General features: G+C 38.8%; 40 protein-coding genes and 1 tRNA gene. 33 read left to right on the top strand and 8 right to left on the bottom strand.

Annotated features, from left to right (window positions below):
* Positions 1–7: 7 nt before the first annotated feature.
* Positions 8–81 (bottom strand) — tRNA-Cys (locus BTO21_RS06515).
* Between the two features lie 512 nt (positions 82–593).
* Between BTO21_RS06515 and nirB the strand changes: the two genes are divergently transcribed.
* From nirB to cobA, 4 genes are all read left to right on the top strand, one after another.
* Complete coding sequence (nirB, locus tag BTO21_RS06520) at positions 594–3,161, top strand: nitrite reductase large subunit NirB (protein ID WP_045031721.1); 2,568 nt, start codon at positions 594–596, stop codon at positions 3,159–3,161.
* On the top strand, positions 3,158–3,484 hold the full coding sequence (gene nirD, locus BTO21_RS06525; RefSeq protein WP_045031724.1) for a nitrite reductase small subunit NirD: 327 nt from the start codon (positions 3,158–3,160) through the stop codon (positions 3,482–3,484). Before nirB ends, nirD begins: the two co-directional genes overlap by 4 nt.
* A 113-nt stretch (positions 3,485–3,597) precedes the next feature.
* Positions 3,598–4,422, top strand: coding sequence for a nitrite transporter NirC (nirC, locus tag BTO21_RS06530; protein ID WP_045031725.1), 825 nt, complete (start codon positions 3,598–3,600; stop codon positions 4,420–4,422).
* 38 nt (positions 4,423–4,460) lie between these two features.
* Positions 4,461–5,285 carry a uroporphyrinogen-III C-methyltransferase gene (gene cobA / locus BTO21_RS06535; protein WP_045031727.1) on the top strand — a complete coding sequence of 275 codons (825 nt, stop codon included), beginning with the start codon at positions 4,461–4,463 and terminating at the stop codon, positions 5,283–5,285.
* Positions 5,286–5,445: 160 nt separating this feature from the next.
* On the opposite strand, the gene pgsA is transcribed toward cobA, so the two are convergent.
* The 3 genes from pgsA to uvrY all read right to left on the bottom strand — a co-directional run bounded on the left by pgsA (position 5,446) and on the right by uvrY (position 8,631).
* Complete coding sequence (pgsA, locus tag BTO21_RS06540; protein WP_045031729.1) at positions 5,446–6,003, bottom strand: CDP-diacylglycerol--glycerol-3-phosphate 3-phosphatidyltransferase; 558 nt, start codon at positions 6,001–6,003, stop codon at positions 5,446–5,448.
* Positions 6,004–6,136: 133 nt separating this feature from the next.
* A complete protein-coding gene (uvrC, locus tag BTO21_RS06545) occupies positions 6,137–7,966 on the bottom strand; it encodes an excinuclease ABC subunit UvrC (protein ID WP_082954259.1) in 1,830 nt (609 codons plus the stop codon).
* Positions 7,967–7,986: 20 nt separating this feature from the next.
* Positions 7,987–8,631 carry a UvrY/SirA/GacA family response regulator transcription factor gene (gene uvrY, locus BTO21_RS06550; RefSeq protein ID WP_045031731.1) on the bottom strand — a complete coding sequence of 215 codons (645 nt, stop codon included), beginning with the start codon at positions 8,629–8,631 and terminating at the stop codon, positions 7,987–7,989.
* 657 nt (positions 8,632–9,288) lie between these two features.
* Between uvrY and BTO21_RS06555 the strand changes: the two genes are divergently transcribed.
* From BTO21_RS06555 to BTO21_RS06575, 5 genes are all read left to right on the top strand, one after another.
* Positions 9,289–9,840, top strand: a complete 552-nt coding sequence (locus tag BTO21_RS06555) for an ECF-type riboflavin transporter substrate-binding protein (protein WP_045031733.1) — start codon at positions 9,289–9,291, stop codon at positions 9,838–9,840.
* A gap of 2 nt (positions 9,841–9,842) precedes the next feature.
* Entirely contained in the window at positions 9,843–11,537 is a 1,695-nt protein-coding gene (locus BTO21_RS06560; protein ID WP_045031736.1) for an ABC transporter ATP-binding protein, read from the top strand.
* Between the two features lie 2 nt (positions 11,538–11,539).
* Positions 11,540–12,382, top strand: a complete 843-nt coding sequence (locus BTO21_RS06565; RefSeq protein ID WP_045031738.1) for an energy-coupling factor transporter transmembrane component T family protein — start codon at positions 11,540–11,542, stop codon at positions 12,380–12,382.
* 374 nt (positions 12,383–12,756) lie between these two features.
* Positions 12,757–13,716, top strand: a complete 960-nt coding sequence (locus BTO21_RS06570) for a TAXI family TRAP transporter solute-binding subunit (protein ID WP_045031741.1) — start codon at positions 12,757–12,759, stop codon at positions 13,714–13,716.
* Positions 13,717–13,844: 128 nt separating this feature from the next.
* A complete protein-coding gene (locus tag BTO21_RS06575) occupies positions 13,845–16,448 on the top strand; it encodes a TRAP transporter permease (RefSeq protein ID WP_205068432.1) in 2,604 nt (867 codons plus the stop codon).
* A 57-nt stretch (positions 16,449–16,505) separates the two neighbouring features.
* Here the strand turns inward: BTO21_RS06575 and lgt are convergent, their stop codons facing one another.
* Positions 16,506–17,306: a prolipoprotein diacylglyceryl transferase gene (lgt, locus tag BTO21_RS06580; protein ID WP_045031743.1), complete on the bottom strand. Its 801-nt coding sequence runs from the start codon at positions 17,304–17,306 to the stop codon at positions 16,506–16,508.
* 295 nt (positions 17,307–17,601) lie between these two features.
* Here lgt and BTO21_RS06585 point away from each other — a divergent pair, with 295 nt between their 5' ends.
* The 5 genes from BTO21_RS06585 (at position 17,602) to copI (ending at position 25,149) form a co-directional block, all read left to right on the top strand.
* Positions 17,602–17,994: a hypothetical protein gene (locus BTO21_RS06585; RefSeq protein WP_052672707.1), complete on the top strand. Its 393-nt coding sequence runs from the start codon at positions 17,602–17,604 to the stop codon at positions 17,992–17,994.
* Positions 17,995–18,217: 223 nt separating this feature from the next.
* Positions 18,218–19,594 carry a TolC family protein gene (locus tag BTO21_RS06590; RefSeq protein ID WP_045031745.1) on the top strand — a complete coding sequence of 459 codons (1,377 nt, stop codon included), beginning with the start codon at positions 18,218–18,220 and terminating at the stop codon, positions 19,592–19,594.
* A gap of 12 nt (positions 19,595–19,606) precedes the next feature.
* Positions 19,607–21,328 (top strand): efflux RND transporter periplasmic adaptor subunit, encoded by a 1,722-nt coding sequence (locus BTO21_RS06595; RefSeq protein WP_105026736.1) that lies wholly within the window; start codon positions 19,607–19,609, stop codon positions 21,326–21,328.
* Complete coding sequence (locus BTO21_RS06600; RefSeq protein WP_045031749.1) at positions 21,328–24,540, top strand: efflux RND transporter permease subunit; 3,213 nt, start codon at positions 21,328–21,330, stop codon at positions 24,538–24,540. The genes BTO21_RS06595 and BTO21_RS06600 overlap by 1 nt, the downstream gene beginning before the upstream one ends.
* A gap of 3 nt (positions 24,541–24,543) precedes the next feature.
* Positions 24,544–25,149: a copper-resistant cuproprotein CopI gene (copI, locus tag BTO21_RS06605; RefSeq protein ID WP_045031752.1), complete on the top strand. Its 606-nt coding sequence runs from the start codon at positions 24,544–24,546 to the stop codon at positions 25,147–25,149.
* 77 nt (positions 25,150–25,226) lie between these two features.
* On the opposite strand, the gene BTO21_RS06610 is transcribed toward copI, so the two are convergent.
* Positions 25,227–25,718 (bottom strand): YehS family protein, encoded by a 492-nt coding sequence (locus BTO21_RS06610; RefSeq protein WP_045031755.1) that lies wholly within the window; start codon positions 25,716–25,718, stop codon positions 25,227–25,229.
* A gap of 77 nt (positions 25,719–25,795) precedes the next feature.
* Positions 25,796–26,584: a hypothetical protein gene (locus BTO21_RS06615; RefSeq protein WP_239998038.1), complete on the bottom strand. Its 789-nt coding sequence runs from the start codon at positions 26,582–26,584 to the stop codon at positions 25,796–25,798.
* 300 nt (positions 26,585–26,884) lie between these two features.
* Between BTO21_RS06615 and BTO21_RS06620 the strand changes: the two genes are divergently transcribed.
* The 12 genes from BTO21_RS06620 (at position 26,885) to BTO21_RS20045 (ending at position 42,494) form a co-directional block, all read left to right on the top strand.
* Positions 26,885–28,354 (top strand): MltF family protein, encoded by a 1,470-nt coding sequence (locus tag BTO21_RS06620; protein WP_065193331.1) that lies wholly within the window; start codon positions 26,885–26,887, stop codon positions 28,352–28,354.
* 646 nt (positions 28,355–29,000) lie between these two features.
* Positions 29,001–30,191, top strand: coding sequence for a NupC/NupG family nucleoside CNT transporter (locus BTO21_RS06625; protein ID WP_045031758.1), 1,191 nt, complete (start codon positions 29,001–29,003; stop codon positions 30,189–30,191).
* A 276-nt stretch (positions 30,192–30,467) separates the two neighbouring features.
* The gene (gene alsS / locus BTO21_RS06630; RefSeq protein WP_045031760.1) at positions 30,468–32,132 is read left to right on the top strand and encodes an acetolactate synthase AlsS; all 1,665 of its coding nucleotides are present in this window, start codon (positions 30,468–30,470) and stop codon (positions 32,130–32,132) included.
* A gap of 11 nt (positions 32,133–32,143) precedes the next feature.
* Positions 32,144–32,863: an acetolactate decarboxylase gene (gene budA, locus BTO21_RS06635; RefSeq protein WP_045031762.1), complete on the top strand. Its 720-nt coding sequence runs from the start codon at positions 32,144–32,146 to the stop codon at positions 32,861–32,863.
* A 235-nt stretch (positions 32,864–33,098) separates the two neighbouring features.
* Positions 33,099–34,325 carry an NRAMP family divalent metal transporter gene (locus tag BTO21_RS06640; RefSeq protein ID WP_045031764.1) on the top strand — a complete coding sequence of 409 codons (1,227 nt, stop codon included), beginning with the start codon at positions 33,099–33,101 and terminating at the stop codon, positions 34,323–34,325.
* 251 nt (positions 34,326–34,576) lie between these two features.
* Positions 34,577–35,470, top strand: coding sequence for a LysR family transcriptional regulator (locus BTO21_RS06645; RefSeq protein WP_045031767.1), 894 nt, complete (start codon positions 34,577–34,579; stop codon positions 35,468–35,470).
* 542 nt (positions 35,471–36,012) lie between these two features.
* Positions 36,013–37,239, top strand: a complete 1,227-nt coding sequence (locus BTO21_RS06650) for an NAD(P)/FAD-dependent oxidoreductase (RefSeq protein WP_045031769.1) — start codon at positions 36,013–36,015, stop codon at positions 37,237–37,239.
* A gap of 183 nt (positions 37,240–37,422) precedes the next feature.
* A complete protein-coding gene (gene gfa, locus BTO21_RS06655; RefSeq protein ID WP_082056901.1) occupies positions 37,423–38,034 on the top strand; it encodes an S-(hydroxymethyl)glutathione synthase in 612 nt (203 codons plus the stop codon).
* 309 nt (positions 38,035–38,343) lie between these two features.
* Positions 38,344–38,913, top strand: coding sequence for an S-(hydroxymethyl)glutathione synthase (gene gfa / locus BTO21_RS06660; protein ID WP_045031772.1), 570 nt, complete (start codon positions 38,344–38,346; stop codon positions 38,911–38,913).
* Positions 38,914–39,310: 397 nt separating this feature from the next.
* Positions 39,311–40,441 (top strand): S-(hydroxymethyl)glutathione dehydrogenase/class III alcohol dehydrogenase, encoded by a 1,131-nt coding sequence (locus tag BTO21_RS06665; RefSeq protein ID WP_045039084.1) that lies wholly within the window; start codon positions 39,311–39,313, stop codon positions 40,439–40,441.
* A gap of 358 nt (positions 40,442–40,799) precedes the next feature.
* The gene (locus BTO21_RS06670; RefSeq protein ID WP_045032735.1) at positions 40,800–42,056 is read left to right on the top strand and encodes a dicarboxylate/amino acid:cation symporter; all 1,257 of its coding nucleotides are present in this window, start codon (positions 40,800–40,802) and stop codon (positions 42,054–42,056) included.
* Between the two features lie 300 nt (positions 42,057–42,356).
* On the top strand, positions 42,357–42,494 hold the full coding sequence (locus tag BTO21_RS20045) for a hypothetical protein (protein WP_170064497.1): 138 nt from the start codon (positions 42,357–42,359) through the stop codon (positions 42,492–42,494).
* A 4-nt stretch (positions 42,495–42,498) separates the two neighbouring features.
* On the opposite strand, the gene BTO21_RS06675 is transcribed toward BTO21_RS20045, so the two are convergent.
* Entirely contained in the window at positions 42,499–44,820 is a 2,322-nt protein-coding gene (locus BTO21_RS06675) for an ATP-dependent helicase (protein WP_045032737.1), read from the bottom strand.
* A gap of 217 nt (positions 44,821–45,037) precedes the next feature.
* Here BTO21_RS06675 and BTO21_RS06680 point away from each other — a divergent pair, with 217 nt between their 5' ends.
* From BTO21_RS06680 to BTO21_RS06715, 7 genes are all read left to right on the top strand, one after another.
* Positions 45,038–45,751 carry a DUF445 domain-containing protein gene (locus BTO21_RS06680; RefSeq protein WP_045032738.1) on the top strand — a complete coding sequence of 238 codons (714 nt, stop codon included), beginning with the start codon at positions 45,038–45,040 and terminating at the stop codon, positions 45,749–45,751.
* 243 nt (positions 45,752–45,994) lie between these two features.
* Complete coding sequence (locus tag BTO21_RS06685; protein ID WP_045032741.1) at positions 45,995–46,759, top strand: metal-dependent hydrolase; 765 nt, start codon at positions 45,995–45,997, stop codon at positions 46,757–46,759.
* A 217-nt stretch (positions 46,760–46,976) separates the two neighbouring features.
* Positions 46,977–48,080: a phosphoribosylaminoimidazolesuccinocarboxamide synthase gene (locus BTO21_RS06695; protein ID WP_045032744.1), complete on the top strand. Its 1,104-nt coding sequence runs from the start codon at positions 46,977–46,979 to the stop codon at positions 48,078–48,080.
* 446 nt (positions 48,081–48,526) lie between these two features.
* Positions 48,527–48,703, top strand: a complete 177-nt coding sequence (gene torE, locus BTO21_RS06700) for a trimethylamine N-oxide reductase system protein TorE (protein WP_065193464.1) — start codon at positions 48,527–48,529, stop codon at positions 48,701–48,703.
* A 43-nt stretch (positions 48,704–48,746) separates the two neighbouring features.
* Positions 48,747–49,925: a pentaheme c-type cytochrome TorC gene (torC, locus tag BTO21_RS06705; protein ID WP_065193465.1), complete on the top strand. Its 1,179-nt coding sequence runs from the start codon at positions 48,747–48,749 to the stop codon at positions 49,923–49,925.
* A gap of 20 nt (positions 49,926–49,945) precedes the next feature.
* On the top strand, positions 49,946–52,414 hold the full coding sequence (gene torA, locus BTO21_RS06710) for a trimethylamine-N-oxide reductase TorA (protein WP_045032748.1): 2,469 nt from the start codon (positions 49,946–49,948) through the stop codon (positions 52,412–52,414).
* A 289-nt stretch (positions 52,415–52,703) separates the two neighbouring features.
* Positions 52,704–53,000 carry a hypothetical protein gene (locus BTO21_RS06715; RefSeq protein WP_045032750.1) on the top strand — a complete coding sequence of 99 codons (297 nt, stop codon included), beginning with the start codon at positions 52,704–52,706 and terminating at the stop codon, positions 52,998–53,000.
* Positions 53,001–53,053 lie beyond the last annotated feature (53 nt).

The raw sequence follows: 53,053 nt of genomic DNA on the forward strand, positions 1-53,053 counted from the left end.
AAGAGAATGGAGGCGCGTCCCGGAGTCGAACCGAGGTACACGGATTTGCAATCCGCTGCATAGCCACTCTGCCAACGCGCCATATCATAAAGAATTATATTCTTTACTAACCGTAGTGAGTCACCCCGCTGCGGTATGTGGTGTAATTTACTGATTTTACGGGCTGAGTCAACGAAAAATTATGACTTTTTATTTAAGTGGTCATTTTCCGTTACATCCACCTAAAAATCAGCCCGTTTTTGATCAAAATCCATCCGCATCAAAATAATCACCCTAGCATTAAAGATTGTTATCTCTTCTTATTCCAATACCGCCTTTATGTTAGATACCAAGATTTATCTCGTTTGCTCTTAATTTTCCCATAGTTACTAACAATATTATAAATAAAGACGTTCATAATATGAGATCTAAAGCTATTTCTCCCCTCTCTCTCATAATATTCGAATTTATAGAAGTTAATCTTTACCGCTAATTATTTGATTTTAAAGCATACCTCTTTAGGGTTATTTAAAGTTGGACTTGATTTGTATCATATTTATTCTGCTGAACTCTCAATAAGCTTGTCATAATTCACAATGTTGTTAAGAGGATTTATGAGCAAAGTCAAAATAGCGATTATAGGTAACGGTATGGTTGGTCACCGCTATATCGAAGAACTAATCGATAAAGCTGACATGAATAAATATGACGTTACGGTTTTTTGTGAAGAACCGCGTGTTGCTTACGATAGAGTTCATCTTTCGTCTTATTTCTCTCACCATACCGCAGAAGAGCTCTCTCTCGTCAAACACGGTTTTTATCAAAAGCATGGCATTAATGTTCTATTAAACGAACGTGCAATAACTATTAACCGTGATCAAAAGCTCATTTATTCTAACAGTGGTCGTGAAATTCATTACGATAAACTGATAATGGCAACAGGATCATATCCTTGGGTGCCATCAATTAAAGGTAATGATTCAAAAGATTGTTTTGTTTATCGTACTATTGAAGATCTCAAAGCGATTGAAGCAACGGCTAAACACAGTAAAAGTGGTGTTGTCGTTGGTGGTGGATTACTTGGATTAGAAGCGGCTGGTGCACTAAAAGCATTAGGTGTGGATACTCATGTTATTGAGTTTGCACCGGTGCTGATGGCTGAACAACTGGATCCCCATGGCGGCGCACAACTACGAAAAAAAATCGAACAACTCGGTGTTGTGGTTCATACAGGTAAAAATACTCAAGAGATTATTACTAAAGGTGAACATGCTCGCAATACATTAGCATTCGCTGATGGCACTTCTCTCGAAGTCGACTTTATTGTTTTTTCTACTGGTATTCGTCCCCAAGATAAACTCGCTCAGCAATGTGGTTTAGGGTTAGGTAATCGTGGCGGTATTGCGATTAATAACCACTGCCAAACATCCGATAGCGACATCTATGCCATTGGTGAGTGTGCGTCATGGAACAACATGTTCTTTGGCTTAGTTGCCCCTGGTTATAAAATGGCTCAAATTGCTGTTGGTCATTTACTTGGCGAGTCTCATGCTTTTGAAGGCGCAGACATGAGCGCTAAATTAAAATTACTCGGCGTAAAAGTAGGTAGTATTGGTGATGCTAATGGGCGTACCCCCAACAGCAAAAGCTATGTTTATCTCAATGAACAACAAGATGTTTATAAACGTATTATTGTTTCAGAAGATGGAAAGCAACTTTTAGGTGCGGTTTTAGTCGGTGATACCGCTGATTACGGTAATTTATTACAGCTTAAATTGAACAATATTGAATTACCTGAAAATCCTGATAGCTTGATTTTGCCAGCACATGCAGGTGCAGATAAACCTGCAATGGGTGCAGATGCTCTGCCTGATAGTGCAGTAATATGTTCATGTTTTGATGTCACTAAAGGCAAAATTGCAACGGCAGTTGCTGAAGGCTATACCACTCTTGGTGAAATAAAAGCGGTTACTAAAGCGGGAACAGGTTGTGGTGGTTGTGTACCGTTAATAACTCAAGTTCTCAATAGTGAACTGGCTAAAGCTGGCATTGAAGTTAAAAATCACCTTTGTGAACATTTTCAATATTCTCGTCAAGAATTATTCCATCTTATCCGCGTAGAAGAAATTACATCATTTGAGGCGTTACTGACTAAATACGGTAAAGGCTACGGCTGTGAAGTTTGCAAGCCAACAGTTGGTTCAATCCTAGCCTCATGCTGGAATGAATACGCACTCACACCTCAAAATACACCATTACAAGACACCAATGATATTTTCCTTGGCAACATGCAAAAAGATGGCACCTACTCTGTCATTCCACGTATGGCTGGCGGTGAAGTGACACCTGCAGGATTATTAGCATTGGCCCAAGTTGCAAGTGATTACCAACTCTACACTAAGGTGACTGGCGCACAGCGTATTGGCTTATTTGGTGCGCATAAAGATGATTTACCACAAATTTGGCAACGTCTTATTGATGCCGGATTTGAAACAGGTCAAGCCTATGCCAAAGCACTACGCATGGCAAAAACATGTGTTGGTAGCACTTGGTGTCGTTTTGGCGTGCAAGACAGTGTCGGTTTAGGGGTCCAACTTGAGAACCGCTATAAAGGCATTCGAACGCCTCATAAGATGAAGTTCGGCGTGTCTGGTTGTACCCGTGAATGTGCTGAAGCTCAAGGTAAAGATTTAGGCATTATTGCTACTGATGCGGGTTGGAATATGTATGTTGGTGGTAATGGTGGTATGAAACCACGTCATGCCAACTTATTTGCGGCAGATCTTGATACTGCAACGTTAATTAAATATATCGACCGTTACTTAATGTTCTATATCCGTACTGCCGACAAGTTACAACGTACCTCAACATGGTTAACAAGCTTAGACGGTGGCGTTGATTACCTTAAAGACGTCATCATCAATGATAAATTAGGCCTGAACCAACAGCTTGAAGCCGATGCAGAACGATTGATTGCAACTTATCACTGTGAATGGCAAACCACACTCAGCAATGAGCAACAATTAAAGCGCTTTGCACACTTCATTAATAGTTCTAAACATGATGACAACGTTGTTTTTGTTCCTACACGCGAACAGCATCGTCCAGCAACTGTTGATGAAAAAGCAATCAGTCATGAACAAGATACGACCTTTATTATTTCATTGGAGGAAAAAGCATGAGTCAGTGGATTTCTGTCTGCAATATTGATGATTTAATTCCCGGCACAGGTGTTTGCGCATTAGTTGGCGATCAGCAAGTGGCGATTTTCCGTCCCGATAATAGTGAGCAGCTATTTGCCCTCAATAATAAAGACCCTTTTGCGCAATCAAATGTGCTCTCTCGTGGGATTATTTGCCAACATCAGGATCAACTATGGATCGCGAGTCCATTAAAGAAACAACGCTTTTCATTAATTGATGGTCATTGTTTAGAACAACCTGACATTAAAGTTGCTTGTTACCAAATTCAAGTACAACAAGGTCAAGTACAAGTCTGTTTGTAATTAGAGCAGTAATGAGTTTGGCAGCTATTGCCAAACTCTTTTTGCCATAAGTTAATGTCAACACTTCCTCATTAGCTTATGACAAACAGTTTTAATTTCTACAGGGAAAATGTATGTACGCTGATACAATCAAAAAATGCTCCGCCAATGCGGCCCGTATTGTTAAATTTGCACAAAACGAGAAACTAGGCTTTTGGATAAGCTCTGCCATGGCTGGCGCTTACGTTGGTTTAGCCATTATTTTAATTTTTACTCTCGGTAATATGGTCGATCCCAGTATTAGACCCCTCGTTATGGGTGCTACATTTGGTATCGCTTTAGTCTTGGTGATTATTGCAGGATCTGAACTTTACACTGGACACACTATGTTTTTAACTTTTGGTGTAAAAACAGGTCAAATCACTGTCGCAGACATGCTAAAGGTACTGCCTCAAACATGGATGGGTAACCTCTTAGGATCTGTCGGCGTAGCATTACTTTTCTTCTATGCTGGCGGTGGTCATCTGTTAAATGACGGCAATAGCTTATTAAACAATGTCGCGATGGCAAAAACGGCTGCACCCGCTTCAGTGTTAGTATTTAAAGGTATTCTTTGTAATTGGCTTGTTTGTTTAGCGATTTGGATGTGTCAGCGGGTTGAAGGCTCTGCGAAATTTATTGCTATTTGGTGGTGTTTATTAGCTTTTATTGCTTCAGGTTATGAGCACTCAATTGCCAATATGACAATCTTTGCTCTATCTTGGTTTGGCGTTCATAAAGAAGCATTTACGCTTGCAGGAATTGGTCATAACTTACTATGGGTAACTATCGGTAATACTATTTCTGGGGTGGTCTTTATGGGACTTGGCTATTGGTTTACAACACCAAAAACACAACGTCCAATAATTCAATCAACAACAACTGATACCCAACCACAACCACAACCACAAACAGTGTAATCATGCCAATAATAATGACACAGCCTTGGAGTAAATCTATGTCACAACAAGACGCTTTTTATACATTATTGACACCAAAAAATGTTGGTAAAGTGATCCTTGTCGGCGCTGGCCCTGGCGATCCTGACTTGCTAACAGTAAAAGCAATGCGCTTGATTCAACAGGCTGATGTCATTATTTATGATCGGTTAGTCTCAGATGAAATTATTGCGATATTTCCACCACACTGCCAATCAATTTTTGTGGGTAAAGAAGCAGGAAACCACTGTGTCCCCCAGCAACAAATAAATAGCTTATTAGTGAAACATGCGCTTGCAGGTAAACAGGTTGTACGCTTAAAAGGGGGTGACCCGTTTATTTTTGGTCGGGGCGGCGAGGAATTAGAAGCATTATTACCCTTTAATATTCCTTTTGAAGTTGTACCAGGAATCACCGCAGCATCAGGTTGTGCTGCCTATGCCGGTATTCCGTTAACCCACCGCGATCATGCGCAAAGTGTGCAGTTCATTACTGGGCATCTAAAACAAGGTCAGGATCAAATTGATTGGTTATCACTGGCACGCGCTAAACATACACTTGTGTTTTATATGGGACTCAATCAAAGCAGTGTTATTCGCCATAAACTCAGTGCCTATGGTATGTCACTCGCGACACCAATCGCTATTGTGGAACGTGGCACCACAGCTCAGCAACGTGTTTTAACGGGAGAGTTAGCCCAATTAGAAACACTCGCCAAACAAGCCGCTAGCCCAGCTCTCATTATTATCGGTAGCGTGACCCTATTATCGCAACAGCTAAATTGGTTTAGTCAACTAGAAAATACAGTCATTAATATTGAACAACCTTTACAGTGCTATAGCTAATCTTACGACATTGATAAGCACGATATTAATAATGTTAGCCACATTAAAATAGCACTGATAAGATATCAATTCAGACAACAGTGATAAAAGAATAGTAACAAAAATGGCGAGCTTATTAGCTCGCCATTTCTTTATCTGTTAGCCAATACTTAAGCTTTGTTTAGTGATTATCTGCGTTTAACAAATCACCTTTCGCCGCTCGAAGATACTGCACCATTGACCAGTAAGTTAGTACCATTGCAATGTAAAGTGATGCGTAACCTAACCACACAACATATTGATGTGGATGCCATAGTAGCAATAATAGTGCGAACATTTGTGATGCTGTTTTCACTTTACCTACCCATGATACTGCTACGCTTGCACGTTTACCTAGTTCAGCCATCCACTCACGCAATGCTGAAATAATAATCTCACGTCCAATCATCGTAATAGCAGGTACGGTTACCCAAAGTGTATGATAATGTTCAACCACCAACACCATCGCTGTTACGACCATTAATTTATCGGCAACAGGGTCAATAAAGGCTCCAAAACGGGTGGTTTGATTGAGCTTTCGCGCAAGATAGCCATCAAACCAATCAGTCACACCCGCTACCCAAAAGATTAACGCAGTAGCAAACGCCGACCATTCATACGGTAAGTAAAAGGTAATAACAAAAAATGGGATTAAAATGAGCCGGATAAAACTTAAAATATTTGGGATTGATAAACGCATAATTTTATTCTTATATTCAAGATCTGGGTCTAACGTACAATCTAGACTACTCTAAAAAAAGTTGAAGAGTGTGCCTTTTATGTAAATTCAACCAATAAAGTACTGTAGCAATGATGACCTTCAAAGCGACAGACTAACCATGTTGCAATGCATCGACTATTTTTTCAGCTAAAGCTAAACTGATACCAGGCACTTTAGCTATTTCTTCTTTATTTGCTTTTTTCAGTTCTTGCATTCCACCCATGTATTTTAATAAAGCCTGACGCCGTTTAGGTCCAACTCCCTCGACATCTTCAAGTGTACTGCGTTTTCTTACGTTTGCTCTCTGGGCACGGTGACCACTGATCGCATGATTATGACTTTCATCACGAATATGCTGGATTAAATGTAACGCGGGAGAGTCACTTGGCATAGAAAATTCTTCACCTGTAACGAAAATAAGAGTCTCAAGCCCTGGTTTTCGCGTGGTTCCCTTTGCAACACCCACCAACATTGGTCGTTTTGGCCATTCAGCAATATAGGGCTTAACAACATCATACGCTCTTGAAAGCTGACCTCTACCCCCATCAATGAAAATTATGTCTGGAATTTTATCTAATTCCATGTTTTTGCTATATCTTCGATCTAACACTTGCGCCATTGCAGCATAATCATCGCCCCCCGTAATACCAGTGATATTATAACGACGGTATTCTTGCTTTAATGGCCCTTCATGATTAAAGACCACACAAGATGCCACGGTTTTTTCACCCATGGTATGACTAATATCAAAACATTCCATTCGAGAGATAGGTTTTAGGTTCAATGCTTGTTGCAGCGCAAAAAAACGCTCTTGAATTGTCATTCGATGGTTGAGTTTACTGGTTAACGCCGTTTCAGCATTTGTTTGTGCTAATTTCAGATACTTTGCCCGTGTACCTCGAGGATGATATTTAATCGTGATTTTACGCCCAGCAAGCTCTGACAATGCAATTAAAATAGCATCACTATCTTCTCCTAGTTCCTCACTTAATAAAATAAGGCTAGGAATAACACGTCCTTCTGCTTGATTAAAATAGAACTGGGTAACAAAACTTGATAGCACTTCTGTTAACGAAGCATCGACAGGCATTTTAGGGAAATAACTACGGCTGCCTAATATCTTACCTTGGCGAATATAAAGACCATGAATACACGCCATACCATTTTGATGGGCAATACCAATAACATCTAAATCATCTTGGTTATCTTGACTAACAAATTGCTGCTCTTGAATACGGCGTAATGCTTGAATCTGATCGCGATAAATAGCCGCTCGCTCAAAATCAAGCGACATACTCGCCTGCTCCATTTTTTCCACCATGATATTGATCACTTGTCGATCTTTACCTTGCAGAAACAACCGCACCCACTGTACTTGCTGTTGATAATCATCATCAGACACAAGCCCTGCAACACAAGGACCTGAACAACGACCAATTTGATACATTAAACAAGGGCGACTGCGATTAGCGTAAATAGAATCTTCACATTGACGGATAGGAAAGATTTTTTGCATGAGGTGCAAACTTTCACGGACAGCAGAAACATCAGGATAGGGACCAAAATATTCACCCTTGCGGCGTTTTACACCACGATGAATAGATAGCCGAGGATGTTTACTGGCACTTAACAAAATATAAGGGTAAGACTTATCATCCCGCAATAAGACATTATATTTAGGTAAATACTGCTTAATATAATTGTGTTCGAGAATCAGCGCTTCAGTTTCAGTATGAGTGACTGTCACATCAACTTTATTGATATTTTTAACTAATGCGCGTGTTTTTTCAGCCGCAACATTAGTTCGAAAATAACTGGCTAAGCGTTTTTTAAGATCTTTTGCTTTCCCAACATAGATGACCTCACCGCTGGCGTCATACATACGGTAGACGCCAGGTTGGTGAGTGACCGTTTTGAGAAAACTTTGGGCATCAAAAACGATATCATCAACATGCTTAGACACTACAATGTCTCAGTATCAAGCATGCCATGACGAATCGCTAGATGTGTTAACTCAACATCACCACTAATATTTAACTTATTAAACAAACGATAACGATAACTATTCACGGTTTTAGGGCTTAAACTTAATTGCTCTGATATATCAGTAACTTTTTGTCCTTTGGTGATCATCATCATGATCTGTAATTCACGCTCAGACAGTTCTTTAAATGGATTTTCTGAATCTGGCGCGAACTGACTTAAAGCCATTTGTTGAGCAATTTCAGATGAAATATACCGTTGGCCACTGTTAACCATACGAATGGCATTCACCATTTCATCTGGCCCAGCACCCTTGGTTAAATAACCCGACGCACCAGCTTGCATAACTTTGGTTGGAAACGGATTTTCAGTATGTACCGTTAATACAATAATTTTAACATCGGGGTTGAAGCGCAAAATTTTACGGGTAGCTTCAAGACCACCGATACCTGGCATATTCATATCCATAAGAATAATGTCGGCATGATTGCTACGACACCACTTTACGGCTTCCTCACCACTGACGGCAACCCCTACCACTTTAATACCACGGACATCTTCAAGAAGACGTCGGATCCCTGTGCGAACCAGTTCGTGATCATCTACAAGGAATACATTAATCAAGCTGTATCTCCAATATGATTTGGCTCTGCACCCTGCCACTATGGCGGGACAGCTAATTCACTAATACCTATAATTCTACCTTAACTTAGCTGCAAACCTCATACTGATTCTGTGTCTCAGTGCAAAGTTTCACATAAAGTTAAGACTTGACAGTTTACGGTTATCTATTTTTTACGCGCTGTAAAATAATGACCGTCGTTCGATTATTGTCTATTTTATAATAAAAATAAAGCCCCAAAAAACGCGTATCTTTATTTGTGTCTAATACAGTAATAAAAAATAGCCAAATCAGTAAGATATAACATTTTATTAACCTTATTTTGATAATTTCAACACCCGCTGATTAATCATTAGCCGTCTAGATGTAAAGCATTCCTTTCCGAGTGAGATTACGTTATCATAGCGCCGCTTTTGGTTTCACACTTTTAAGATACACTGCGTTTTCATATTGAAAAGACTTACACCGCTCTTGCTTAATAATGGATTATTAGCGCTGAGTTGCCATAAATGATAGTGCTTACTATCACGGTACTCTACGGGTTAGCATGGTCTGCCTAATCTGTAACACGATGATTACAACCATAAGTATCTATTATCCAATTATTGCATTTCATCGATAGCCATCCCTATCGATGACTGAGTTAACAAGGTTAAGTTATGAGTCTTTCCGCTAAAACAGTTGTGGTTATTGCAATTGGTGCCGCCTTATATGGCATCGGTGGTTTACCGATGTTCGGTATTCCTGTTTTTGCCAATACAACCCTCAAACCCGCGATGGCTGTTTTAGCCTTATTTGCCGTTCTTTTTGGTCCATTGGTTGGCTTTCTTGTCGGCATTATTGGTCACTGGGTTACTGACCTTTTTGCTGGTTGGGGCGTATGGTTTACTTGGGAACTTGGCTCGGGCATTGTTGGCTTAATTATTGGTCTCTATCCTATCCTTACCCGTGGTCGTTTAGACATGGGACTGTTTTCTAAACTTGATTTTAGCCTTTTCGTGCTACTTGCCTTTATTGCCAATGTCGTCGGTTATGGCTGTTCTGCTTTTCTTGATGCGGTGCTCTATGCCGAACCTTTTACCAAGGTACTGGTACAATTAGTGATTATTGCATTAAGTAATACCGTTATTATTGCCTTTGTCGGTCATTTGATTCTGACGTCGGTGGCTAAACGTAAACAGCAAAGCTTCAACTTAAAAGAGGCTTATTAATAATGAGTATCGTCTTTAACAACTTTTCATTTAAATATTGGGCACTTGAAAACCCAACCCTGAAAAACATTAACCTGACGATTAATAAAGGCGAGAAAATTGCGCTTATTGGTCCAAGTGGTTGTGGTAAATCTACATTAGGGCAATGTCTTAATGGGCTTATTCCGCATGCAATTAAAGGCGATTGCAGTGGCGAGCTATACATTAATGGTAAAAACACCCGCACATTAGATCTTGATCACTGTACCAGTATGGTTGGTACTGTATTACAAGATACGGATGGTCAATTTGTAGGGTTAAGTGTAGGCGAAGATATTGCGTTTGCGCTTGAAAACCAAATGATTCCACAACAAAAAATGCGTGAAATCGTGCAAGCAACCGCCGATATGGTCGATTTAAACAGTATTTTAGATCACTCTCCTTTTGACTTAAGTGGCGGTCAAAAACAGCGTGTCTCTATGGCTGGTGTCATGGTTGATGACGTTGATATTTTATTATTTGATGAACCTCTTGCCAGTCTTGACCCCAAAACAGGTAAAGCCGCGATTGAGATCATTGATAATCTACATAAAGATTCAGATAAAACAGTGATCATCATTGAGCACCGTTTAGAAGACGTATTACATCGTCCTATTGATCGTATTATTATGATGGAGCGCGGTGAAATCATTGCTGATATGACACCCGATGATCTATTAGCCAGCCCATTATTACAACAACACGGTATTCGTGAGCCATTATATATTTCTGCAATAAAAGCAGCGGGATGTACGATCACAGCCGAAGATAAGCCTGCCTATTTTTCCACAATTAATCTTGATAAATTCAAGCCTCAAATAGAAGATTGGTTCCATCAAGTTAAGCAACCTCAATTAGACCCCAGACAAGATGTGCTATTAAGTGTTAAAAACCTTAGCTATTCTTATGATGGTGTTCGCAATACGTTAGATGATGTTAGCTTTGATATTCATAAAGGCGAATTTGTTGCCATTATGGGTAAAAATGGCTCTGGTAAATCTACTATCACCCGGTTAATCATGGGTGTATTAGAAGCTGATAGCGGTACTATTTCTCTCAATGGTAACGATTTAGCTAATCAATCTATTTTTGAGCGTAGCCAACACATTGGTGTGGTGATGCAAAATCCCAATCATATGATCTCACATCATATGATTTTTGATGAAGTTGCATCAGGTTTGCGTAACCGTGGCATGGATGAAGCGCAAATTAAAATAAAAGTAGAAGCAACACTTAAACTTTGTGGGCTGGGTCGCTATCACCATTGGCCTGTCGATGCGTTAAGTTTTGGTCAGAAAAAGCGTGTCACCATTGCAACGATGTTAGTCCTTGAACCTGAATTGCTGATCCTAGATGAACCAACAGCCGGACAAGATTACCATCACTACACAACAATGATGGCCTTTATTCAAGAACTGAATCAAAAGCTTGGGCTAACCATTGTGATTATTTCACATGACATGCACTTAGTGCTTGAATATACCCAACGCGCCATTGTCATTGCCGATAATCGCTTACTTACCGATGATAAAGTTAATCATATCTTTAGCCAACCAGCATTACTGGATCAAGCAAACTTAACCGTTACTAGCTTATATTCACTGGCTCAGGCTATGGGTTTTGAGCATATTGACCAATTTATTCGCTGTTTTATCGCCCACGAACTAAAAAATAAATAACCATGAAAAGCAAACACTTAAAATTTGGCATTAGTTATGTCAACACCAATTCTTGGCTTCACGCCTTAAACGGCATTACCAAGTTTGTGCTATTTATGGCGTGGGTGACAATGGTGCTACTCACCTTTGATCTGCGTGTTATCTGTGGCTTAATCGTTGTTGGATTATTGCTACTCAAAGCAACAAAAATCCCATTCGCAGTCTACAAACCGTTATTAATTGGTACAGCTGTAGTATTGCTGATGAATGCATTGTTTATGTTTTTAATTGCCCCTCAACAAGGCACCGACTACATGCATTCAACCACCGTACTCGTACACCTTTTTGGTCCCTATAATATTACCCTTGAAACGGTGTTCTACTTACTGACCGTTACGCTGAAATATTTTAGTATGTTCCCAATTGCGTTAGTGTTTGTTTTTACCACTCACCCTACGGAATTTTCAGCCAGTTTAAATAAGCTCGGTGTACCTTATCGTATTGCTTATGCCGTAAGTTTAACCTTGCGTTATTTACCTGAGGTAATGAAAGACTTCACCAATATTATGCATGCACAACAAGCACGTGGCGTTGATATTTCAAAAAAAGCCCCTGTGATGACACGTATTCGTAATGTTGCCAAGATTCTCGGCCCATTGATATTTTCAAGTTTGGATCGTGCTGATGTGATTTCTAATGCCATGACATTACGTGGATTTGGACGTAATAAAAAGCGTACTTGGTATAGCTTAAAACCGATGACCAAAAATGACATTATTGCCTTAGCCATTATCGTCACTGTACTTGGGCTTGGCATTTTGCATCGTTATCAATCTACAACTTTATTCTGGTATCCTTTTCATTAAGACTGCCTTTAAATCATAATAAAAAACCGTCATTTATTGGCGGTTTTTTCGTTTAACTCGCTGTAATTCCTCTCTTCATTACCTTCTTATTATCCTTATTTTTATTCCATCTCTTATTAATAATATTGCTCTATTTCTCAAATTATAAGAAAAGCAATTTTTTACTTATTGTCAGCGTATTAATTAAACCGTACTTTAAATTAACAAAAAACAAACTTAACGCTTACCAGTCAAACAGCCAGTCACGTTTTTATAACTAAAAATCATTAAAAAACACAACACACAGACTAACAAATACAAAAATAGCATAAATACCACAGTGATAAAGAAAACAACAATTATCACTCTGTAATAATCATTAAAAGGATTTTAAAATGAAATTACTCGCGATTATTAGCACATTAGTCGGAATACTTTGCTCAAGCTTCGCTACGGCCGCTGACACTTTTATCTCGATAGGTACGGGTGGTCAAACGGGTGTTTATTACATTGCAGGACAATCTATTTGTCGATTTGTAAACCGTACTACCGATACCCATCAAATAAAATGTAATGCGCCCACCAGTGGTGGTGGTGTCGCGAATGTAAATGGCCTCCGCAGCCTCGAATATAACTTTGGAATCATGCAGTCTGATCATCAGTTTAAAGCCCTTAACGGCTTAGCCCCTTTTCAAGATCATGGCAAAATGACAGATATTCGTGCGGTATTTTCTTTGCAAAGTGAAGTATTTACGATTCTTGCTCGTGAAGATTCAGGGATCCACTCTTTTGAAGATTTAAAAAACAAACGGGTTAATCTAGGTAATCCAGGATCAGGACAGCGTGATACTTTCGAGCAGATTTTAGCAGTCAAAAATTGGAATAGTGATGTGTTTAGTTTGGTTTCTGATCTCAAACCAGCAGAGCAAGCCCCAGCGATGAGTGATAATAAAATTGATGCGATGAGCTATTTTGTTGGTCACCCTAATGGTGCTATTCAAGAAGCATCAACCACCACTGATACCCGTTTAATCCCTGTTACTGGTCCTGAGATTGATGCGCTATTAAAAGAAAAAAGCTATTTCACTAAAGCAATTATTCCTGGTGGCATGTACCGCGGCAACCCAAATGATACCGTGTCTATTGGTGGCAAAGCGGTGTTATCAACTAATGCAGATACCGATCCTGAAATGGTGTATCAGTTAGTAAAATCAGTCTTTACCAATATTGATCGTTTCAAACGCTTACACCCTGCTTTTGCTGAATTAAAAGAAACTGACATGATAAAAACAGGCTTAACGGCGCCACTGCACAATGGAGCAATTCGCTACTACAAAGAACGTGGCTGGATGTAAATTTCACCGCTAAGCGAGATAACCACTTATCTCGCTCCCCCTTCTTTTTGCTAATGAAAATACACCGCATATCATTGTTTTAATAATATTTTCTGTTTTCATTAGTGTTAACGAGTAAGTGAATACTTATGGCTCAACAAAATCTAATTCCCGATAACCCAATTTCGACAGAAGATCTGATTGCGAAAGATGTTGGTGCGCGTTTACCGACGGGGATCATGGCAAAAGTTATTACTTTTCTTGCTCTTTCATGGTCACTGTTTCAATTATGGATCGCATCCCCGTTGCCTTTTATTATTGGCATTGGCGTTTTTAATGACACCGAAACTCGCGCTATTCATTTAGCCTTTGCGCTTATTCTCGCTTTTTTAGTTTTTCCTGCACGCCACTCTTCAGCTACGGATCGTGTCCCCTATAGTGATATAGCATTAGGGATGATTGCAGCGGCAACCTCATTGTATTTGTTTGTCATGTACAATGAGTTAGCCCAACGCCCAGGCAGCTTAACCCAATTCGATTTAGTGATTGCTTGTATCGGTTTACCGTTATTACTAGAAGCCGCACGACGAGTCTTAGGTCCTGCCTTACCGCTTATTGCACTAGGCTTTATTGGTTATAGTTTTGCAGGTCCTTGGATGCCGGGGCTACTCGCCCATCGCGGGGTACAATTTACTTCCCTTGCGAACCATCAGTGGATCACCACTGAAGGCGTATTTGGGATTGCACTTGGGGTATCCACCAGCTTTGTATTTTTATTTGTGCTATTTGGTGCCTTACTTGAACGAGCAGGTGCTGGGCATTATTTTATTCAATTAGCGTTTAGTTTATTAGGTCACCTTCGCGGCGGTCCGGCAAAAGCAGCCGTGGTTGCATCGGGATTAACAGGCTTAATTTCAGGATCGTCGATTGCTAACGTTGTTACAACGGGTACTTTTACCATTCCAATGATGCGTAAAGTCGGGTTTAGCAAAGAAAAAGCCGGTGCAATAGAAGTTGCCTCTTCAGTCAACGGACAGATTATGCCACCCGTTATGGGCGCGGCGGCTTTTTTGATGGTCGAATATGTCGGCATTCCTTATATCGATATTATTAAGCATGCGTTTTTACCTGCGGCTATTTCATACATAACTCTGCTTTATATTGTTCACTTAGAAGCATTAAAACTCGGCATGACAGCGATTGAGCCTAAGCACCATAAACCATGGTTAGTACGCTTAACCAGTTTTAGCTTTGGTTGCCTGTTAATCAGTGGCTTTTCGTTAGCTATCTATTATGGTTTAGGATGGATCAAACCGTTATTAGGTGATTATGCCGCTTATGCCATTGGTGGATTACTGGTCGCGGTCTATATCGGCTTACTCAAAGTAGCCGCTACTCACCCGCCATTACCCGTAGATGATCCCAACGCGCCATTAAATGAATTGCCAGAAACACGCAGCGTCTTACTTGCAGGCCTACATTTTATTTTGCCAGTAGTGGTCTTAGTGTGGTGTTTAATGGTCGAGCGTTTATCTCCCGGACTATCTGCTTTTTGGGGTTCAGTAATGCTGGTTGGTATTATAGTGACTCAACGACCATTATTGAGTTTATTGCGTAAAGACGGTTATCATTATGGTAATTTCGTCGATGGAAAAAACGATCTTATTGAAGCCTTAATTGCAGGCTCACGCAATATGATTGGTATTGGTATCGCAACAGCGACCGCTGGCATTATTGTTGGTGCAGTATCTCAAACTGGCGTTGGCTTAATTCTGGCAGATTTGGTTGAAATGCTATCAATGGGTAATCTGATGCTAATGTTGATTTTATCAGCATTACTGAGCCTTATCCTTGGTATGGGATTGCCAACGACGGCGAACTATATTGTTGTTTCTAGCTTATTAGCACCAGTGATTGTGACGCTCGGTCAACAGAATGGTTTGATTGTCCCGTTAATCGCTGTGCATTTATTCGTGTTCTATTTTGGTATTATGGCGGATGTCACCCCTCCAGTCGGATTAGCTTCTTTTGCCGCCGCAGCCGTATCAAAAGGCGATCCCATAAAAACCGGTATTACCGCGTTTTATTACAGCTTACGCACCGCGGCATTACCGTTTTTGTTTATCTTTAATACTGATTTATTACTGATAGATGTCAACGTAACCCATGGCATTATTATTTTTATTATTGCGACGATTGCGATGCTTATCTTTGCGATGGCAACCCAAGGCTGGTTTATTACTCGTAATCGCTGGTATGAAAATATCGCGTTATTATTGATCTCATTTACGTTATTCCGCCCTGGATTTTGGCAAGATTTAATCATTGAACCTTATCAAAATATAGCGCCAACACACCTTGTTAGCACCTTAGATACTCTACCTGCTGGTGATGTTATTCGCATGCGAATTGCGGGTGAAGATGCGATCGGTAAACATCGAGAATTTAGCGTGTTATTTACGGTACCTGATGCTGAAACTGGGCAACAGAAACTTGCACAACTCGGTATTGAAACCTATCAAAGCCAAGGCAAGACATTGATTGATATGGTGACATTTGGAAGCCCTGCTGCAACCGAAAACTTGCAGTTTGACCAACAAATTATTGATATTCGAGTCCCCGTGGAACGTTGGCGTAAAGAGTGGTTATGGCTCCCTGCTATTTTACTTTTTGGTTTCATCATCAGAAATCAACGTCGACGTTTAACATTGGCACCAATAACAGAAACACCAGCACAAACCATAATCGTATAATCAAAAAAAGCCGATCGTATGATCGGCTTTCTCTTTATAGTTATCTTATTTGTTAGATTAGCTATTTTTAGCGTGGTCTAAGCTACGCGCTCTTTGACCTTTAATCACAAAATAAATACCTACCAGAATAAATGGAATACTTAATAACTGACCAGTATTAAGTACTATATCGGTTGAATAATCAGCCTGATGTACTTTAATAAATTCTAATAAGAATCGTACTGTCATCACGAGCACTAAGAACCAACCAAGTAGCAGTCCTTTGTATTTACCAATATCCGTTTTACGGTATAACGCAAATAATAAGAAGAAGATCGCTAGATAAGAGAAACCTTCATAAAGCATAACCGGATGACGTGGTACTAAATCAACACGTTCAAATACAACTGCCCATGGCAAATTACTTGGGGTGCCTAAAATTTCCGAGTTAAAGAAATTACCAAAGCGGACAAAGAAACCAAATAATGCTGTTGCAATCGCTAAACGATCAAGTAACCACATACGATCAATAGCATACTTTTTGCTGTAATAATAAACCGCAATGATTAAGCCTAAACCACCACCGTGGCTTGCTAGTCCACCTTCCCATACTGCGAATATTTTCGCTGGATGTGCCCAGTAATAACCTGGATCATAGAACACAACATGAAATAATCGAGCGCCAACAATGATACCAACCACGGCATACATCAGTAATGAATCTAAGCTTTCAATTGGCTTATTTTCACGTTCATAAATTGACTTCATAACTTGGAAGCCAAACGTAATAGCGAGCGCAAATAGCACGCCATACCAATGTATCTTTAAACCAAAGAATGACACTAGTATTGGATTAACATCCCAAACAAAATGATTCAAACAAGATTACCTTCTGAGTGAACAATAGCTAAAACAATAGATGCTATCGATAATGATCACAGATTAGCAAGAAAAACCAGCGGGGTGAATAAACAGTAGCTTAATTTATTAAACTTTTTCGGATAAATATGCCTAATAATTAACCATTCAAAGTAATGCTCTACTATATTGTAATCTCCATAATCGCTATATTGTAATTTTATTCACTAATTAAGTGGTTACATAGTAATTAACACTTGACGCCAAATAGCAATAATTGCATATAATAGCGTCTAACATTAATTAAAGGCTCAAGATGTACATTAAACGTCTTCGCACAATTTGGATTACAAGCTTTACGCTTATAGCATTATTGCTATCAAGTGTTGCTTCTAGTGCGCCTTTAATGTCAGCAAAAATGCTCAGCATGAATCATTCAATGATGGTAATGTCGCCATCGATGGATTGCTGTGATGATGAATCAATGACTGATCATCAGCACCACCAAGCGCCAGAATCACCTTCTCATTGCGATAAAATGGGGGGGATTGATAAATGTTGTTCTATTGCTTGTATAAGTAATGTCGCTTTTCTCCCGAGCCAATTTGAAAACTTATCTCAGCCATCAAATCTGACGCTCATCGCTATAGAAAAAACACATCAGTTAAATACCTCAACACCAACGCTATATAGACCTCCAATAGCATAAATCTGTTTAATCTATTTTTACTCACGACATCATTATTGTCCGTGATAGATTAATTGTATCTTATGATCTGTCTTTAATTATTTGGCATCAGATCTAAGATCGCCATAAGCCTTAATCCATTTATTCACTGTTTTATACCGTTATGACGTTATTAGCTTCGTTATAATAATTAACCAGTTGATAAAATGGGTTTATATACGCTTATGGAAGATTGGATTACGTTATGAACGTTACGACTTCTATGCTAGTTCTGGCTATCAGTGCTAGCGCGATAACACCTGCAACTCTGTTTGCTGCCCCACTCACCACATCAATTGAAAAAACGGAACAACAACTTGCACAGCTGATCACAGTTGCAATTAAGAGCGATGCCAATATGGCTCAAATTAACGCTCAGCAACACGCTATGCTCGAAACCAGTTTAGGCTCGAATAGTTTACCTGATCCCAAATTAAAACTTGGCATTGGTGGTTTACCCACTGACAGTTTTTCTATTAACAAAGATCCAATGACAACGCTATCTATCGGTTTAATGCAACAATTTGACCGTGGTAATACGCTTGATTTGCAACAACAAAAAGGTGATATTCAAGCTAACGCAATCGGTATTCAACAAGCAGTTCGTGAACTTGATATCACCAATAAAATGACGCAATTATGGTTAGAGTTGGGCTATCAACAATCGGTTTATCGTGTATTACAACGTAATCATCGCCTTGTAACAGAGCTGGCTAACTTCACCAGCACTAACTACGCTATCGGTAGTGGTGAAGCTCAAGATTTACTCCAAGTAAAACTGCAAGTAGTTAAAATCGAAGATAAATTACAAACAAACCTGCAAACACAACATCGCATCATGGCACAACTGTCAGAGTGGCTTGGGGCTGATTGGCTCACAAACAAAACCATTATCCAAGCATCTAACCAATTATCTTGGCAGCAGCTTAATCAATTAATGCCACGTTTAACTGCCACAACACAACATTATTCATTGCTAAAACAACACCCAATGGTACAGATTGCCAATAGTGCTATTTCTGCTAATGAAACCCAAGTTTCCATCGCCCAACAAGCCTATAAACCTCAATTTGGCCTTGAAGTTATGTATGCCTCTCGCCAAGCCAATGGTATGTCGGGTAAACCTGCATCTGATCTAGTTAGTGCTTATATCACCATGGATCTGCCACTGTTTACTAATAACCGTCAAGATCATCATTATGCGGCAGCACAATACCAAGTCGGTGCAGCAAAATCACAACGTGACCTACTGCTAAATCAAATGAATGCCAAAGTAAATGCCTTACTGGTTGAGCACGATAATTTAAGCCAACGATTATCACGCTATACAGATAGCCTCCTTAGCCAAGCGAAAGCACGTACACAGGCAGTAGAACGTGGTTATCAAAATAATACTGCACAGTTTAATAATGTTATTGCCGCCGCAACCGATGAACTGGCTTTAGTCATCGAACAGGCGCGTGTCATTACCGATTTAAACATTACTAACAGTAACTTAGCCGCATTAATTAATGGCTTTGATATTCAACCGTTCTCATTGCAGCTTCAGCAATCAACAACGATAAATAATCACAATCAATAAGTAGGTCACATCATGACGTCAAAAAATACCGTTAAAATTGCCACTGTTGCCTTACTTATTGGTACTGCTATTGGTGTTACTTTTACACATTACATGCCAACTCATTCAGCATCTATGCCTATGGCTGAAACAACAACAGCCAATAATGAGCCACTGTATTGGGTTGCTCCTATGGATCCCAATTACCAACGCGATAAACCCGGTAAATCGCCAATGGGGATGGACTTAATTCCTGTTTATGCCGAAAAAGACGCAGCAAAAAAAAATGTTGCTGGTACGGTTATTATTGATGCCGCCGTTGAAAATAACTTAGGCGTAAAAACAGCAGCAGTGATTAAACAAAAACTATCGCCAAAAATAGATACCATTGGCTATGTTGCCTTTGACGAAAGTCATCTTTGGCAAACCAATATTCGAGTAAGTGGTTGGATCCAAAAGTTATACGTCAATGCGGTTGGTGAGCAAGTTAATCAAGGCGATGTATTGTTTACCCTTTACTCACCAGAACTCGTCAAATCCCAACAAGAATTACTCAATGCTTATCGCACCGGTCGAAGTGGATTAATGCAAGGTGCGCGAGATCGATTAGCCGCTCTTGGCGTTGATAAGCAACAAATCGAACATATTATCAAAACAGGAAAAGCCACCAAAACCATCGAAGTGAAAGCTATCGCTGATGGCGTTATTGCGAGTTTAAACGTCCGTGAAGGTGGTTATCTATCCCCAGCGCAAGCGGCTATCAGTGCCGGTCCACTTAATGAAGTCTGGGTTAATGCCGAAATATTTGAACGCCAAGCACACTGGATAACCACTGACAGTAAAGCCACTATGACATTAGATGCAATCCCCGGTCAGCAATGGCAAGGTAAGGTCGATTATGTTTACCCTATTTTAGATCCTAAAACACGTACATTACGGATGCGGTTAAAGTTTGCTAATCATAATAATCAATTAAAGCCAAATATGTTTGCCAATATCACCTTAACGCCGACCACTGATAAACCAGTACTGACGGTTCCGACCCAAGCTATTATTCGATCAGGAGATATGACCCGTGTTGTATTAGCTGAAGGAAATGGTAAATACCGTTCGGCAAAGATCAATATTGGCCGCGAAGCAAATGATCGGGTTGAAGTACTTGCTGGATTAACCACAGCCGATCGTATTGTCACCTCTGCACAATTTATGCTTGATTCAGAATCAAGTAAAAGTGCCGATCTCTCGCGTATTAATGGTGTCGACAATGTCGATCAACACCCTATCGTCACTTGGGCCAAAGGTGAGATCACGGCGATCAATAGCGATCAAGGCATCTTAACCATCAACCACCAGCCCGTCAGTGCTTGGAATTGGCCAGCAATGACAATGGATTTTAAAGTCAATCAAACACTTACGATTAACGATCTCATCGTTGGTCAACAAATTAAATTTGAAATTCAAAAAACAGCTAATAATCAGTATCAAGTTATTGATTATAAAAAAGACACGTCCAAAATGATCAATGAGATTTGGGTCAATGGCAATATCTCAATGTTAATGGCTGATTTTAATATGATCACCGTAAACCACCAACCCGTTCCCGAATGGCAATGGCCCGCGGGTGAAATGAACTTTACCGTCAGTGACACCATTGTATTAAGTGATTTTAAACAGGATCAACCGGTGCGATTTAAACTGGTTAAAAATGGCAGCGATTATATTCTGCAAGATCTTAAACCAATGGAGAATAAATAATGATCCCTGCTATTATTCGTTGGTCAATCAATAACCGTTTATTGGTATTAATTGCAGCCTTATTTTTAACCATTGGTGGCTTATACAGCGTTAAAAATACTCCCGTCGATGCCCTACCGGATCTGTCTGATGTTCAAGTCATCATTAAGACCAGCTACCCAGGTCAAGCACCACAAGTAGTTGAAGATCAAGTCACTTACCCATTAACGACAGCCATGTTAGCCGTACCTGGCGCTGAAACTGTCCGTGGTTATTCTTTCTTTGGCGATTCCTATGTCTACATTATCTTTAACGATAAAACAGATATGTATTGGGCTCGCTCTCGAGTATTAGAATATTTAAGCCAAGTTGCGCCTAAATTACCCGCCAATGCTAAACCGACATTAGGTCCAGATGCTACTGGGGTCGGCTGGATTTATAGCTATGTATTACAAGATAAAACAGGTAAACACGATCTAGCACAATTGCGTAGTTTACAAGATTGGTTTCTAAAATATGAACTCCAAACCGTCGCAGGTGTTTCTGAAGTTGCAACAGTTGGAGGCATGGTTAAACAATACCAAGTTCAAATAGATCCCTCTAAACTGCGGGCGTATAACCTTACTTTACAGCAAGTTAATATGGCAATTCAAAACGGTAACCAAGAAACAGGTGCCTCCGTTATTGAAATGGCTGAAGCTGAACATATGGTGCGTACCACGGGCTATTTAACCAATATTGAAGATATAAAATCATTACCACTTAAAGTCACTGAAAATGGTACACCCCTGTTATTAGGAGATATTGCAGATATCAATCTTGGCCCACAAATGCGCCGAGGTATTTCTGAATTTAATGGTGAAGGTGAAGCTGTCGGCGGCGTTATTGTGATGCGTTTTGGTGAAAATGCGAGTCAAGTGATCACCAATCTCAAAACAAAACTAGCACAATTACAACGTGGATTACCTGAAGGTGTTGAAATTGTTGCGACTTATGATCGCTCAACTTTAATTGACCATGCAGTTAAAAATCTTTGGCAAAAGCTCGCTGAAGAATTCCTTGTCGTTGCTATCGTCTGTGCTTTATTTTTATTCCACATTCGTTCTTCATTAGTAATTGCGATTAGCTTACCGATTGGTATTTTATCCGCCTTTATCATCATGCATTGGCAAGGTATCAATGCCAATATCATGTCATTAGGTGGTATTGCTATTGCAATCGGCGCGATGGTTGATGGTGCGATTGTAATGATAGAAAACGTTCATAAACATATTGAACGTACACCTCTCACCGATGAAAACCGTTGGCAAGTGATAGGAAAAGCGGCTGAAGAAGTTGGTACGCCACTGTTTTTCTCATTAATGATCATTACATTAAGTTTTGTGCCAGTATTTGCACTGGAAGGACAAGAAGGCAAAATGTTCTCGCCATTAGCATTTACGAAAACGTATGCCATGGCAGCAGCGGCAGGTTTAGCCATTACGTTAGTTCCCGTGTTAATGGGCTATTTTGTTCGAGGAAAGATTTTACCTGAACATAAAAACCCCGTGAACCGTGCCGTGATTGCACTCTATCGACCATTGTTGAATGTAAGTCTTAAATTCCCTAAAACAATTATCGTGATTGCGCTTTGCTTAATGGCATCGTCTTACTATCCATTAACAAAACTTGGTAGTGAATTCATTCCACCGTTAGATGAAGGTGATTTGATGTATATGCCAACCACCTATCCAGGGATATCGATTGGTAAAGCACGCCAGTTATTACAGCAAACCAATAAATTGATCAAAACCGTCCCTGAAGTCGCAACAGTTTGGGGTAAAGTCGGTCGTGCCGATACCGCGACGGATCCAGCGCCATTAACCATGATAGAAACGGTGATCCAATTCAAACCACGCGATCAATGGCGAGAAGGTGTCACGATTGAATCGTTACGTAAGCAATTAGATCAATTAATTCAATTTCCAGGCTTAACTAACGCTTGGGTAATGCCAATCAAAACGCGGATTGATATGTTAGCGACGGGGATCAAAACCCCTATCGGGATCAAAATCGCAGGTCCCGATCTGAAAGTGATCGAAAAGATCGGATCAGAGCTTGAACCTATTTTAAATAACATCACTGGCACTACCTCTGTTTATGCTGAGCGTGTTGCCGGTGGGCGTTATGTTACCGTTGATATTAATCGTCGCCAAGCGGCTCGCTATGGACTGGCAATTAAAGATGTTCAGCAAATCGTTTCTACTGCAGTCGGTGGGATGAATGTTGGTGAAACTATTGAAGGCTTAGAGCGTTATCCGATTAATGTTCGCTATCCGCAATCCTACCGTGATTCAGCCGCGAAACTAAAAGATCTGCCATTAATTACCCCTAATGGTGCACGTATCGCATTAGCTGATGTTGCTGATATTCGTTATGAAGATGGTCCACCAATGATTAAAACCGAAAATGCACGTCCAAATGGATGGGTATTTGTCGATATTGAACAGCGTGATTTAGGCTCTTATGTTAGCGAAGCACAACAAGTGGTTGCCGAACAATTGCAACTACCTGCTGGCTATTCATTAGCGTGGTCAGGTCAATATGAATATATGGAGCGAGCAAAAGCCCGTCTGAGTATTGTCACACCAATTACCCTTGTCATTATTATGCTGCTGCTCTATTTCAGTTTCCGCCGCCTACAAGAGATGTTCATTATTATGGCAACCCTACCATTAGCGATGGTCGGTGGTTTATGGCTAATGCTCATCCTTGGGTTTAATTTCTCTATCGCTGTCGGGGTCGGTTTTATCGCTCTTTCTGGTGTAGCGGTTGAAATTGGCGTGATTATGTTGGTGTACCTCAATCAGTCATGGGATTTTAAAAAGCAAGATGCACAAGATCAACAGCGCCAATTAACTGCTGATGATTTACAACAAGCGATTAGCGAAGGTGCCGGATTACGGGTACGCCCAGTAATGATGACGGTATTAACCGTTATCATTGGTTTAATCCCAATTATGTATGGTTCAGGTACGGGTTCAGAAGTGATGCAACGTATTGCGGCACCGATGATTGGCGGTATGTCATCTGCACTTTTACTAACGTTATTAGTGCTTCCTGCCATTTTCAAACTTTGGAAAAGTCGCGAACTTAATACCAATACCAATACCAATACCAATACCAATACCAATACCAATACCAATACCAATACCACAGCATCATTAAATTCATCATCAATTACAAAGGAATGAATCATGAAAAAAACACTGCTTATTTTAGCGATGGCCTTAACAACCACAAACGCCATTGCTGCTATGGATCACTCAACGATGGATCATAGTGGTATGGATCACTCACAAATGGGCGCCACTGAAATGGACCATAGCGGTATGGACCACTCACAAATGGATACCACTAAAATGGACCATAGTGGTATGGACCACTCACAAATGGACACCACTAAAATGGACCATCAGATGATGAATATGAAAAGTATGTCTGATGTGGGTATGCCTGCGGCAGGTTCAAAACCCGATAAAGTGGCCTATGTCATTCTCTCGGATGATATGCAAATCACCTTCAAACAACCTGTCGATATCAAACCTAATGATGTGGTGCAATTTGTCGTTATCAACCAAGGTAAAATGGCGCACGAATTTTCAATTGGCTCTCCACAAGAGCAAGCACAATATCGAAAGATGACGAAAGATCATCAAGCTGATAATGGCAATACCGTCACCATCGCCCCAGGAAAAGCCAAGCAGGTATTATGGCACTTCCACGGCAGTAACAAAGTAGAGCTTGCTTGTAATATGGCAGGACATGCCGATGCTGGAATGACGAAAACAATTACGTTGTAGCAAAGAAGATAATTACAGCTAATAAAAAAGCAGCTTCAATAGAAGCTGCTTTTAATATTTATTTGCAACGAAGACAATTACTTCTCGTCAGTCGTTTCTTCTAATGATTCTACACCACGAAGGTTGATCTGTAGTGCTTGTAAAAAGTTACGCAATACTTGATCTTTACACTCACGGTAGTGCTTATGATCCACTTTACGGAAGAAAGCACTTAATTCATGCTTGCTTAAACGAAAATCAACTAACTTCAATAAATCAAGCACTTCTTCTGCTTTTAGATTTAGTGCAATTTGTAATTTTTTAAAAATAATATTATTTGTGATTTTCTGCTCTGGCGCAGGCTGGACGCCTTCTTTTTTACCACGCTTTTGATTAATAAAGCCATTTAAGAAAATAGCAACTTGCTCATCAGAACAGCTTTTATAACCTTCAGCTTCATCGCCTTTTAACCAGCTACATACTTGCTCACGTGTTACTTCACAGTCAGCAGCAGCGAAAATAGCGATCATCTCACTATCATTTAATTCAAAAGTATAGCGAACACGGCGCAAAACATCGTTATTAGTCACAATTTATCCAATTTAGTATGCTGTCGTTGCAATAACCACAGCGAAATTATCAGCGAAGAATAACAGATAATTCACCGCTATTCACCCGTATCTAGTAGCTTTTGTACATCAACTATGCCAATCATTGCTTTGTTTAATGGATTACTCTCTGCCGTAATTAATAATCGACCCGCGCCATACCAATGAATAGCTTCCCATTGCGAGTAAATATCTAACTGCTTATAAATCCCTGTTGACCAATCTGGTTTATTATTCTTCACTTTCACTAGCCAGATAAATGAATAGCCTAAGTATTTATTTTTTCGGTAACCAATGAATGCTAACGTTGCTGTTTGAGGATCATAATCAACGCCAGTAATTAAGCCTTTACTTGGGTATTCAGCCACTGGTTTTACGTGTTGTATTTTATCCGTTTCAGCTGTATTTATTTGATAAAGCTTCGTTTTTTCATCTTTCCAGTTTTTAGTAAATAGCCACAGTTGATCGCCAACAACAGTAATCGCCTCACTGTCAAAATTATGCTTATTAAACCAACCTTTTTTAAAATCACTATATTGATAATTTAATACTGCAGTCGGTACTACTGCTGGCTGCTGACTAAGCCCCTTTCGCGCGATTTTATAAATCACACCACCTTTACGTTTCGCCAGATTATTACCAATGTCACCAACATATAAAAATTGCTGATCTTGCGCCAGATCTTCCCAATCGCGATTACGGCTATTATTAATCGTTACTACTTGTGCAATACCCGTTAAATCATGATCTAACCGATAAAGTTTATTCTGACCATAAGTATCATTTTGAGTCCAAACGTCACCATCAATAACAGCCAATCCTGATGTTTCGTTTAGATATTTTGGCATATATGCCAAAATATCCACATAAAGTGTTTTCCGCACAAAATAAGTAGCGGCCATACTGCATGATGACAATAATAACACTGCTATCAATACAGAAATAATTCTTTTAATTATCAAATTATTACCTGTAAAAAAAACCAACAAATAAAAACACTAATTAATTATAATATCATTATATTTACTATATGAAAAACTAGCATAAATCATACAAAAGACCGAGATAAATAGGAAATTCCCACCATTACCAACCATAATTAATCCCAAACCTATTAATTTACGTTTACTCGGTATGGCAGGTAAATAATGATCACTATTCCACACCTCATTAAGTATAAACATAGCCTCACAGCTTTGTGCCTACTGTTAATAAGTTTCCATACTCATGCTATTCAGCTCGCTCCTCTTAATGGATCTGAATATGTCGGTGATTTAGCGGTACTGGAAAAAAAACGCGTGTTGCGAGTATTAGTTGCGGCCGATTTAGGCTTTTATTACATTGAAGATGGTACCACCAAAGGAATTGTTGCTGATTTATTACAACACTTTGGGAAAGATATTCATAAAAATTACCCATCTTTACACCTGCAAGTCATCCCTGTTCATCGAGATAATCTGCTGCCTTATCTCGTAAAAGGTTTAGGTGACTTAGCTGTTGCTAATATTACGATCACTGCGGAACGTAAAAAAATAGTCGCCTTTAGCCAGCCCGTACTAAGTAATATCTCAGAAATTCTTATTAATAATAAAAAACAGCCACCTTTCACTAAGGTAACCGATTTAAGCGGCCAAACAATATGGGTAAGAAAAAGTTCTAGCTACTATCAAAGTTTACTCAAAATTAATAATAAATTACGGATGCAAAACCTACCACCAGCATCAATATTATTTATAGACGAAACCTTACAAGACTATGAGTTACTAGAACTTATAAATTTAGATTTACTCAATGCAACTGTCATTGATGATCATAAGATAAAAATTTGGGAGCCAATCTTAAAAAACATTCGCGTCAATGATAGTTTTGTTTTGCGTAACAATGGTCAAATAGCATGGGCAATGCGTAAAGACAGCCCCAAATTGATGGCAATGGTGAATAAATATATTAATACCGTCAAAGAGGGTACCTTGATAGGTAATATGATTTATAACAAGTATTTAGAAAACCACCGCTGGCTCCATACCCTACTTGATCCTAATAATATTGATAAAATGGAAAATCTCTCGCATATATTCTTTCGTTATTCAAAGCAATATGATTTTGATTATTTAATGCTAATGGCACAAGGCTTTCAAGAATCAGGGCTTAATCAACATAAGGTATCCAATAAAGGGGCAGTAGGAATTATGCAAATATTACCCAGTACAGCCCGTGATCCCAATGTTGACATACCTAATATTTATACCTCAACCAATAATATTCACGCTGGTATTAAATATATGCGTTATCTGCAAGATCAATACTTTAGTAGTAGCGAAATAGATTATGATAATAAAATTTATCTCTCATTAGCGGCTTATAATGCAGGACCAGGAAACATCAATAAAATGCGTCGCTATGCAAAAGAACAAGGCTATAATCCTAATATTTGGTTTAATAATGTTGAACTCATTACTCGTAAACATATAGGGCTACAGCCTATCGTCTATGTTAATAACATCAATCGTTATTTCATTGTTTATAAACAAATAATGAAACTTCAACGTTTCCGTGATTCAGGCATTAGACCGTTTATTCCACCGTATCGATTTGATGCTTCAGTATTATTTAAGTAAATCACCTTTATCGTGATTTCATTTAGGCAATTTAAAAGCATAATTCAATATGTACGTTATATTATGCTTTTAAATTAGGGATGGATAAATGCTTATCACGACGATCTTGTTTATGGAAATACCATAATTTACGATTTTTTGATGATTTTTTCATTATATTATCAATCACAATAAAAATAGAATAAATATCATCCTATTATTTATCCTTAATGTAAATTAATGCAGCCACCAATAAGTGCTCATATTTTCAATATTACATTGTAAATTTAACACTACAAATAAATGTAATCTCATGTTCTTACGCTATGCACACACAAAATGACACAAACAACTTTGTAACAAATAATATTCATAATTAGCCATAACAATCAAACAATCAGGGTTTAGTACGACAAATAACGATACTTATGTCACGAATTTATTAATTCACAATAATTCACACTGACGAACCCTATCGTTTTTTAACATTATTTATAGCCATATAGAAACAAATAGCAAGCGATTGCGCAATATTGAGAAATTAGTTTTTGTCAATTACAAAAAAAACCTCTGGATTAAAATTGCGATATATATCACTTTATCTAAGAATGAAATCGTTCAGCATAACCACATAAACAGATAATAATCACACTGAGCACAATCTAATATGGTCTATCTACACTTTATACTCGGGTTAGTCGTTATTGCAGTATTAGCGTTACTTGCCAGTAATAACCGAAAAAACATTAAATATCGGTATATTATTCAATTACTTATTATTGAATTAGCATTAGCTTACTTCCTACTTAACTCATCTGCTGGTACTGGTATTGTTAAAGAGTTCGCTGATGCATTTAATGGTCTGCTTTCATTTGCATCTGACGGTACTAATTTTGTGTTCGGTAATTTATCGAATAACAATGATTTTAACTTCTTCCTTAGTGTATTGATGCCGATTGTCTTTATCTCAGCGCTAATTGGTATTTTACAACACATCAAAGTATTACCTTATATCATCAAAGGTTTAGGCTTTTTACTTTCTAAAGTGAATGGTATGGGTAAGCTAGAATCATTTAACGCAATTAGTGCATTGATGGTTGGTCAGTCTGAAAACTTTATTACCTATAAAAATATTTTAGGTGGTATGTCTGAACGTCGTATGTATACCCTTGCGGCAACAGCAATGTCGACGGTTTCAATGTCTATCGTTGGCTCATACATGAAGCTTATCGATCCTAAATATGTTGTCGCAGCATTATTCCTAAACATGTTTAGTACCTTCATCATTCTTTCCATTATTAATCCTTATGACCATGAAGCAGAAATGGATATCGATGAAATGATGGCAGCTGAAAGTGGCGAAAAATTAACGTTCTTTGAAATGCTAGGCGAATACATTTTAATGGGCTTTAAGGTCGCCGTTATTGTTGCAGCGATGCTTATTGGTTTCATTGCTTTGATTTCAATGATCAATGCCGGCTTTAGTGCTGCGTTTGGTATCAGTTTCCAAAACATCATCGGTTACTTATTCTACCCTGTCGCTTGGTTAATGGGTGTACCTGCTCATGAGGCATTACAAGCAGGCAGTATCATGGCAACCAAACTGGTTACGAATGAATTCGTTGCAATGATGGATCTTCAAAAGCAAGTAGGCAGTTTATCAGCACACACGGTAGGTACTGTGTCTATCTTCCTTGTTTCATTCGCAAACTTCAGTTCTATCGGTATTATTGCTGGTGCGGTTAAAGGTGTTAATGAAGAAAAAGGTAATATGGTAGCGCGTTTTGGTTTACGTTTACTTTATGGTTCAACTTTAGTTAGTATTTTATCAGCATTAATTGCCAACATAATGCTATAGCAACATTTATTAATGGCAGGGATTTTTAAGCCCTGCCATTTTTAATCGTATAATAATTAATATCTTCAACTTTTTATCTCCACTTAAATCTCTACCTTTCTAACCGATATGAGATCAATTCCACTGCACTTAATTAAATAAGTAATATTAACTTCCGATTTTAGCCTCTTCTATTTGTATGATAAATAATTTAAATTTTGTGTTACTCATCACATAAAATTCGATTTAGCGAAAACATGTCCTGAGCCGATTAATAATTATAACCATGAGGCTTATATGTTAAATAAAACCATTTCAGGTGCAGAGCTTGTCGTTGCAACTCTAAACGCACATGATGTTCCGCATATTTTTGGTATCCCTGGTGCTAAGATCGATTCCGTATTCGATGCTGTATGCGATAACGGTCCTGAAATCATTATTTGTCACCACGAACAAAATGCGGCTTTCATGGCAGCAGCAACAGGTCGTTTAACAGGTAAAGCTGGTGTTTGTCTTGCAACGTCTGGTCCTGGCGCATCAAACCTTGTTACTGGCGTAGCAACAGCAAATAGTGAAGGTGACCCTGTTGTTGCACTTGCTGGTGCGGTTCCACTTTCGATGTATTCCCATAATACGCACCAATCAATGGATACACGTTCTCTATTTAATCCTATTACTAAGTTTTCCGCAGAAGTAATGGACACTGCTTCAGTGTCTGACGTGGTTCATAAAGCATTTCGTATTGCCGAGCAACCGACTCAAGGGGCAAGTTTTGTTAGCCTTCCTCAGGATGTACTAACCAACCAAATCCCTTTTATTCAAGTACAACAACCGAAGCCAATTTTATTTGGTGGTGCGCACCCACAAGCTATTCGTCAAGCAGCTGATCTTATTAATGCGGCTAAAAATCCCGTGTTATTATTAGGTATGGATGCAAGTCAGCCATTTGTAACGGCTTCCATTCGTCAGCTACTCGAACAAACTAAAATAGCTGTCGTTAATACCTTTGCTGCCGCAGGCGTTATTTCTCATGACTTATATGATTGTTTCCTTGGTCGCGTCGGTTTATTTAAAAACCAACCAGGTGATATTGCATTAAACAATGCTGATTTAATTATTACTATTGGTTATAGCCCAATTGAATACGATCCAATCTTATGGAATAAAGACGGTAAAACCCCCATTATTCATATCGGTTATCAACAAGCTGATTTAGAAGCCAGTTATAATCCGGTTTCAGAAGTTGTTGGTGATGTTGCGGTTTCTGTTAGTTCTATTGCTGCTGAATTAGATGCACGTGAGCCGCTTGAAAAAAATCAAAAATTCCAAGATTTACGTCAAGATTTACAACAAATTATGCGCATGGGCGTTAACAAAACATCATCAATGGGTGTCCACCCACTACGTTTTGTGCATGACCTACGCCGCTTTGTAAGTGATGATACTACTGTATGTTGCGATGTAGGCTCTATCTACATTTGGATGGCGCGCTACTTCCACTCATTTGAACCACGTCGTCTATTGTTCAGTAACGGTCAGCAAACATTAGGTGTTGCTTTACCTTGGGCTATTGCAGCTTCACTACTGACACCAAACGAAAAAGTTATCTCAATGTCAGGTGATGGTGGTTTCTTATTCTCATCAATGGAATTAGCTACAGCTGTTCGTCATAAATGTAATATTGTTCACTTTGTTTGGACAGATCACAGCTACGATATGGTTAAAATTCAGCAACTTAAGAAGTATGGCCGCGAAAGTGCAGTTAGCTTCATGGGCCCTGATATTGTTAAGTATGCCGAAAGTTTTGGTGCACATGGTTTAGCGATTAATACTGCTGATGATATTGAACCCGTATTACGTAAAGCAATGGCATTAAGTGGCCCTGTATTAGTTAACGTTAATGTAGACTACCGCGATAACAGCCGTCTACTTGATCAACTTCACCCTTGCCAACAAGATTAAAGGAATGCGTCATGAGTAATAAAAACAACGACAAAACGTTTTACCAAACCTCAATGATGAGCGCTTTAATTGCAGGTTTATATCAAGGTGATTTTACCATTGGTCAATTACTTGATCACGGTAACTTTGGTATTGGTACCTTTAATGATCTTGATGGTGAGATGATTATTTTAGGAGATGAAGTGTATCAACTTACCAGTACAGGTAAGGTGCATTTAGTTGATCATGATATCACGACGCCATTTGCTGGTGTGGTTAACTTCGAACCGACAGACACTGTAAGCCTTATTGAGCTAACTAAAGCTGAGTTTGAAACTTGCCTTGAAAAAGATTTTGTTGCGAATAATGCTATCAATGCTATTCGTTTAACGGGCAAATTCTCATACGTTAAAACACGCACAGTACCTGCACAGCATCGTCCTTACCCTCCAATGGTTGAAGTAGTTAAACATCAACCTATTGCTGAAATGACGCATGTGTCAGGCGTGATGATTGGCTTTAAAATCCCTGAATACATGATCGGTATTAACGTACCTGGTTTCCACTTTCATTTTATCAGTGATGATCGTACCCAAGGTGGCCATGTTAGTGACTTTATTCTAACTGAAGGTACTGCTGAAGTTGAAATATTTAAAGATTTCCATCTTCGTATGCCAGCCTCTCAAGAATTTGATCGTGCTAATTTAAATCCTGATGATCTTAAAGCTGCGATTCATACCACTGAAAAATAATCACTAATAAATATTCCTTCAGGCTCTATTCTTTTAAAGGATAGAGCTTTTTTTTACTGTTTTCACAAACATTATTGACAATATCAAAGACTCTCTATACTATCCGCGCCAGCTGAAGCAATCGATTACATTACAGTGCTTTTTAGCGAAACGTACATCACCACAATGCAGCTGATCCCCATCAGTTGTCTTTCTATTTTTATAAATATGAGAGACTTTGATTTTGGGATTGATTATGCAAACTGACACATTAACTACAACTACCTCCCCTCGCCACACAAACTGGCAAAATAAAGCTATTTTAAGCGTTGCTTTTCTAATGGCGACCACTTCTGTTGGCCCTGGTTTTCTAACACAAACCGCTGTGTTTACCAATATTTATAACGTTGATATGGCTTTCCCTGTTTTTGCCTCGATGTTTATTACTTTTGGCATTGTGATGAACTTATGGCGTATCGTTGGCGTCTCAGGCTTACGTATTCAAGATATTGCCAATAAAGTAGCACCCGGCATGGGATACTTCATCGGCATTCTATTAGCGCTTGGTGCCGTTGCTTTCAACTTTGGTAATGTCAGTGGCTCAGCACTAGGTATGAATGTTCTAACAGGACTAGACACCACTTGGGGCGCTCTTTTTACTGGTGTTATTGGAAGCCTACTTTTTATTGTCCATAATGCATCCAAACGCATGGACCAAATGGCGCGTTACTTAGGATTATTAATGATCATATTAATTGCCTATGTTGCCCTGACCAACTTACCCCCACTAGCACCTACCGTCATTGCAGCGATAGCTCCTTCTGATTTTTCCAACCTTTTATTACCAACATTAACTATCGTCGGTGGAGCGGTTGGTGGCTATTATACGGGCGCACAACGATTAATTGATGTGAAATTAACAGGCATTGAAAATACACACAATGTCACCAAAACGGCATGGGCCGGTATTTCTATTGCCGTTATTATTCGTATCTTATTATTTTGTGCAGTATTAGGTGTTATCACAACGGGAGTAACATTAGATCCATCCAACCCTGCGGCAGATGCATTTCGTCATGGTGCGGGGGATGTGGGTTACTTTATTTTTGGGTTGGTATTATTTGTTGCGTCAATTACCTCTGTCGTAGGCAACTCATACATGGCGATATCACTCATAAAGACACTTTTTCCTGTCGTTGCCCGCAATGAAAAATCATGGTGCGTAGGATTTATCATGCTAACCACGGTAGGCACAGTATTGATGAATATGCCTATCTTATTGCTGATGCTTGCGGGTCTGGTTAATAGTGTTATTTTACCTATTGTACTTGCTACAATGCTTGCAGCGACACGTAAACCAAACATTGTTGGTGATTACAAACACCCGCTTTATCTTACCGCTATTGGTGTTACTATTGTGATAGTGATGAGCTTAGCGAGTCTGTCTAATATTAGTGGCTTCATTACTAAATTTATAGGCTAACAGCTAGAGGTATGCCAATGGTATACCTTTTCCCTACAGCTTTATCGTAATAACAAAAATATTCATACTTTCAAATTGATATCACCACAATAAAACCTCAAATATAATAAATATCAATATAAGAAGTACTAATGGTTGTCTTTAGGTATAGGTTTTAGTTATATTAAAGGCACACCAACATAGTCATTTTTATGTAGTTCGATAAAATATGACCAATACTCATTATAATAAATAAGATGAATCGTTAAAAAATGAATATAAAGATTGAAACTCTTACCTCATTTATTGCTGCTGCCGAATATGGTTCGTTTAGTGCTGCTGCACGACAGCTAAATAAAACCCAAGCTGCAGTTAGCCTCACTATTCAAAATTTTGAAATTGATTTAGGATTTCAAGTCTTTGATCGTTCGAGTAAATGTCCTCGACTAACAGAAAAAGGCGAACATGTACTCAAAAATGCAAAAATAATGATGGCGCAATACCAGACCTTTCTGGAGCGCTCATTGTCTATTTACCACATGAATGATGTAAAAATAAAAGTCGGTATAGATCCACTGGTTTGTAATGCTAAAATACTATCAATAATCAAAAGGTTATCTTCTGATTTACCTAATATTGAATTATTCATTATGCAACAAAACAGTAAACGTTTAGCAGAAGAGATCAAAGCTAAAAATCTTGATATTGCACTAGGCATTTTTGATCATGAAAATAAAATGAATCTAGAATACACCCAAGCATTTAATATCAATGTAAGTTGGGTTGCGACTCAATCGTACCTTGATAAATTTAATGCTGGTGCAACAACCTTAAGTTATCAAGATTTTTGTCAGCAACGTCTTTTGATCCCTGCATCTTTAGACTCACTACCATTTGATGAAGCAAAGGCAGCATTGCAATTATGGCATGTTGAAGACATCCATACTATTTTGTCTTTATGCCGTGAAGATATTGGTATTTGTTGTTTACCCGATTTTGTATTACAACATGATCTTAAAAATGAAATGGTACAAAAACTTAATCTTTCATTCAGTAAGATCACCAGTAATGTATGGTCAGCATCCCTTATCTATCCTATCGGTTCTCAATTAAGCCCAGCAATTCACTGGCTTCGAGGACAATTTACGGATATTGAATCGTTTTAAGTTATTTTTTTAGCATGAGCTTCCCCGCTCATGCTACTTCTTTCTTTTTTAACTCCGCTAATATTCTTACCCTATAAGAAAACAACCCTTGCTTTAGGTTGTTTTTTCTACTCTTTAACACACCTTCAGCTGTATAGTTATGCACACTACCCGAATACATATAACCCCTTACTTTACCAGCGATTTATTGTTACCAATCTTTACTAGCACATAATTACACCCTTAATTATTACACCACAGTAAAGGTTATTTGTTTTTTTGTATGATTGTGCTTATAAAAGTTTACAATATAATGGTCACCACTGGCGCAACAGCGATATTTTAAAAAAAATACCTGTGTTGAGTTCACAGAACTTGAAATTTGACTAATTTAATTGTCTTATATCAAAGAAATTCATTACATATAAGATATCAGGTAGCCGCCCTGCGTGTTGTGGCTAATAAAAAGTCATTTTGTAGCAACGGATCAGCTCATAGATTTAATGATGGAAAGACCATCCCCTGAGAATGATGTCTAGGGTTCACTTTTTGAGGTATTCGTTATGTCACGAATCGTTATTGTAGGTGGCGGTGCTGCCGGTATAGAACTATCAACATTGTTAGCAAAAGCTAACCGTAAAAAACATGAAATCATTCTGGTTGAGCCAGAAACAGATCACTATTGGAAACCTCGTTTACATGAGATTGCAGCAGGTACTTTTGACCGCGAACTAGATTCAGTTTGCTATTTCACCCATGGCGCAGTCAATGGTTACCAGCATTACCAAGCAGCAATGACAGATATTGATCGTGAAAATAAGATGCTTGCTGTTCGTCGTAACGATGGTACAGAAGCTGCGGTTAAATATGATTACCTTGTTGTTGCCGTTGGCGCAGTGAGTAACGACTTTAACACCACTGGTGCTCGTGATAATTGTATTTTCCTCGATTCAGCAAGCCAAGCTCGCCATGCATGGAACAAGATCAGCCAATTGTTGCGAGAAGGCAATGATCGTACCGTTAATATTGTCGGTGCAGGCGCAACAGGTGTTGAACTTGCTGCTGAGCTTGCTCGAGTAAGTCACAAATTGCAGCGTTATAATGCCGCTAAACTAACAATCAACCTGATTGAAGCTGCAGATCGTGTGCTGCCAAATAGCCCACAAAAAATGTCGGCTAAAGTATTAAAAGAACTACAACGTACAAATATTAATGTCCTTTTAAATACCCGTATCAGTGAAGTATCTGAACACGGCATGGTTACAGCAGATAATCAACCATTAGAGGCTGATATTCAGTTTTGGGCTGCTGGTGTAAAAGCGCCTGAGTGGTTAAAAGGCCTTGGTGGTTTAGAATACAATCGCATGAATCAAATTGTTGTTAATGCTAATTTAACCACGACCATTGATGACAGTATTTTTGCTTTAGGTGATTGTGCATCAATTCCACAAGCTGACGGTAGTTTTGTTCCACCAAAAGCACAAGCAGCTAACCGTGCTGCCGTGCATTTAACCAAAAGTTTAACTGGGTTATTACGTGGTAAAGAACTGACTGATTTTGAATTTAAAGATGGTGGTATGGTTGTCGCTGTTGGACATCATTTTGCTGTAGGCTCATTTGCGCCTAATTCAAAGATGGCAAATAATTTGGTCTTTAAGGGGCGTCTTATTCGTCGTCTTTACGATACTATTTTCCGCCTTCACCAACGTACAGTTGAAGGCATGTTTACGGTATCACGCTTAATTATTACTAAACGATTAAAAGCACTATTCCAACCTAACGGAATGTAATAAATAAAAATAATCAATATTCGGCTAATAATATTAGCCGAATATAATACCTAATACCTAATACCTAATACCTAATACCTAATACCTAATACCTAATACCTAATACCTAATACCTAATACCTAAATATATTACTACTGATATTTTATATCCATACTTTAATACTCTACATATAAGATAATATAATGAAAAAATTCTTTGCTAAATTATTCGGAAATAACACCGAAGGTTCTACATCGTCTTTTATTAAATTACATCCAGCGATTGATAATGGAATTAATCCAACTAAGAATACATTTAAAGGTGGTTTAATTAGCTGTCATTGTCGAATAAATAAAGTAAACATTAAATTATCAGGGCAAACTGCTCATAACCATGCTTGTGGTTGTTCTAAATGTTGGAAGCCTAAAGGTGCATTATTTTCACAGGTTGCCGTTATTCCTCGTGATAATGTTGAAGTTATAGCAAATGCTAAAAAACTCATGATCATCGATGAAACCGCAACCATTCAACGTCATGCTTGTAAAGATTGTGGCGTACATATGTATGGTCGCATTGAAGACACTAATCACCCCTTCTATGGATTAGACTTTGTTCACACAGAGCTATCTAACGAACAAGGCTGGGCTGCACCTACCTTTGCTGCATTTGTCTCTTCTGTGATTGAAACAGGTACAGATCCTCAATCAATGTCTGCAATTCGTGAACGTTTTGAATCATTAGGTTTAGAAACTTACGATTGCTTATCACCTGATTTAATGGATGCCATTGCAACCCACATTAGTAAAAGCAAATAAAATAACCGCTAATTTATTTTTCATAATGATGCCCTTTTAAGTTGTGCCTTATTAGGGTTATCTATTATTTTTGATTGTTCCTATTTGGTAATAATCAATTACAGTATTCGTTATTGTTAAAAACAAAAATAAGAATAGAATATATTCCATCAACCCAATATATGTTTAATGGTTTTTATTATAGTTAATTTTTCATTTTGATCGTACTTGCACTATATTAAATGGTGCCTTTGTAAATGACATCTATAATTAATTATAATAAACCTACAAAATAATATTATCTAATAACAATCCAATAAGAGAAATTTTATGTCTATATCTCTACACCCTTCAATTGATAACGGTTTCATTGCAACTAAAGAAAATTTCCAAGGTGGCGTATTAAACTGTAACTGTACATCAAATACTGTACGTGTAAAATTATCAGGCCAAACTGCACATAACCACGCTTGTGGTTGTTCTAAATGCTGGAAACCAGAAGGCGCAGTATTCTCACAAATCGCTGTTATTTCACGTGACAATGTTGAAGTAATTGCAAATGCTGAAAAACTTGTTGTTATCGACGAGTCTGCAGCTATCAAACGTCACGCTTGTAAAGAATGTGGTGTTCACATGTATGGTCGTATCGACAATACTAACCACCCATTCTTCGGTTTAGATTTCGTTCATACTGAACTATCTACTGACGAAGGTTGGTCTGCACCTGAGTTTGCAGCTTTTGTTTCATCAATCATTGAAACAGGTACTGATCCTAAAGATATGGCAGCTATCCGTGCTCGTCTTAACAAATTAGGTCTTAATACGTACGATTGCCTATCTCCAGCTCTTATGGATGCAATCGCTACACACGTTTACGCTCAAAGTCACCCACAAGCGTAATAGAACAATAATAACAATTAGTTTGTCATAATATATATAAGCAATATCATCCTTTGATATTGCTTTTTTTTTATCCTTTAATTTTAAATATATTGATCCACATAAAAACAAATGCGACCAATGTCACACTTAAATGATAACTCTACATATACTCAACAATAATGATCTAACCTAAACCACAGCTCCTAGTATGGAGATAAACAACGTTTAAACTAAAAAACAGGCCTATTATTACATTACAGTAATAATGATTTTCCATTTTGAGGGATTATCAATTTATAAGGAACAAATATAATAGCTGCATCAAGTCACATGATGGTATTACATTTGTGACTATAATAAACAACGAACACCATGCTTGAACATGGGGTCACATATATTTTTAAGAGAGTGAACGATGACTGACAAATTTATCAAATCAAAAGCTGCTATCGCATGGGGTCCTAAACAACCTCTTTCTGTTGAAGAAATTGATGTAATGTTACCTCGCGCTGGCGAAGTATTAGTTCGCATCGTTGCTACTGGCGTATGTCACACTGATGCATTCACATTATCAGGCGACGATCCAGAAGGTATCTTCCCTGCGATCCTTGGTCACGAAGGTGGCGGTATCGTTGAAATGATCGGTGAAGGCGTAACAAGTGTTGAAGTTGGCGATCACGTTATCCCTCTTTACACTGCTGAGTGTGGCAAGTGTAAATACTGCCTATCTGGCAAAACTAACCTTTGTCAGGCAGTACGTGAAACGCAAGGTAAAGGCCTAATGCCAGACGGCACTACCCGTTTCTACAAAGACGGTCAGCCAATCTTCCATTACATGGGTTGCTCTACTTTCTCTGAGTACACTGTACTTCCAGAAATTTCTCTAGCTAAAATCAGCAAAGAAGCACCACTTGAAGAAGTATGTCTGCTTGGTTGTGGCGTAACTACAGGTATGGGCGCAGTCCTTAATACAGCTAAAGTTAAAGAAGGCGACACTATCGCTGTCTTTGGTCTTGGCGGTATCGGTCTTGCTGCAATCATCGGTGGTACTATGGCTAAAGCTAGCCGTATCATTGCGATTGATATCAACGAAAGTAAGTTTGACCTAGCAATGAAATTAGGTGCAACTGAATGCATCAACCCAATGAAATTTGACAAGCCAATTCAAGAAGTCATTGTTGAAATGACTGACGGCGGTGTTGATTACTCATTTGAGTGTATCGGTAACGTTAACGTGATGCGTTCTGCACTTGAGTGTTGTCACAAAGGTTGGGGCGAATCAGTGATCATCGGTGTTGCTGGTGCGGGTCAAGAGATCTCTACCCGTCCATTCCAACTAGTGACTGGTCGTGTATGGCGTGGTTCTGCATTCGGTGGTGTTAAAGGCCGTTCAGAGCTTCCAGGTATCGTTGACCGTTACATGGCGGGTGAGTTCAAGCTTGACGATTTCATCTCATTCAACATGGGCCTAGAAGACATCAATAAGTCTTTTGACCTATTACACGAAGGTAAGAGTATCCGTACGGTTATTCACTTCGATAAGTAATTATTAGCCTGCATAAGACTCTATTCCCTACGTATAATAATATGCGTAGGGATATCTTATTTTTTATCTTCACTTGTTCAATACCATACGCTAATGGATTAGCAATTAACTCATTAATGATAATATATTCTTATTTTACATAAATCCTATTTAGAACTTTATCTAAATCATCGTTAATTGAGAATGACATTTGTCACGCTCTGCCATTCTATGTCAGAGCGTTTTTTATTTTTTACATAATAATTTATATTTAATACATTACTTGGATTAAGCACTCTCTATAATTAATAAGCCTTTTAATACCAAGTCCTTCTTTTATATTCTCGTTACAAAACGAATACCGAACAGAGACCTTTTCATGAACAGTCGTCTATTCAAATCGTTACCTTTTCAATTAATGATCGCTGCTCTACTGGCATGGGGGTTAGCCTCTATCCTACCTTTGCAAGCGGGTTTTGAGCACTCCACAGCATTTAAATTATTAATGCTCACCAAAACAACCTATATTGGCTTACTTAAAATGCTGGTAGGTATCGTGGTATTATTCTCATTATTACAAGGGATTACCAGCATAGGATCTACCTCGCGTTTGAAAACATTAGGCTATAAAACAATTGCTTTCTATAGTTTAACCTCAACCCTCGCGATCTGTTTAGGTCTTGGTGTATCACTGGCTATTCCCAAATGGCCCCATTTAATTGACACTGCACAAATCACTGTTGGTGACCACATTCAATTAATTGATAATAGTGCTTCATCTGGCGGTGCTATTGCAGAAAAATTATTCAGCATGGCCTTAGTTAACCCCTTTCAAGCACTCGCAACAACCAATCTATTAGCCATTGTTGTTTTTGCCCTATTACTTGGTGTTGCATTATTAGCAAGCTTACCATCAGAGCACCCTGTTTTTGACATTATTTCAGGGATCAACATTGCGATTAACCGAGTCATCTCTGCGGTTATTAAACTGGCACCTTTAGCCGTATTTGCGATTGTATTTCAATTTACAGCACAAAGCGGAAATAGTATTTTTGGTGAATTGCTTTTATTTGCTTTATTAGTTTTTTCACTGACGTTGGTCCACGGTGGAATAGTATTACCACTACTGGCTAAAATATTTACCGGTATTAAATACTCAACATTATTTCGTGCTCTATCAGCCCCTATGGCTATGGCATTTGCAACCTCATCAAGCTCTGCCACCCTGCCTCTGTCATTGCAAACAGCACAAGAAGATTTAGGTATATCACAACCGACTAGCAGTATGGTATTACCATTAGGTTCGATCATGAATATGGATGGTACCGCTCTTTTTGAAGGAGTTGCAGCTATTTTTCTTGCTCAACTCTATGGTATTGAACTTGGAACATCAGGATTGATTCTAATTTTCATCATGGCAATGGTGTCATCAATCGGTGCACCCGGTATGCCATCAGGTTCAATGTCAGGTATGCAACTAGTATTACTTGCGGTAGGTATTCCACTTGAAGCTATCGCAATATTATTAATAATTGAACGGCCATTGGATACTTTTCGTACCGCAGTCAATGTTGAAGGGGATCTAATCGCGGCGTTAGTTGTCGACAAATGGCAAAACCAGTCAACAAAAGTGTGATCTAGGTCTTTTTTAGCATGTTATCGTGTTATCGAATAACAACAGAATATTGCTTTGACACGACCTTAACTGTGTCATAGAATCACCATATGGTAATAACAATAACCACATAAGCTATTGTTATTACTGTTTTTTTAACATCCTTTATATCAATAAAAGTACTGTTTACTTAAATCAACGATATAATGGAGCACTTAGAAGCTCAAGGACGATGTTAACTCACTAATAATTTAAGACAACCATACCCATACTCATTGAAGGGTTATGTGTTGTCTTAATATAAATTAATAGGTTTTAATTATGGTCAAAAAATTATTACAATCATTTGGATTTAGAAGTGCTGAAACTAAATCTCGCCAACTTCGTGAGCGACTTGAGTTTGCTATACAACAAAATTTGGGGCAACGAGAGTCTCGTGCTAATCGTGCACACCACTAATACATTAAATATATTTACGCGCCTTGGCACGAGCAACAACAATAAGACGATTAATTAATACCTTTTGTTTAGCCGTGCCCGCTTGTTTTAATTCCCGTACAATACGTGTCACTTCTGCTTCTAAATACTTAACCGGTTTCGTTTGCACCATGCTACGAATAAGCTTCTCTGCGTTTTCAGGCATCGGCTGTTGTAATGCCCATTCATAGCTATAAATACACGCTCCCGTTGCATCCGGTTCTGGCAACGAAATAGGCACTACTTTTAGCGGTGGTTGCATATCATCAATACGTGAAAGTCGACGATAATACCCCTGTACAACAGATGATTTATGGTAGGGTAATTCACCGTCATGGTAAAGTTTAGGGCCAATATCCTGAGCGACATCAGACTTTGACTCTATAATAAATTGACTGGCATTTTTATCCTTACGGACATAGTGATCTTTCTTCGAATTCTCAACCGTATAATAGATTTTTGCACTATGTTTAGCTCGAGTCATTGCGACATAAGCTAAGCGACGCTCTTCTTCAGTATCAGCCGAAATACCTAATGAAGATCGGTTCACGTAAGGAAATGCATCTTTATCCCAATAGGGTAAATATACCTGACTGTATTCACAGCCTTTAGCTCTAAAAATTGTAGTCAGTTGCACACTGTTATTATTATTTTGTGTCTGATTTTCACGTGCTGATTGTTGTGTATAATATTCAAAATACTGCAATGCCTTATCGCAGTTTTGATCCATTGATTCCAATACAGTTTCAACACTGTCTAACCGCTCAACCGCTTCTTCTATTTCAGTGGCTGTTGCTTCTGTTTTCCAAATCCAATTATCGAGTTCACTGTCTCTACGATACTGCCTATATACCGCTAAGGCTTTAAAATTGCCCTTGCGTTGTAACATTATTAATAACTCAATCCGATCTTTAAACGTTTCTAAATTTAATGTTGGTTGAATTTTTTCAGTTTGCTTAATTAAACTTAGCCATTCATTACTTGCTCGTTGAGCTAAAGTCTCACACAACGGGCGTAAACTTTTATTCGGCACATAGCAGTGTGGAAATGATAATAAATTAAATAATAAATTAGCTTTATCGTTATCAGCTAACGTTAAAAATCGTCCTGTCGCCAATGTCATGATATCCATCAACAATTTCACTTCACGGCTATGCGTTAACACAGAACCGATAGGCATATGATATGGGATTTTTTTAGTTAAAAACGCTAACTCAAATAACATCGCTTGTGACCATCGTCTAACTAAAATAGCCGCTTCTGCAGGTTGCCCACCTTGCTGAATAAAATCAAAGACTGATTGTGCTATTTCCCCCACTTGGCGCGCTGTACCAATCACATCAACAGTCGTATCGGCAACAGATTCATGAGCAATCGTCTGAAAATCATGAAAGCGCTGTTTATTATTAGCGATCAAATGGCTCGCAGCTAATGCTAAACTATGACCAAATCGAAAAGTATGTGACAGCGTGTATGTCGTCGCGGGGGCAAAATCTTTTTCAAAATCAAGCATAAATTGTGGCGCACTACCACGCCATTTATAGATACATTGATCGACATCCCCTACCGCCACTAATTGTGCTTGTGGTGACAATAACAGTTTTAATAACTGATATTGAGCAGTATTGATATCTTGAAACTCATCAACCAACATGAACTGAATTCGCTGATGATAATAATCACATAACGCATGATCATTTTTTAACAGCTGGATTGTTTCTACCAACCAATCATCAAAAAACAATTGTTTTCGTTCTTTACGAACTGTTTCAAAATTCCAGAATGCTTCAATAATAAAGGTATATTCATTATTAATTTCTGATAATTCAAACACTTCTTTAGGTGGTAACATGTGGGCTTTTACTAGCCCAATAAAGCTCATTAGCAATTCAATTGTTCGTGGATCTTTGAACGTCTGTTGCTTTTGATATGATTTTTCTTGAGCAGCCATTTGGCGCAATACAAGTTTAGCTATAGTTTTATCACTATCACCGTTATTAAAGTCAATTTGATAACCCGTGGTTGATAAATACCCGGATTGTCTTAACAACTGAAAACAGAAGCTATGAAAAGTATGAACGGGAACCCGATCCGCTTGCGGAATTTGTACTAACTTTGCTTTAAAATCAGTACGAATATCACGGTTAAACATTAATACCAGCATCTTATCTGCCGCAATCGCCTGTAATTTATGCTCAACAATACCTACTAGCGTCGTTGTTTTACCCGTTCCTGCGCCAGCCACGCACAACGCATTGCCTGACTGATGATGAATAAAAGCAGTTTGTTCAGCAGTAAAACGGGTCATTAAAAATACTCAGTAAGACAATAAATGCATAACGGGCGAGTATAACAATTGCCATGTGAAGTTTAAATCGCAAACCACGATTGAAGTAAACAAACGCAAATGTAGCGTTGGTCTATTTCTATTGTTAGAATTCGACACCATAATGAATGGCAAAATGCTATTAACTGACCACCCTATGACCGTATTTATCGGTGTTATAACTACTAAGAACTAGCACATGTTAAAAAACAAAAGTTTCATGACCAATGCCCTCTCTCTTCTCCTTTTATTCATTGGTTATATTAGCAATCAACATATTATTCTTTACTGCGGCTTATTTGCCTTTTCAGGCGCATTAACTAACTGGCTTGCTATATATATGTTATTTGAAAAAGTACCCGGACTTTATGGTTCAGGTGTTATTCCAGCCCGTTTTGAAGCCTTCAAGGCTGCAATAAAAGCATTAATGATGGAACAATTTTTTACTGAGCAGAATATTAGTCGCTTTTTAAATCAAGATGAAAACCAAGCTGCAACATTAGATATGCAACCGATTATTAGCAAAATCGACTTTGCACCCACCTTTGATTCATTATTAGATGTGATTATGAACTCATCATTTGGTGGCATGATCACAATGATGGGTGGGCCAGAAGCCATGCAACCGTTACGCGAACCTTTTATTGCAAAAATGCAAGAATCTGTAATCGATATCAGTCAACAAGATGATTTTAAAACAGCACTTAAGCAACAGTTAATCAAACCTGAAACATTGCATGATATTGAAAGTAAAATTGAAGAGATTATCGATCAGCGTTTAAATGAACTGACGCCTAAAATGGTCAAAGAAATGGTGCAAAAAATGATCAGTGAGCATCTTGGCTGGCTGGTTATTTGGGGCGGTGTCTTTGGTGGCATTATCGGTATCATTTCAGCACTTATTACAGGTTAATACCTACCCGACATCAGCCGTATTGTTTTTATATAAAAGCATACGGCTGTAACAATATTTTTCTCGTAACATTGTTGTTAATCACTCCCTTTGTCACCGCCCTAATTTCTACAGCAACAGCCAATATGATTCTTTTTCACTCAATTACTTTCATTAATTACTCGAAAAGTGTGATAAGTGTTGAACTATAATAACTAACAGTGATAAATACCTGTATATCTATCCAGTTGGAATTCATTTTTCTTGGCAAATTTCTCAACCCATTTCACTGTTGCGGCAATTGTTAGTGGTTTAACAGCAACCACGCTTCTATCTGCTGACCATATAAGTCCCACCATTGCGCTATGGATGACCTTTTTCGGTACCATCGGTGGACTTCTACCCGACATTGATTCTGACCACTCAACGTCAATGAAAGCCTTATTCACACTCTTGGCGGGGTTTTGTTGTTTTCTGCTCGTCAGTCATATTTATACTCAAGTAGCAATGCTAGAGCTGATTATTTATGTCGTATCATTATTTGTTACCATTCGTTATTTTGGTAAATCGATATTTGACCGTTGTACCGTTCACCGCGGTGCATGCCACTCTATTTCTTTTGTTACACTCATTGCCCTTTGCTGTGTACATATTTGTGTCTTACTGGGTCATACCGCAACCGACAGTTGGTTAGCTGGCGGTTTTGTATTACTTGGCGGCATCGTACATTTAGCATTAGATGAGATATACAGCGTCGATCTATCAAACAAACGCTTAAAAAAATCATTTGGTACCGCCCTTAAACCCTTTGCTTTTACCAAACCGTTTATTAGCCTTGCTCAAATTATAGCGATTATTATCTTATTTGATCTTGCACCAAGTTATGACGGTGCTTTACAAGTTGTCACTAACTGGAGTCATTTTCAATTGACCCCAGTATGGTTCAATGTTGATGACGCCAAACAATGGCTACTGCATATGTTTTATATTACCCCTCGAGATTTACATGCATTTTATCAACGTTTTTAATCGCCAATAACTCTCATCTCTATTATGTAAAACATCGCACTTCCCTGACTGTACTTTACATTTAGTACAGTTACCCCTCCAAGGGCAATCGTTTGCTTTTTTACTGGCAGTCCAAGAATGAACCGAGTATTATGCTCAATAAGATGAGTGATTGAGGTGACTTCTATCTTGAGCACTCTGTATTTCGATGTCATCATTTTGAAATAGGAATTTCACCATGAGCCTTGCCGATCAAGTTCTTGCCGTCAATGACGACCTTCCCATCCGTACCGATAAACCTGTTCACAGCGGAAAAGTACGCTCCGTTTATTGGCTAACAGAAGCAGATAGTCGTCGTCTTATTCAACAAAAAGGCTACAATGTTCAACCTGATGCGCCATTAGCAATTATGATCATCAGTGATCGTATCTCTGCATTTGACTGTATTTGGCATGGTGAAGGTGGCTTAAAAGGTGTTCCAGGTAAAGGGGCGGCACTCAATGCCATCTCAAACCATTGGTTTAAACTATTTAAAGATAATGGGTTAGCTGATAGCCATATTCTTGATATTCCTCATCCTTTTGTATGGATAGTACAAAAAGCAAAACCGGTAATGGTAGAAGCAATTTGCCGCCAATATATTACTGGCTCAATGTGGCGAGCATACAATCAAGGAGAGCGTCAATTCTGTGGTATTCAACTGCCTGAAGGGTTAAAAAAAGATCAAAAATTACCACAACTACTGATGACACCGTCTACCAAAGGTATTCTAAAAGGTATTCCTAATGTCCCAGAAGCAGATGATGTCAATGTTACTCGTGAAGATCTCATCAATAACTACCAAGCCTTTAATTTCCATAATATCGACGATATTAGCTACTATGAAAAACTATTAGCCGATGGTTTTAATGTTATTAGTGACGAATTAGCAAAATTAGACCAAATTTTTGTCGATACTAAATTTGAGTTTGGTTATGTTACCGATGCTAGCGGTAATGAAAAATTGATTTATATGGATGAAGTTGGCACCCCTGATTCATCACGCATTTGGGATGGCGCGGCATACCGCGATGGACAGATTGTTGAAAATTCGAAAGAAGATTTCCGTCAAGTTTTATTAAATTATTTCCCAGATCCAGATATTCTTTTAAATAAAGAGCGTATGCCTGAACGTTTTGCTTTAGCTGCAAATAACGATCTTCCTCAAGACGTATTAATGCAAATATCTAAAATCTATACCGATATTGCAGAAAAAATTACGGGTAAGCCAATTACGCTAAGCCAAGATCCTAAAACAGAAATTATTGATATTTTACGCCACGAATACCAATTAATTGATTAACTCTGCTATGAGAGCTATTCCGATAGCTCTCTTTTTTACATTAATATTCACATTTATCTTACCATTATTCTTTTCCCGTATTTCCCCCCTTACGCCACTCTCAAATTAAACAAAACACCAGCAACTTCACCGCAACAAAAACAATCAACAACACATAAAAACACCACTATTAACGTCAAAATAAAAAACAAACAATTAACAAGCAAGCCTATTAGGACTCATTATAAAAAGAAGTAATCCTACTTATATTGTCATTATATTACATATTTTAACTTTTAATATTAACAATTAACTTTAATGTCAAAATTATACTATTTTAACTGCAAAATAATGCATTTATTAATTGAATAAGTACAACGGTATAATTTATGCTTTTATCGAAACTAGAATTGATATAAATATTTATAAGTACTTATTTTTTATATTTAACAACCTTAGGAGGTTTTATGGACAGTATTACTGATCCTACAACCAAAAAAACACGCAGCCGCGAATGGAAAATGTTCCTTTTTATTACCATTTTTCTTTTCCCTATTTTAAGCGTCATTTTCGTTGGTGGTTATGGCTTCACTGTATGGATGTTGCAATTATTTGTCTTTGGTCCTCCCGGTCACGGTGGTTGATCCCCTACTTCAAACTGAAAGCATCATTTAACGAGAAACAATAATGAAAGCATTTTTAAAAAAAGCTTGGCTAACCCTATCACGTCCAAGCGTCCATATTAGCCTTGGTGTTCTTGCCCTTGGTGGCTTTGTTGCTGGTATTATTTTTTGGGGTGGTTTCAATACTGCACTAGAAAAAACCAACACTGAAGAATTTTGTGTTAGCTGCCATGCCGATAATATCGTGCCTGAATATGTAAATACTATTCATGATAAAAACCGCTCAGGTGTACGAGCAACATGTCCTGACTGTCACGTTCCTCATGATTGGACAGATAAAATTTCACGTAAAATACAGGCGAGTAAGGAAGTCTTTGCTCACTTTGCCGGCTTTATTGATACCCCTGAAAAGTTTGAAGATCGCCGTATTGTTCTCGCTCAGCATGAATGGGAACGCTTTAAAGCCAATGGTTCACAGGAATGTCGTGACTGTCACGATTATAAAGGCATGGATTTTGAAAAAATGTCACCTGTTGCTCGCGTACAAATGAAAAATGCCGCAGAACGCGATCAAAGTTGTGTTGATTGCCACAAAGGTATTGCCCACCACTTACCAAAAGATATGGACTCTAGTGGCGGTATGATTTCAGAATTGGTTCAACAATCACATGGCACCAACTACAGCAAGGGTGAAGAAATTTATAGTGTGCGTTTCCTTCCTGTTTATGAAGATAAAGCAATGAAAGTTGAGGCCGGTATTCTAAACCCAGCTTCTGGCGTAAAAGTCATTGATGAAACGGATGATGCGATAGAAGTTGAAATTGCAGGCTGGCGTAAAGACAAAGGCTATGGTCGTGTGATTCAGGAAGACTTTGGTATGAATATTCCTGTGGCTTCTCTACTGAAAGAATCTGCCCAAAATGACAAAGTGGTTGAGAAATACGAAGAAAAAGTCGATGACTTAACCGGTCTTCCTTGGCAACGTGTAACGGCAACAGTGTGGATGCCTAAAGATTCATTAATTAACGACATTACACCGGTATGGGCGCAAGCAAAAACAGCTTACACCACCAACTGTTCAGTGTGTCATACCCAACCAGCTGAAGCTCACTTTGATGCCAATACATGGCCAGGAATGTTTAACGGTATGTTGGCATTTGTAAACTTTGACCGTGATAGTGAAGCGATTGTGTTGAAGTACTTACAGAAACACTCTTCTGATTTTTCTAATGGCCAACACTAAGCATTGATGGAGTAAATACTATGTCTGTATCAAGACGCTGTTTTCTAAAAGGCCTTGCAACAACAAGTGCAGCCACTGTGATTGGCCCAAGCCTACTCGCCTCAGCAAAGGTGTTTGCTAACGATGAGATAGGACAAGGCACTTGGCGCTATTCTGGCTCACACTGGGGTGCTTTCCGCGCTCAGATCTATGCGGGTAAAGTACAACAAATTGAAGCGATTGAAATAGATAAAAACCCAACTGAAATGCTCAATGGCATTAAAGGTATTATCTATAACCCATCACGTGTTCGTTATCCAATGGTACGTCTAGATTGGCTTAAAAAGCATAAATTTAGCGGTGAAACTCGCGGTAATAATCGTTTTGTTCGTGTCACATGGGATGAAGCATTAGATCTGTTCTACCGTGAACTAGAGCGTATTCAAAAAGACTACGGTCCATGGGCATTACACGCAGGTCAAACGGGCTGGCGTCAAACGGGTCAATTCCATAGCTGTACCAGCCACATGCAACGTGCTGTGGGTATGCATGGCAACTACATCACCAAAGTTGGCGACTACTCAACAGGTGCTGGTCAAACCATCATGCCGTATGTGCTAGGTTCGACTGAGGTGTATGCTCAGGGTACATCATGGTCTGAAATTTTAGACAACAGTAAGAACATTATTTTATGGGCTAACGATCCCGTTAAAAACCTACAGGTAGGTTGGAACTGTGAAACCCATGAGTCCTACCCTTACCTTGCGCAACTAAAAGAAAAAGTAGCTAAAGGTGAAATCAATGTAATTTCGGTTGATCCGGTTAAAAACAAGACCCAACGTTACTTAGAAAACACCCACCTTTATATTCACCCACAAACAGATGTACCATTTATGTTGGGGGTGGCGCACACGCTTTACACTGAGAATCTTTATGATAAAGAATTCATCAAAATGTATTGCTTAGGCTTTGATGAGTTCATTGGTTACGTAAAAGGCGACACTAAAGACAAGGTTGAAAAAACACCAGAATGGGCAGCAGAGATTTGTGGCGTACCAGCGGATCAAATCCGTGAATTTGCCCGAATGTTAGTTAAAGAACGTACTCAAATTCTATTTGGTTGGTGTATTCAACGTCAAGAACACGGTGAACAACCTTACTGGATGGGCGCTGTTATTGCAGCTATGGTCGGTCAAATTGGCTTACCTGGCGGCGGTATCTCTTATGGTCACCATTACTCTGGTATCGGTGTACCATCAACAGGCTTTGCAGCGCCGGGTGGTTTCCCACGTAACGTTGATGAAGGTCAAAAACCGAAATGGGATAACAACGACTTCAATGGTTATAGCCGCACTATCCCTGTCGCACGCTTCGTCGATTGTATTTTAGAGCCCGGTAAAGAAATTAAGTACAACGGCTCTAAAGTGATTCTGCCTGATTACAAAATGATGGTGATCAGCGGTAACAACCCTTGGCATCACCACCAAGATCGTAACCGCATGAAACAAGCATTCCAAAAATTGCAAACTGTGATAACGATTGATTTTGCATGGACAGCAACCTGCCGTTTCTCAGATATCGTACTACCAGCATGTACTCAATTTGAACGTAACGATATTGACGTTATGGGCTCATACAGTGGTCGTGGTTTAATCGCGATGCAAAAACTGGTTGATCCGCTTTATCAATCAAAAACTGACTTTGATATTTTTACGGAATTATCGCGTCGTTTTGATAAAAATAAAGAATACACCCGTGGAATGGATGAAATGCAATGGGTGCAATCGCTGTATAATGATTGCCGTAAAGCGAATGCTGGCAAATTCGACATGCCTGAGTTTGATGTATTCTGGCAACAAGGTTTTTTAGACTTTGGTACGGGTAAGCCGTGGGTTCGCCACGCAGATTTCCGTCAAGATCCTGAAATCAATGCACTGGGCACACCTTCAGGTTTCATTGAAATCTCAAGTCGTAAAATTGCCCGTTATGGCTATGAACACTGTCAAGGCCACCCAATGTGGTTTGAAAAGACAGAACGTTCTCATGGTGGTCCAGGCTCTGATAAACATCCGTTCTGGATGCAATCTTGTCACCCTGACAAACGCTTGCACTCACAAATGTGTGAATCCGATGAATTCCGCGCGACGTATACCGTTCAAGGTCGAGAGCCTGTTTACATCAACCCTAAAGATGCTACAGCTAAAGGCATTAAAGACGGTGATGTTGTACGCGTGTTTAACGATCGTGGTCAATTACTTGCGGGTGCTGTCGTGACAGATAGTTACCCACAAGGTGTCGTCAGAATAGAGGAAGGTGCATGGTATGGACCATTAAATGAAAAAGTAGGTTCGCTTGATACTTATGGCGATCCAAACACATTAACCATGGATATTCCAACGTCTGAACTAGCACAAGCAACCAGCGCCCAAACCTGCTTGGTGAACATTGAGAAATTCAATGGCAAATTACCACCAGTAACAGCTTTTGGTGGCCCCATTGAAGTGAGTTAATTACTTATATTAAAACCAAGCCCCTTCATCGCTAAGATTGAGGGGCTTTTATTTATCATCACTTCAAATATTCCCTTCTAAATAATTTTCAGCCGCCTCGTTTTTAAAGAAAGCAAAAAATCATCAAATGGAAATAAAATAAGCATATTTCTATAATAAGTCTCTTTTTCAGCAAACTTATTGTGCACATATTGATCAAATTCAATGAGTGAGCGAAAATCAACTCATAGGCACGGAGGTTTATAACAATTATATGATTATGGATATTTTACTTTCAAGGTAAAAAATTATGTCAGGTTTCGCCTACCCCCACACTTGTCCATTAATTGATCGCCAAATAGGTCGAGCAAAAGGTGATTTGACCCTTTATATTCGTGATTTATTACGTTCTTATAAGATTGAAATCACGGGTAAAGAAATGCTTCTTGCTGGCGAGGAGTTATTTAGCGCACTGAGTGATATTTTTGAAAAAACACGCACAACAAATGAAGATATGCGTACAGAGGCACATAAACAAATTGTGGCTTTAGAAGCAGAAAACATGGAATTACGGGCACTATTATATTGCCAACGTCTTGCCAGTTAAGAGTAATGGCCCTTCAGAACAAAACAATAAATAAAAAAGCCACCACGAACGGT

The sequence above is a fragment of the Photobacterium phosphoreum genome (assembly GCF_002954725.1).
GTDB classification, from domain to species: domain Bacteria; phylum Pseudomonadota; class Gammaproteobacteria; order Enterobacterales; family Vibrionaceae; genus Photobacterium; species Photobacterium phosphoreum.

What these genes read in the sequence shown, in the direction of transcription:
- BTO21_RS06565 (WP_045031738.1), top strand. Translation starts at nt 11,540, where the DNA reads ATGAAAAGCAAACACTTAAAATTTGGCATTAGTTATGTCAACACCAAT.
- BTO21_RS06640 (WP_045031764.1), top strand. Translation starts at nt 33,099, where the DNA reads ATGCAAACTGACACATTAACTACAACTACCTCCCCTCGCCACACAAAC.
- gfa (WP_082056901.1), top strand. Translation starts at nt 37,423, where the DNA reads ATGAAAAAATTCTTTGCTAAATTATTCGGAAATAACACCGAAGGTTCT.
- BTO21_RS06555 (WP_045031733.1), top strand. Translation starts at nt 9,289, where the DNA reads ATGAGTCTTTCCGCTAAAACAGTTGTGGTTATTGCAATTGGTGCCGCC.
- nirD (WP_045031724.1), top strand. Translation starts at nt 3,158, where the DNA reads ATGAGTCAGTGGATTTCTGTCTGCAATATTGATGATTTAATTCCCGGC.
- alsS (WP_045031760.1), top strand. Translation starts at nt 30,468, where the DNA reads ATGTTAAATAAAACCATTTCAGGTGCAGAGCTTGTCGTTGCAACTCTA.
- BTO21_RS06715 (WP_045032750.1), top strand. Translation starts at nt 52,704, where the DNA reads ATGTCAGGTTTCGCCTACCCCCACACTTGTCCATTAATTGATCGCCAA.
- BTO21_RS06575 (WP_205068432.1), top strand. Translation starts at nt 13,845, where the DNA reads ATGGCTCAACAAAATCTAATTCCCGATAACCCAATTTCGACAGAAGAT.
- BTO21_RS20045 (WP_170064497.1), top strand. Translation starts at nt 42,357, where the DNA reads ATGGTCAAAAAATTATTACAATCATTTGGATTTAGAAGTGCTGAAACT.
- torE (WP_065193464.1), top strand. Translation starts at nt 48,527, where the DNA reads ATGGACAGTATTACTGATCCTACAACCAAAAAAACACGCAGCCGCGAA.
- copI (WP_045031752.1), top strand. Translation starts at nt 24,544, where the DNA reads ATGAAAAAAACACTGCTTATTTTAGCGATGGCCTTAACAACCACAAAC.
- nirC (WP_045031725.1), top strand. Translation starts at nt 3,598, where the DNA reads ATGTACGCTGATACAATCAAAAAATGCTCCGCCAATGCGGCCCGTATT.
- BTO21_RS06585 (WP_052672707.1), top strand. Translation starts at nt 17,602, where the DNA reads ATGTACATTAAACGTCTTCGCACAATTTGGATTACAAGCTTTACGCTT.
- BTO21_RS06620 (WP_065193331.1), top strand. Translation starts at nt 26,885, where the DNA reads ATGATCACTATTCCACACCTCATTAAGTATAAACATAGCCTCACAGCT.
- torC (WP_065193465.1), top strand. Translation starts at nt 48,747, where the DNA reads ATGAAAGCATTTTTAAAAAAAGCTTGGCTAACCCTATCACGTCCAAGC.
- budA (WP_045031762.1), top strand. Translation starts at nt 32,144, where the DNA reads ATGAGTAATAAAAACAACGACAAAACGTTTTACCAAACCTCAATGATG.
- nirB (WP_045031721.1), top strand. Translation starts at nt 594, where the DNA reads ATGAGCAAAGTCAAAATAGCGATTATAGGTAACGGTATGGTTGGTCAC.
- BTO21_RS06645 (WP_045031767.1), top strand. Translation starts at nt 34,577, where the DNA reads ATGAATATAAAGATTGAAACTCTTACCTCATTTATTGCTGCTGCCGAA.
- pgsA (WP_045031729.1), bottom strand. Translation starts at nt 6,003, where the DNA reads ATGCGTTTATCAATCCCAAATATTTTAAGTTTTATCCGGCTCATTTTA.
- BTO21_RS06570 (WP_045031741.1), top strand. Translation starts at nt 12,757, where the DNA reads ATGAAATTACTCGCGATTATTAGCACATTAGTCGGAATACTTTGCTCA.
- BTO21_RS06590 (WP_045031745.1), top strand. Translation starts at nt 18,218, where the DNA reads ATGAACGTTACGACTTCTATGCTAGTTCTGGCTATCAGTGCTAGCGCG.
- BTO21_RS06670 (WP_045032735.1), top strand. Translation starts at nt 40,800, where the DNA reads ATGAACAGTCGTCTATTCAAATCGTTACCTTTTCAATTAATGATCGCT.
- BTO21_RS06560 (WP_045031736.1), top strand. Translation starts at nt 9,843, where the DNA reads ATGAGTATCGTCTTTAACAACTTTTCATTTAAATATTGGGCACTTGAA.
- BTO21_RS06595 (WP_105026736.1), top strand. Translation starts at nt 19,607, where the DNA reads ATGACGTCAAAAAATACCGTTAAAATTGCCACTGTTGCCTTACTTATT.
- BTO21_RS06665 (WP_045039084.1), top strand. Translation starts at nt 39,311, where the DNA reads ATGACTGACAAATTTATCAAATCAAAAGCTGCTATCGCATGGGGTCCT.
- BTO21_RS06695 (WP_045032744.1), top strand. Translation starts at nt 46,977, where the DNA reads ATGAGCCTTGCCGATCAAGTTCTTGCCGTCAATGACGACCTTCCCATC.
- BTO21_RS06675 (WP_045032737.1), bottom strand. Translation starts at nt 44,820, where the DNA reads ATGACCCGTTTTACTGCTGAACAAACTGCTTTTATTCATCATCAGTCA.
- BTO21_RS06650 (WP_045031769.1), top strand. Translation starts at nt 36,013, where the DNA reads ATGTCACGAATCGTTATTGTAGGTGGCGGTGCTGCCGGTATAGAACTA.
- BTO21_RS06600 (WP_045031749.1), top strand. Translation starts at nt 21,328, where the DNA reads ATGATCCCTGCTATTATTCGTTGGTCAATCAATAACCGTTTATTGGTA.
- BTO21_RS06615 (WP_239998038.1), bottom strand. Translation starts at nt 26,584, where the DNA reads ATGCCAAAATATCTAAACGAAACATCAGGATTGGCTGTTATTGATGGT.
- BTO21_RS06625 (WP_045031758.1), top strand. Translation starts at nt 29,001, where the DNA reads ATGGTCTATCTACACTTTATACTCGGGTTAGTCGTTATTGCAGTATTA.
- BTO21_RS06680 (WP_045032738.1), top strand. Translation starts at nt 45,038, where the DNA reads ATGTTAAAAAACAAAAGTTTCATGACCAATGCCCTCTCTCTTCTCCTT.
- torA (WP_045032748.1), top strand. Translation starts at nt 49,946, where the DNA reads ATGTCTGTATCAAGACGCTGTTTTCTAAAAGGCCTTGCAACAACAAGT.
- gfa (WP_045031772.1), top strand. Translation starts at nt 38,344, where the DNA reads ATGTCTATATCTCTACACCCTTCAATTGATAACGGTTTCATTGCAACT.
- cobA (WP_045031727.1), top strand. Translation starts at nt 4,461, where the DNA reads ATGTCACAACAAGACGCTTTTTATACATTATTGACACCAAAAAATGTT.